At 70.2% G+C, this 55194-nt stretch carries 55 protein-coding genes (1 of these 55 only partly in view); 24 read left to right on the top strand and 31 right to left on the bottom strand.

Going from position 1 to position 55194, the window contains the following annotated elements:
- From ABEA43_RS17305 to ABEA43_RS17255, 11 genes are all read right to left on the bottom strand, one after another.
- Positions 1 to 1016, bottom strand: the 5' portion of a protein-coding gene (locus tag ABEA43_RS17305; protein WP_345562931.1) for a DUF418 domain-containing protein. Its footprint begins 115 nt before the window's first position; the window shows 1016 of its 1131 coding nt (coding positions 1-1016); its start codon is at positions 1014 to 1016; its stop codon lies beyond the left edge, outside the window.
- Positions 1017 to 1133: 117 nt separating this feature from the next.
- Positions 1134 to 4652, bottom strand: coding sequence for a hypothetical protein (locus tag ABEA43_RS17300; RefSeq protein WP_345562930.1), 3519 nt, complete (start codon positions 4650 to 4652; stop codon positions 1134 to 1136).
- An 89-nt stretch (positions 4653 to 4741) separates the two neighbouring features.
- Positions 4742 to 6058 carry a lipopolysaccharide biosynthesis protein gene (locus tag ABEA43_RS17295; protein ID WP_345562928.1) on the bottom strand — a complete coding sequence of 439 codons (1317 nt, stop codon included), beginning with the start codon at positions 6056 to 6058 and terminating at the stop codon, positions 4742 to 4744.
- Positions 6051 to 6854, bottom strand: a complete 804-nt coding sequence (locus ABEA43_RS17290) for a polysaccharide deacetylase family protein (protein WP_345562927.1) — start codon at positions 6852 to 6854, stop codon at positions 6051 to 6053. The genes ABEA43_RS17295 and ABEA43_RS17290 overlap by 8 nt, the downstream gene beginning before the upstream one ends.
- Positions 6851 to 7792, bottom strand: coding sequence for a glycosyltransferase family 2 protein (locus tag ABEA43_RS17285; RefSeq protein ID WP_345562926.1), 942 nt, complete (start codon positions 7790 to 7792; stop codon positions 6851 to 6853). Before ABEA43_RS17285 ends, ABEA43_RS17290 begins: the two co-directional genes overlap by 4 nt.
- An 11-nt stretch (positions 7793 to 7803) precedes the next feature.
- Complete coding sequence (locus ABEA43_RS17280; protein ID WP_345562925.1) at positions 7804 to 8637, bottom strand: glycosyltransferase family 2 protein; 834 nt, start codon at positions 8635 to 8637, stop codon at positions 7804 to 7806.
- A gap of 145 nt (positions 8638 to 8782) precedes the next feature.
- Positions 8783 to 9913, bottom strand: coding sequence for a GNAT family N-acetyltransferase (locus ABEA43_RS17275; protein ID WP_345562923.1), 1131 nt, complete (start codon positions 9911 to 9913; stop codon positions 8783 to 8785).
- The gene (locus ABEA43_RS17270; RefSeq protein WP_345562922.1) at positions 9910 to 10278 is read right to left on the bottom strand and encodes a hypothetical protein; all 369 of its coding nucleotides are present in this window, start codon (positions 10276 to 10278) and stop codon (positions 9910 to 9912) included. Before ABEA43_RS17270 ends, ABEA43_RS17275 begins: the two co-directional genes overlap by 4 nt.
- Before the next feature lie 295 nt (positions 10279 to 10573).
- The gene (locus ABEA43_RS17265) at positions 10574 to 12130 is read right to left on the bottom strand and encodes a sigma-70 family RNA polymerase sigma factor (protein ID WP_345562920.1); all 1557 of its coding nucleotides are present in this window, start codon (positions 12128 to 12130) and stop codon (positions 10574 to 10576) included.
- 222 nt (positions 12131 to 12352) lie between these two features.
- Positions 12353 to 14035, bottom strand: coding sequence for a substrate-binding domain-containing protein (locus tag ABEA43_RS17260; RefSeq protein ID WP_345562918.1), 1683 nt, complete (start codon positions 14033 to 14035; stop codon positions 12353 to 12355).
- Positions 14036 to 14259: 224 nt separating this feature from the next.
- Positions 14260 to 14895: a cation diffusion facilitator family transporter gene (locus ABEA43_RS17255; RefSeq protein WP_345562916.1), complete on the bottom strand. Its 636-nt coding sequence runs from the start codon at positions 14893 to 14895 to the stop codon at positions 14260 to 14262.
- 142 nt (positions 14896 to 15037) lie between these two features.
- On the opposite strand from ABEA43_RS17255, the gene ABEA43_RS17250 reads away from it, so the two are divergent.
- Positions 15038 to 15808 carry a DUF4184 family protein gene (locus tag ABEA43_RS17250; protein ID WP_345562915.1) on the top strand — a complete coding sequence of 257 codons (771 nt, stop codon included), beginning with the start codon at positions 15038 to 15040 and terminating at the stop codon, positions 15806 to 15808.
- On the top strand, positions 15801 to 16613 hold the full coding sequence (locus tag ABEA43_RS17245) for a TrmH family RNA methyltransferase (RefSeq protein WP_345562913.1): 813 nt from the start codon (positions 15801 to 15803) through the stop codon (positions 16611 to 16613). Before ABEA43_RS17250 ends, ABEA43_RS17245 begins: the two co-directional genes overlap by 8 nt.
- A 15-nt stretch (positions 16614 to 16628) precedes the next feature.
- Here ABEA43_RS17245 and ABEA43_RS17240 read toward each other — a convergent pair whose 3' ends face one another.
- Positions 16629 to 16925, bottom strand: a complete 297-nt coding sequence (locus tag ABEA43_RS17240; RefSeq protein WP_345562912.1) for a hypothetical protein — start codon at positions 16923 to 16925, stop codon at positions 16629 to 16631.
- A gap of 112 nt (positions 16926 to 17037) precedes the next feature.
- On the bottom strand, positions 17038 to 18084 hold the full coding sequence (locus tag ABEA43_RS17235) for a LacI family DNA-binding transcriptional regulator (RefSeq protein ID WP_345562910.1): 1047 nt from the start codon (positions 18082 to 18084) through the stop codon (positions 17038 to 17040).
- A 73-nt stretch (positions 18085 to 18157) separates the two neighbouring features.
- On the opposite strand from ABEA43_RS17235, the gene ABEA43_RS17230 reads away from it, so the two are divergent.
- Positions 18158 to 18337 carry a hypothetical protein gene (locus tag ABEA43_RS17230; RefSeq protein WP_345562908.1) on the top strand — a complete coding sequence of 60 codons (180 nt, stop codon included), beginning with the start codon at positions 18158 to 18160 and terminating at the stop codon, positions 18335 to 18337.
- A 55-nt stretch (positions 18338 to 18392) separates the two neighbouring features.
- Positions 18393 to 18920: a hypothetical protein gene (locus ABEA43_RS17225; protein WP_345562906.1), complete on the top strand. Its 528-nt coding sequence runs from the start codon at positions 18393 to 18395 to the stop codon at positions 18918 to 18920.
- A gap of 62 nt (positions 18921 to 18982) precedes the next feature.
- Here ABEA43_RS17225 and ABEA43_RS17220 read toward each other — a convergent pair whose 3' ends face one another.
- Positions 18983 to 19828 carry a D-alanyl-D-alanine carboxypeptidase family protein gene (locus ABEA43_RS17220; protein ID WP_345562904.1) on the bottom strand — a complete coding sequence of 282 codons (846 nt, stop codon included), beginning with the start codon at positions 19826 to 19828 and terminating at the stop codon, positions 18983 to 18985.
- Positions 19829 to 19937: 109 nt separating this feature from the next.
- Between ABEA43_RS17220 and ABEA43_RS17215 the strand changes: the two genes are divergently transcribed.
- A complete protein-coding gene (locus ABEA43_RS17215; RefSeq protein WP_345562903.1) occupies positions 19938 to 20132 on the top strand; it encodes a YegP family protein in 195 nt (64 codons plus the stop codon).
- On the opposite strand, the gene ABEA43_RS17210 is transcribed toward ABEA43_RS17215, so the two are convergent.
- The gene (locus tag ABEA43_RS17210) at positions 20129 to 20668 is read right to left on the bottom strand and encodes a DedA family protein (protein WP_345562902.1); all 540 of its coding nucleotides are present in this window, start codon (positions 20666 to 20668) and stop codon (positions 20129 to 20131) included. The genes ABEA43_RS17215 and ABEA43_RS17210 overlap by 4 nt on opposite strands.
- A gap of 158 nt (positions 20669 to 20826) precedes the next feature.
- Here ABEA43_RS17210 and ABEA43_RS17205 point away from each other — a divergent pair, with 158 nt between their 5' ends.
- The gene (locus ABEA43_RS17205) at positions 20827 to 21354 is read left to right on the top strand and encodes a hypothetical protein (RefSeq protein WP_345562900.1); all 528 of its coding nucleotides are present in this window, start codon (positions 20827 to 20829) and stop codon (positions 21352 to 21354) included.
- Here the strand turns inward: ABEA43_RS17205 and ABEA43_RS17200 are convergent.
- From ABEA43_RS17200 to ABEA43_RS17190, 3 genes are all read right to left on the bottom strand, one after another.
- Positions 21323 to 24733 carry an ATP-binding protein gene (locus tag ABEA43_RS17200; protein ID WP_345562898.1) on the bottom strand — a complete coding sequence of 1137 codons (3411 nt, stop codon included), beginning with the start codon at positions 24731 to 24733 and terminating at the stop codon, positions 21323 to 21325. The two genes, ABEA43_RS17205 and ABEA43_RS17200, sit on opposite strands and share 32 nt — an antisense overlap.
- A gap of 81 nt (positions 24734 to 24814) precedes the next feature.
- On the bottom strand, positions 24815 to 25873 hold the full coding sequence (locus tag ABEA43_RS17195) for a lysylphosphatidylglycerol synthase domain-containing protein (RefSeq protein WP_345562896.1): 1059 nt from the start codon (positions 25871 to 25873) through the stop codon (positions 24815 to 24817).
- A gap of 49 nt (positions 25874 to 25922) precedes the next feature.
- Positions 25923 to 26741 carry a PIG-L deacetylase family protein gene (locus tag ABEA43_RS17190; protein ID WP_345562894.1) on the bottom strand — a complete coding sequence of 273 codons (819 nt, stop codon included), beginning with the start codon at positions 26739 to 26741 and terminating at the stop codon, positions 25923 to 25925.
- Positions 26742 to 26779: 38 nt separating this feature from the next.
- Between ABEA43_RS17190 and ABEA43_RS17185 the strand changes: the two genes are divergently transcribed.
- The gene (locus ABEA43_RS17185) at positions 26780 to 27877 is read left to right on the top strand and encodes a glycosyltransferase (protein ID WP_345562892.1); all 1098 of its coding nucleotides are present in this window, start codon (positions 26780 to 26782) and stop codon (positions 27875 to 27877) included.
- Between the two features lie 66 nt (positions 27878 to 27943).
- Here the strand turns inward: ABEA43_RS17185 and ABEA43_RS17180 are convergent, their stop codons facing one another.
- The 3 genes from ABEA43_RS17180 to ABEA43_RS17170 all read right to left on the bottom strand — a co-directional run bounded on the left by ABEA43_RS17180 (position 27944) and on the right by ABEA43_RS17170 (position 30549).
- The gene (locus ABEA43_RS17180; protein ID WP_345562890.1) at positions 27944 to 29419 is read right to left on the bottom strand and encodes a DUF2079 domain-containing protein; all 1476 of its coding nucleotides are present in this window, start codon (positions 29417 to 29419) and stop codon (positions 27944 to 27946) included.
- A 91-nt stretch (positions 29420 to 29510) separates the two neighbouring features.
- On the bottom strand, positions 29511 to 29885 hold the full coding sequence (locus ABEA43_RS17175; RefSeq protein ID WP_345562888.1) for a hypothetical protein: 375 nt from the start codon (positions 29883 to 29885) through the stop codon (positions 29511 to 29513).
- A gap of 100 nt (positions 29886 to 29985) precedes the next feature.
- A complete protein-coding gene (locus tag ABEA43_RS17170; protein ID WP_345562886.1) occupies positions 29986 to 30549 on the bottom strand; it encodes a TetR-like C-terminal domain-containing protein in 564 nt (187 codons plus the stop codon).
- Between the two features lie 50 nt (positions 30550 to 30599).
- Between ABEA43_RS17170 and ABEA43_RS17165 the strand changes: the two genes are divergently transcribed.
- Together ABEA43_RS17165 and ABEA43_RS17160 are read left to right on the top strand one after the other, a co-directional pair.
- Positions 30600 to 31691 carry an FAD-dependent oxidoreductase gene (locus ABEA43_RS17165; RefSeq protein ID WP_345562884.1) on the top strand — a complete coding sequence of 364 codons (1092 nt, stop codon included), beginning with the start codon at positions 30600 to 30602 and terminating at the stop codon, positions 31689 to 31691.
- Between the two features lie 63 nt (positions 31692 to 31754).
- On the top strand, positions 31755 to 32867 hold the full coding sequence (locus ABEA43_RS17160; RefSeq protein ID WP_345562882.1) for an aromatic ring-hydroxylating oxygenase subunit alpha: 1113 nt from the start codon (positions 31755 to 31757) through the stop codon (positions 32865 to 32867).
- Here the strand turns inward: ABEA43_RS17160 and ABEA43_RS17155 are convergent.
- A complete protein-coding gene (locus ABEA43_RS17155; protein WP_345562880.1) occupies positions 32837 to 33388 on the bottom strand; it encodes a DUF1707 SHOCT-like domain-containing protein in 552 nt (183 codons plus the stop codon). The genes ABEA43_RS17160 and ABEA43_RS17155 overlap by 31 nt on opposite strands.
- Positions 33389 to 33569: 181 nt before the next feature.
- Between ABEA43_RS17155 and ABEA43_RS17150 the strand changes: the two genes are divergently transcribed.
- Positions 33570 to 34490 carry an anti-sigma factor RsbA family regulatory protein gene (locus ABEA43_RS17150; RefSeq protein ID WP_345562878.1) on the top strand — a complete coding sequence of 307 codons (921 nt, stop codon included), beginning with the start codon at positions 33570 to 33572 and terminating at the stop codon, positions 34488 to 34490.
- A 12-nt stretch (positions 34491 to 34502) separates the two neighbouring features.
- Here ABEA43_RS17150 and ABEA43_RS17145 read toward each other — a convergent pair whose 3' ends face one another.
- The gene (locus tag ABEA43_RS17145; protein WP_345562876.1) at positions 34503 to 35477 is read right to left on the bottom strand and encodes an aldo/keto reductase; all 975 of its coding nucleotides are present in this window, start codon (positions 35475 to 35477) and stop codon (positions 34503 to 34505) included.
- Positions 35474 to 35824, bottom strand: coding sequence for a MerR family transcriptional regulator (locus ABEA43_RS17140; protein WP_345562874.1), 351 nt, complete (start codon positions 35822 to 35824; stop codon positions 35474 to 35476). The genes ABEA43_RS17145 and ABEA43_RS17140 overlap by 4 nt, the downstream gene beginning before the upstream one ends.
- Before the next feature lie 269 nt (positions 35825 to 36093).
- Between ABEA43_RS17140 and ABEA43_RS17135 the strand changes: the two genes are divergently transcribed.
- The gene (locus ABEA43_RS17135; RefSeq protein WP_425570277.1) at positions 36094 to 36672 is read left to right on the top strand and encodes a DUF998 domain-containing protein; all 579 of its coding nucleotides are present in this window, start codon (positions 36094 to 36096) and stop codon (positions 36670 to 36672) included.
- On the opposite strand, the gene ABEA43_RS17130 is transcribed toward ABEA43_RS17135, so the two are convergent.
- The gene (locus ABEA43_RS17130; RefSeq protein WP_345562870.1) at positions 36633 to 36998 is read right to left on the bottom strand and encodes a hypothetical protein; all 366 of its coding nucleotides are present in this window, start codon (positions 36996 to 36998) and stop codon (positions 36633 to 36635) included. The genes ABEA43_RS17135 and ABEA43_RS17130 overlap by 40 nt on opposite strands.
- Positions 36999 to 37100: 102 nt before the next feature.
- On the opposite strand from ABEA43_RS17130, the gene ABEA43_RS17125 reads away from it, so the two are divergent.
- The 7 genes from ABEA43_RS17125 to ABEA43_RS17095 all read left to right on the top strand — a co-directional run bounded on the left by ABEA43_RS17125 (position 37101) and on the right by ABEA43_RS17095 (position 43574).
- Positions 37101 to 37559, top strand: coding sequence for a universal stress protein (locus tag ABEA43_RS17125; RefSeq protein WP_345562869.1), 459 nt, complete (start codon positions 37101 to 37103; stop codon positions 37557 to 37559).
- A gap of 177 nt (positions 37560 to 37736) precedes the next feature.
- Complete coding sequence (locus ABEA43_RS17120) at positions 37737 to 39020, top strand: APC family permease (RefSeq protein WP_345562867.1); 1284 nt, start codon at positions 37737 to 37739, stop codon at positions 39018 to 39020.
- A 116-nt stretch (positions 39021 to 39136) separates the two neighbouring features.
- Positions 39137 to 39640 carry a TrmH family RNA methyltransferase gene (locus tag ABEA43_RS17115; RefSeq protein ID WP_345562865.1) on the top strand — a complete coding sequence of 168 codons (504 nt, stop codon included), beginning with the start codon at positions 39137 to 39139 and terminating at the stop codon, positions 39638 to 39640.
- A gap of 146 nt (positions 39641 to 39786) precedes the next feature.
- Positions 39787 to 41208 carry a methionine--tRNA ligase gene (locus ABEA43_RS17110; RefSeq protein WP_345562864.1) on the top strand — a complete coding sequence of 474 codons (1422 nt, stop codon included), beginning with the start codon at positions 39787 to 39789 and terminating at the stop codon, positions 41206 to 41208.
- A gap of 57 nt (positions 41209 to 41265) precedes the next feature.
- Positions 41266 to 42243: a phosphotriesterase family protein gene (locus ABEA43_RS17105; RefSeq protein ID WP_345562863.1), complete on the top strand. Its 978-nt coding sequence runs from the start codon at positions 41266 to 41268 to the stop codon at positions 42241 to 42243.
- 41 nt (positions 42244 to 42284) lie between these two features.
- Positions 42285 to 42671: an STAS domain-containing protein gene (locus tag ABEA43_RS17100; RefSeq protein ID WP_169789150.1), complete on the top strand. Its 387-nt coding sequence runs from the start codon at positions 42285 to 42287 to the stop codon at positions 42669 to 42671.
- A gap of 9 nt (positions 42672 to 42680) precedes the next feature.
- Positions 42681 to 43574, top strand: a complete 894-nt coding sequence (locus ABEA43_RS17095) for a sigma-70 family RNA polymerase sigma factor (protein WP_345562862.1) — start codon at positions 42681 to 42683, stop codon at positions 43572 to 43574.
- A gap of 123 nt (positions 43575 to 43697) precedes the next feature.
- Here ABEA43_RS17095 and ABEA43_RS17090 read toward each other — a convergent pair whose 3' ends face one another.
- From ABEA43_RS17090 to ABEA43_RS17080, 3 genes are all read right to left on the bottom strand, one after another.
- Complete coding sequence (locus tag ABEA43_RS17090; protein ID WP_345562861.1) at positions 43698 to 43823, bottom strand: hypothetical protein; 126 nt, start codon at positions 43821 to 43823, stop codon at positions 43698 to 43700.
- A gap of 72 nt (positions 43824 to 43895) precedes the next feature.
- Entirely contained in the window at positions 43896 to 45545 is a 1650-nt protein-coding gene (gene ilvD, locus ABEA43_RS17085; protein ID WP_345562860.1) for a dihydroxy-acid dehydratase, read from the bottom strand.
- 74 nt (positions 45546 to 45619) lie between these two features.
- Positions 45620 to 46840: a saccharopine dehydrogenase family protein gene (locus tag ABEA43_RS17080; protein ID WP_345562859.1), complete on the bottom strand. Its 1221-nt coding sequence runs from the start codon at positions 46838 to 46840 to the stop codon at positions 45620 to 45622.
- A 100-nt stretch (positions 46841 to 46940) separates the two neighbouring features.
- Here ABEA43_RS17080 and ABEA43_RS17075 point away from each other — a divergent pair, with 100 nt between their 5' ends.
- Both ABEA43_RS17075 and ABEA43_RS17070 read left to right on the top strand, forming a co-directional pair.
- Entirely contained in the window at positions 46941 to 47651 is a 711-nt protein-coding gene (locus tag ABEA43_RS17075) for a TetR/AcrR family transcriptional regulator (protein ID WP_345562857.1), read from the top strand.
- Positions 47652 to 47668: 17 nt separating this feature from the next.
- On the top strand, positions 47669 to 48742 hold the full coding sequence (locus ABEA43_RS17070; RefSeq protein WP_345562855.1) for a spore photoproduct lyase family protein: 1074 nt from the start codon (positions 47669 to 47671) through the stop codon (positions 48740 to 48742).
- A 151-nt stretch (positions 48743 to 48893) separates the two neighbouring features.
- Here the strand turns inward: ABEA43_RS17070 and ABEA43_RS17065 are convergent, their stop codons facing one another.
- The 3 genes from ABEA43_RS17065 to ABEA43_RS17055 form a co-directional block, all read right to left on the bottom strand.
- Positions 48894 to 49982, bottom strand: coding sequence for a hypothetical protein (locus ABEA43_RS17065; RefSeq protein WP_345562853.1), 1089 nt, complete (start codon positions 49980 to 49982; stop codon positions 48894 to 48896).
- A gap of 41 nt (positions 49983 to 50023) precedes the next feature.
- Positions 50024 to 50809: an alpha/beta fold hydrolase gene (locus tag ABEA43_RS17060; protein ID WP_345562851.1), complete on the bottom strand. Its 786-nt coding sequence runs from the start codon at positions 50807 to 50809 to the stop codon at positions 50024 to 50026.
- A gap of 71 nt (positions 50810 to 50880) precedes the next feature.
- A complete protein-coding gene (locus ABEA43_RS17055) occupies positions 50881 to 51855 on the bottom strand; it encodes a helix-turn-helix transcriptional regulator (RefSeq protein ID WP_345562849.1) in 975 nt (324 codons plus the stop codon).
- 126 nt (positions 51856 to 51981) lie between these two features.
- Between ABEA43_RS17055 and ABEA43_RS17050 the strand changes: the two genes are divergently transcribed.
- From ABEA43_RS17050 to ABEA43_RS17035, 4 genes are all read left to right on the top strand, one after another.
- The gene (locus ABEA43_RS17050) at positions 51982 to 52377 is read left to right on the top strand and encodes a RidA family protein (protein ID WP_345562847.1); all 396 of its coding nucleotides are present in this window, start codon (positions 51982 to 51984) and stop codon (positions 52375 to 52377) included.
- Positions 52378 to 52454: 77 nt separating this feature from the next.
- Positions 52455 to 52937: a DUF488 family protein, N3 subclade gene (locus tag ABEA43_RS17045; protein ID WP_345562845.1), complete on the top strand. Its 483-nt coding sequence runs from the start codon at positions 52455 to 52457 to the stop codon at positions 52935 to 52937.
- A 61-nt stretch (positions 52938 to 52998) separates the two neighbouring features.
- Positions 52999 to 53808, top strand: a complete 810-nt coding sequence (locus ABEA43_RS17040; protein ID WP_345562844.1) for a hypothetical protein — start codon at positions 52999 to 53001, stop codon at positions 53806 to 53808.
- Positions 53809 to 54190: 382 nt separating this feature from the next.
- Entirely contained in the window at positions 54191 to 55018 is an 828-nt protein-coding gene (locus ABEA43_RS17035; RefSeq protein ID WP_345562842.1) for a GNAT family N-acetyltransferase, read from the top strand.
- Positions 55019 to 55194 lie beyond the last annotated feature (176 nt).

The raw sequence follows: 55194 nt of genomic DNA, 5'->3' as shown, positions 1-55194 counted from the left end.
AAGAGGCCGGCCGCGATCACCATCTCGAGCGGCGGGCTCACCCGGTCCACCAGCGCCATCCCGTACCCGGTGAAGATCAGCGCGCAGATCAGGGACTGCGCCAGGTAGTTCGACAGCGCCATCCGGCCCGGCGCGGCGAGCGCGCGGGCGATCCGCGGCACGTACGGCAGCACCCGCAGGAACGTCGCCGCGTACGCCGCCGCGAGCAGCGGAGCCGTCACCAGGTCCACCGCCTCGCCCCAGAACTTGTGCACCGTCCCGTTCCACGCCGAGAGCGTGTAGAAGAGCGCCCCGGCCAGCCCGACGGTGTACCCCGTCCACTGCAGCCTGCGCAGCGTCGCCGTGTGGGCGGACAAGTCACGCAGGACGCCCAGCTTGCCGACCGCCATCCCGATCAGGCACGCGGCCAGCACGGCGGGCCCCTGGAAGAACACGCGTGCCACGATGATCAGCGACAGCTTCCTGAGATGCTCCCCGACGATCTGCCAGAAGACCCCGCCCAGGGCCGTGTCGGACTTGGCGGCCTCCGCGGCCCCGTCCGTCACCGTGCCCGTGGTGTCCAGCCCGGCCATCGCCAGCAGCGCCAGCAGCACGAACCCGAGCGCCAGCAGCACGGTCAGCGCGACGGCCAGCAGCACCGCCGTCCTGGGCCTGATCCTGCGCAGGACGAGCAGCGCGAGCCCCACCGCCGCGTACGTCGTCAGGATGTCCCCGGGGAACAGCAGCACGGCGTGCGCCAGCCCGAGCAGGAACAGCCCCGCCAGCCGCCGCAGGAACATCGGCACGAACGCCCGTCCCTGCCGCTCGGCCGAGTCGAGCTGCAGCGTGAAGCTGTAGCCGAACAGGAAGGAGAACAGCAGGTAGAACTTGTTCTCCAGGAACAGCGTCACGAGCCAGCGCACGCCCCAGTCGAGCGAGGTGTCGAACGCCGGCTCCGCCAGCCCGGCCATCCGGTAACCGGAGGCCAGGAAGGCGATGTTCACGACGAGGATGCCGAGCAGCGAGAAGCCCCGCAACGCGTCGACAGATGCAATGCGCGCAGCTGTGAGACGTGTGGCGGATGTGGTGGCAAGTGTCAGCTGAGTCCTCATCGAAGTACATCATTCCGTACTTCCTGAGGGTTTCCTGTGAATTCAGTTATTTTGAGCGATATAGATGAACCGCTCGATGATCACCGCAAAGGCCACCACGAAGGCCGGGATCGCCAGGAACAGCAGGCGTTTGCGGGCCCTCCGCGCCCGGTTCGGGCCGTTCAGCCGGATGACCTCGTAGCCGAAGAGTGCGACCCATGTCACACCCAGTGCGCCGATGCCCACCGGCGTCCAGGGCGAGGTGGGGTCGCCGCGCCCCTTGTACGGGTTCGGTTCGGGGATCTCGGTGCCCCTGACGAACTTCTTCCACGTGTAGAGTGCCGCGTCCTCGTTGGAGAACACCCGTTTCAGATCCGGCGAGGCGTCCAGCGCGGCCCGGAACTTCGTCCCCCAGTCCTCGCTGTAGCCCTCGTTGAGCTGCAGATAGCTGATCTGGCCGCGGCTCACCATCAGGTACGAGTTACGCGGCTGTTCCTTCAGCATCTTGATCGCGTCGGCGACCTTGGTCGGATCCTTGTAGACGAGGGCCTGCACGCCGAAGTTGACCAGCTCGACGTCCCGCTCGCCCCACGGCATGGTCGGCGTGACCTCGGGTCCGACCTTGGGCACCAGGTACAGCACCTTGGCGCTGGGCTTGTCGTGCTCGTAGATGTAGTGCATGGCGGCCACCTCGCCCGTGGTGACCCGCTCGAACTTCTCGTTGCCGTACCTGGCCAGCAGGAACGCCATCGCGAACAGCACCGCGAAGCACGCCGCGAGCACGACGGACAGCTTCTTGGTCAGCTCGGGGTTGAACCGCACGTTCCGCTTGCGCAGCGGCACGGTCTCCTCGCGTACGTCCGCGCTGTCGGCCGGCATGTTCGGGAAGAACGCGTACGCGGCCAGCAGGCAGGAGCCGGGCAGCGCGAACATGTAGATGCGCAGCCCGATCTCGCCGCCGTAGCTCTGCAGCCCCAGCGCCAGCACCGGCACGCAGAGCAGGATCAGCGCCGAGCGGTCGAACACCCCGCGCCGCAGCCGCCTGAACAGGCCGGTGGCCGCCAGGCTGAGGATCACCACGAGGATGCCGAGCCGCGCCTGCAGCACCATCGCGTGCGCGGGGTCGCTGCCTTCGATCCGGTCGCCGGTGCTGCCGCCGATGTTGTCGAAGATGTTGCCCAGGCCGCCGAAGATCGCGCCGATCTGGCTGGACCAGAAGCCGACGGTCATGTAGCTGATCCAGGCCAGCACCACGAGCCCGAGGAAGAACGGCAGCGCCCAGGTCAGCGTGGTCCGCTTGAAGATCAGGAACGCCGTGACGACGCCGAGCATCATGAACGGCGTGATCTGGTGCGAGGCCACCGCCGCGAAGAACAGCGCCAGCAGCATCATCAGCATGAGCAGCTTGTCGGCTCTGTACGTCCCGGTGTTGGCCAGCTCGCCCGGCGTCATCGCGTCCAGGCGCCCGATCAGCTTACGCAGGCCCTTCGGCGGGACCGGCTTGGTGCGCGGCTCGACCCGCCCGAACCAGCGCAACAGAATCGCCACGAACGCCAGATAGAGGGCGAACGTGAAGCCCTGTGGCGAGAAGTAGTCCTGCCCGATCCACTGCACCAGCACGAACAGCAGCGCCGCGAACCACCTGGCCCGCGTCGTCGCCACGACCTGGCGCAGGATCAGCACGAACGGGAGCAGGTAGAGCAGGTTCGACAGGAGCGGCGTCCACTGCAGGATCGTCGTCATGTCGCTGATGCCGGCCGCCTTCGTGACGAAGGCGAACAACGCGAAGTAGCCCGGCCAGCCCATGCGGGCGTCGATGCTGATGGCCGTCTCGCCGGTCCTGCCGATGAACTCGACGAAACCGGCATGGATGTAGGCGGTGGGGAAGCGCGGCTCGCTCGCCACGAGCGCGCCCGCGCCGTGCAGGGCGAACGTGATCGCGGCGATCTGGAACAGCAGCAGGAACTTGCGGTCGGTGCTCTGGGCGACCGTGACGAAGAACGACACGAGCATGATCAGAATGGCCACGAACGCCGTGGTCGGCAGGGCCGAGATCAGGCCGAGGCCGTCAATATCGGCCGGATCCACGCCGCGCAGGGGCCCGGGGGCCACCTTGATGGCGAGGATGTACATGAGCAGGCCCTCTAGGACCAGCAGCACGGGCAGCCACTTGGGCGCACTCGCGATGAGCGCCCCGATCCGGCCCCCGGTGCCGAGCCGCGCCTTGACCGGCGCCTGCCCGCCCTGCTGAGAGCTCTGCTGCGGTCCTTGCTGCGCCTCAAGCTGCGGCACTCCGCCTGGCGCCTGCGGCCCTCCGCCGGGCGCCTGCTGCAACCCACTGGGCGCCTGCTGCGGTCCGCTGGCGCCTTGCTGCTGCAGCGCCTGTGGCGGCGCACCAGCGGGCCCCTGCTGCGGAGAACGAGCGAGAGCTTGCTGCGACTGCGGCGCACCGCCCGGCGCCTGCTGCCCCGGCCGCAACGCCTGCTGCCCGGACGCGGCGGCCTGCTGCGGGGAGGCGGCGGCCTGCTGCGGCGCCGCACCGGGCGCCTGCGCGGGCCCGCCCTGTCCCGAAGCCGCACCGGCCTGCCCCGGCGCTCCAGAGCCCTGCGGTACGGCGCCCGTGGGCTTACCGCCGGCCGCTCCGGCACCCGGGTTGCGCCCAGCAGCCCCGCCCGAGGCCGTGTCTGAGGCAGGGGACGTCGCCCCGGCCTGTTCGCCGGCACCCGACGCCTGCGCGGACGACTCTCCGGCGGGCTTGACTCCAGCGGACGCTCCTCCAGCGGGCTTCGTCCCCGCGGACGGCGTTCCAGCCGGTTTGGTCCCTGCGGACGGTGCCTCGGCGGGTTTGGTCCCTGCGGACGGTGCCCCTGCCGGTTTGGTCTCTGTGGAGGGAGCTTCGGCGGGCTTCGTCCCTGCGGAGGCAGGTCCGGCGGGCTTCGTCCCTGTGGGCGGCGCTCCGGCCGGTGAGGAAGCGGTGGGCAGCGTACCGGCCGCCTCCGCGTCGGCGAACGCGTTCTTGCCGGACGGCCCCTTGGCGGGCCTGCCCGCAGACGGTGCCGCCTTGGGCGCGACAGGGCTCGGCTGCGTGCCGGCAGCCTCCGGCGACGCGGCCCGCTGCGGCCCGCTGTCCGGCTGACGGCCACCGGACCCTTGCGTACCCCCGGCGACCTTGGCCCCGCCACCGGCAGCCTGCGCACCACCGCCAGCGGCCTGCGCACCACCGGCAGCAGCCTGGGCGTCACCAGCAGTTTCGGCAGGCGAGCCCGGCCGCGAGGACGAGGAAGGCGTCTTCGAGCCCGCCCCACCCTTCTTGGCCCCGGCCCCCTGCGCAGGCATGGTCACCGTCCCGGCGGCAGACGGATCCGCCGCCTCATCGACCGTGGGCGGGTGCCCGATGTGCACCGTGCTGGGCAGCCGGAAGGCCGTGGTCATCTCCGCGTTCGGCTCGGCCTCCTGGCCGGCGTCCTTCGCAGCGTCGACATCGTCCTCAGCAGAAGATTTCTCAGACGAGCCGGAGTCCTCCGGAGAGGGCTCGAACGTCAGCTTCGGGATGATCCCGGTAGCCTCCGGATCGAAGGGCACGTCTGACTCCTCCTTGTCCCCGCGCACATCCGAGGACCCCGAAGTCCCCGTTGGCATGCCATCGCCGTCCCGTTGCCTCACGTTGACCATCATGCGGCCCCGGACGACCCCTGGGTGACAGTGGGCGTCCCAGTATCGCCGAACTTGAGAATTTTACGTAGATTTCCGAAGATCAAAAGTGCCATCAGAAGCTCGCTGAAGAGCAACCCGTACCCCACCGCGTTCACTCCCGCGACCGGGAACAGCGCCACCGTGGACACCAGCACCAGCACGGCGAGCCCGATCTGCACGATCGCCAGCGTCCGCGCCCTGCTCTGCGCCCGCAACGCGCTCAGATAGACCTCGATCAGCACCCGGGGCAGCACCGCCAGCGCCATGAGCCGCAGCAGCGTCGTGCCCTCGTCGGCGAACTCCGACCCGAAGATGGCCAAGATCAGCGGCGCCCCCAGGAGCGCCACCGCGATGATCGGCGTGACGATCATGAAGGCGCGCCGGAGCGCCCGCCGGCAGTTCAGGGCCAGTTTGGCACGATCGAAAGAGCCCTCGACGGTCAGCGACACCGCCATGTTCATGGCCAGCAGTTCGATCATGCTGGCCAGCGTGTGCGCCATCGAGAAGCGCCCGAACGTGGCCTCGCCCACCTGCGTGGCGATCACCACGGGCACGAGGTAGACGATCGCCAGGATCGACAGCGTTCCGGGGAAGTCCCCAGCTAGGAACCTTCCAATTTCACGCAAACGAGGCGGCTGGGCCACGACGTCGGTCTGCTTGATGTGCCTCGGCACCACCACGCCGAAGATCAGCCAGTTGACCGGGATCAGGGCGAGCGCGGTCGGGATGACCCAGGAGACGAAGATCCCGCCCGAAGGCAGCGCTCCCGCCATCGCGACCAGCAGGCCCATCTTGACCAGGCCGAAGACCAGGTTGTTCATGGGGACGAACGTGGCTCTGCGCAGCCCGGTCAGCACGACGTCCTGCAGCGTGAAGACGGCCCACACCACCACGGACGCCAGGAAGAACAGCCCGGGGCCGAACCCGGCCAGCACCGAGTACGTCTTCCCCCACATCGGCAGGGTCAGCAGGAACCCGAGCGCCGCGACCCCGCCCGTGGCGGCGGCCAGGCCGTACCCGCGCAAAATGAGCTCAGGCGTGCGCCGCCCGGCCAGCGGCAGGAAGCGGGCCAGCGCGCCCACGAAGCCCAGCGCGGTCAGCGACGCGAACAGCCGCATCGCCGTGATCACCGCCTGGCCGCGCCCGAACTCCTCGGGCGAGTAGAAGTGGGCGGCCAGCAGCCAGTAGCCCATGCCGAGCACGCCGGTGACCACGGTGTTCGCCATCAGCGCGTAACCCTGGCGGAACAGCGGGTTACGCAGGTCGCGCAGGATCTTCGACCGGACGCTAGACATTTCCGCGCACCCGCTGCAACCCGTACCTCGTCCTGCGCACGACGGCGTACCCCTTGGTGAGGATGCGCTCGCGCAGATAGATGAGAGGTACGGAGTTGCCTTCGACGGCGCGCTTGAACATGTTGATGGTCGTGCCCTTGCCGACCGTCAACCGGGGGATGGCGAGCATGTCGTGCCGGTCCGCGGCGATGGTGTTGCTCACGGCGCAAGCGGCGAAATAGCCGGCCTTACGCACTTCACGGCGTACGCGGGCGCTGGAGTACCCGTAGGGGTAGGCCATGGTGGCGACCGGCGCACCGATCTTCTCCTCCAGCAGACCCTTGTTCTTGCGCAGCTCCTGCCGGAGCTCTTCGAGCCGGAGCTGGTCGAGCTGGGGATGGCTGTGGCTGTGGCCGCCGATCTCGATGCCGGTCTGGGCGGCCTCGCGGGCCTGGCCCCAGGACAGCATGTCGTCCAGCGCCCGGCCCGCGGCGTCCGCGCCGGCGTCGGCCACCCACCCGCTGGTCAGGAAGACCGTGGCGGGAAAGCTGTAGCGTTCGAGCAGCGGCAGCGCGTGGCTGTGGAAGTCCGCGTAGCCGTCGTCGAACGTCACCACGATCGGCTTCTCCGGCACCGAGCGGCCGTTGTTCTTGTTGAACGAGGCCACCAGGTCGCCCAGCGTGAGCGGCGTGAAGCCGCTCTCGGAGAGATAGGCGAGCTGTTCGGCCAGGTCGGAGGGCCGGACCGAGTGCGGCTTGGTCTCGTCGTTCGGGTTGTCGGTGACCGAGTGGTACATGAGGATCGGCACTCGGATCATGATCGTTTCACCTTCAGCCGTACAGAACCCACCACATAGCCCCAGGTCGTCCAGGCCAGCCCGACCACGATCGCGGCGGCCCTGCCGAGCCCGCCGGCGTCGCCTCGCAGAGCCTCCCCGACCCCACGCAGCGCGCCGAGCGGCAGCGTCTTGATCGCGTGCGCCCGCTCGCTGGCCAGCCCGTCCTGCGTGCCGACCTCCTGCGTCACCAGGGCCTTCGACAGCCCTTCCGCGTAACACCTGGACCTGAAGTAGGCGAAGCCCTCGCGCTGCCTGGACACCTTGTGCCCGATCACCGCACGCGGCTCGAACAGCATGACCGAGCCCGGCTTGCGCTGGCTCAGCCTGATGCAGAACTCGGTCTCCTCGCACCCCAGCGGGCGGGACTTGCGTCCCTGCACGCTGCGGCCGATGCCGCTGTGGAACCCGCCGACCTCGGACACGACCTCGCGCAGGAAGGCGGCGTTGCCGCCCATCACGTTGCGGATCGGGGCCCTGACCGCGGGCATGCCGCGGTAGGTGCACCCGACCGTCCAGTCGAACTCGTACGGGAACCACCGCGGCCTGCGCTTGGACGCCCACAGGGGGTCGGTGCGACCCCCCACGCCCACCACGCCGGGGTCCTGGAAGCCCTCCTCCAAAGCCTCCAGCCACCCGGCGTCGGCGACCGCGTCGTCGTCGAGAAACGCGACGATCTCACCCGTGGCCGTGGCCACGCCGGTGTTCTTGCCTCCGGAAAGCCCCTGCACATGCGTGTTCTCCACCACGATGACCTGTGGATATTCACGCTTGAGCTTGAGGTGCAGCTCCGGGTTGTGGTCGACCACCAGGATCAGCTCGTGTGCCGGGCGCGTCTGGTTCTCGACCGACTCGACTGCCTGCCTGATGTCCTCCCACCGCTCCTCGGTGTAGACGCAGATGACAACAGACGTGTTCACAACGATCCTTCTTAAGCGACGCCTCGGTCAGCGGCGGGAGTGGCGGTGGGCTCAGGCTGGGCAGGAGTGGGCTGGCGACGCCACTCCTTCAGAATGGTCTTGAGCACACGGAAGCCATCTCGTACGGCGCGAAGGTTGCTCTCGCCGTGAATGCGGTTACGTTCGTGACTCGGCACCTCGTGCACCTTCAACCCGGCCTTGGCGGCACGCACGTTCATCAGAGTCTCCACCTCGAAGCCGTCGCAGTCGAGGTCGAGCACGTCCAGATGACGCGCCCAGAAGGCGTTGTAGCCGTAGCACAGGTCGGTGTACTGGGTGCGGTACATGACGTTGACGATCCCGGTGAGGACCTTGTTGCCAAGCCGGCGGTTGAGCGTCAGGTCGTCGCTGCCTCCGCCGGGGGCGTAGCGAGTGCCCTTGACGAAGTCGGCGCCGGTCACCAGCGCGCCCACGAACGAGATGATCTCGCGTCCGTCGGTCGAGCCGTCGGCGTCGATCATCACGATGATGTCGCTGGTGCACGCCGCGAAGCCGGCGGCCAGGGCGTCGCCCTTGCCCTTGCCGGTCTGCATGACGACCTTGACGTTGGGGCGCAGGCGCTTGGCCACCGCCACGGTGTCGTCAGTGGAGTTGCCGTCGACGAGCACGATCTCGTCGACCCACTGCGGCAGCGTCGCGAAGACGTGCGGCAGGTTCTCGGCCTCGTTCATCGCCGGCACCACGACGCTCACCGTTGGGGAAATGGCCAGGTGAGGCGTGACGGGCGTGAAGCTGGAAGGGGGCGGCATAGAACGCAGGGGCGCGGCCTGGAGCTTGCCGTTGTGCTTGGTTATCTCGGGACTCATGGCGAGGGAAATCCTTCCGGGACCCTTGCGCTGCGAACCGGACGGAACCACCCCCGGGTGCTGCGGGAATGGCGAAGCCGGTGAACGGTGCATCGAAGGGTCCTGTGGAGTGAGGGTGTGCTGTGGCCGGGGGGTTGGAGCGCGCTCAGCGTGCTCCGGTTGGTTCCTTGACTACTGAGTTGGGTGACTCTTGCTGCTGCATTGAGCTGCGCACCCGACCGAAGCCCTTCAGGACACGGTCGGCCGCTCTATAGAGAGACGGTCGATCCATGACAATTGTTCGGGCTTTGTTGAAAGGAGTTCGGCCCATCCAGTGAACCGCCGCCGTCGCGGACGGTCGTGAGATGCGGCCTTCGGCAACGTACAGGACCCCGCTCTTCAGCCAGTCCTTGTACTCCTTGCCGCCCTTGCCCATGTCAACCATGTGCAGACCGTCGTTCGCGGCGGCCTCGGCCATCTGAAGGTGATGGACGATGCCCGGCGAATAACGGCCGAACTCGGTGTCGTAGGCGGGGAACCACCCTACAAGCGTGGTGGCCGTACGGAGGCCGAAATGCCCGGCCACCGGTACGTCCCCGGCATAAAGCATGGTGAGGACACCCGCGAAGTCCGATGACTTTTCGGCATGCATCATGTCCGTCAGTTCGACGATCCACGGCTGGGCGAATCTGTCCACCCGGCCGGTTCTCCGATACTGGTCCGACTTCCACGCCAGCAGCGTGCGCAGGACCTCCGGATCGGCCGAGGCCCACTCAAGGCGGAGCTCCCCATGCTCCCGGCCGAGCTTGCGCTCCTTGTAGCGGACGGTCTTGAGGTTCTTCGGCGAGTTCGACTTGACCTGCTCGATCCAGGCGTCGAATCCGCCGGTGAAGTCCATGACCGGCGCGGGGCGCACGTCCGCCTCGTACGGGGCGAACGTCGGCTGCCCCGCCACCAGGTGGTCGAAGTCGAAGACGCTGAGCTTGCACGCCCGCAGCAGCGCCTTCGCGTCGAGCTGCAGATCCGGAACCGAAATCAAACCGTGACACGTAGTGAGGAAGCCCCCCAGCGGCTTACCGATGCCGAAGCTGTGCCGTTCGTACGGGAAGAATCCCGCGATGCCGTCTCCGTCGGAGATGACCGCCACCCTCACGTAATCGCGCAAGCGGTCCATCGCGACGGCGAACTCCACCGACAGGAACGGGTTGTCCAGACTCGGATCGGCCTTCTGCAGCTCTCGCCAGCGCGCGCGTTCGGAGTCTCCGAGCTCTCTCGGCCGAACTACCTGGATCTTCACCTTGCCCTGGCCCCCTGTTCGGTCTGCATGCTCTTCCCCCGGTACAACACGCGAAGCACGTACATGAACCCTCCGAGCACGGCGACCGTGGCCACACCCGCCCTGGGCGACCACGCGTTGAACAGCAACATGGCCTGGGCGAGGAGCACGTTCAGTACGAGACTTGCCGCAGCTCCTACTGATAGTGCGGCAAGGGGGTCACGATCACGCAACAGTCCCACCACTGCCGCCCCCGGAACGACCAGGAGGAAGAGAGAGATCAAGAACGGGCGCAGCGGCGTCTCGATGTCGAACAGCGCGACGACCGCTCCCGCTATGCAGGCGAGAGCCAGCAGCCATGCCAGCGCTCTGCGGTGCTTGAGCATCTCCTGTTTCTCTCCTGCTCTTACTGGTTGAGGCGCGATCGATCGCCAGTTCATGGGACCAATCCACGCCTGGACACGTCAATGCCGACGCTTGGCGACGCACTCCGGTTTACCGCAGGATGAGATTTCTTGTGTGACCTTCAACACAAGGTCATGCGTTCTTCGGCCCCGATGTGGTCCCCAAGCACACCAGAATGCCCTATGTGACCGGGTATCTTCGAGTCAGGGTCCGATTTACACCTATTTGTCGATCAAATCTGTGGATCTCCTGTGAGTTGAGAGCTACTTTGCGCTCTCACTGATCCATCGGCTCGGTCTGCGCGGCGCCGACAGATGAGGTTTCCACTCCGGTGGGCGATTCGCTCGGCTCGGGGGAGGACGTCGGCTGGTCGGTCGGCGGCTCGGAGCTCTGCGGGTCGCGGCCGTTCCAGGAGAGCGAACAGGTGGCGGTGCCGCCGTTCGAGGTGAAGGAGACGCGGCCGCTGCCGGAGCCGTTCGGGTCCACGATCGTCACCCAGATCGCCACGGAGCCGCCGGCCTTGATCGACCCGCTCGCCGGGAACACGTCCAGCCCCTGAGCGGCGGTCGCCACCCAGGACACCGAGGCGTTGCGGGCGCTGAGCCCGATCTTGGCCGCGCCGTCGATCGCGCGCGGGCACGAGGCGCGCAGCCTGGCGCCCGGCACCGGCCTGCGGCGGGTCGCCGTGGGCGCGGCGGCCGGCCTGGTGCTCGGCCGCGTGGCGGCGGGCCGCCCGCTCGGCGTGACCTTGCCCGACGGGGTACGGCTCGGCGTCGGCTCGGGCGTGATCTCGTCCGTGTCGATCACGGGCTCGGGCGTCGGGCTCGCGGAGAGCTCGGCCGTGGGAGTCGCCGGCGGGCGCAGCGCGGTGCTGTTGGAGGCGCCGCGGCCGTTGATCGCGACCATGGCGCCCGTCGCGGCCAGCACGCACGCGCCCGCCAGCATCACCGGCGCCAGCCGGCGCGGCCTGCGCCTGCGCGAGCGGTGCTCGACCGTGACGGGGAACCCGGTCCTGTCGAAGCTGTCGCCGCGATCGGTGATCAGCGTGCGGGTCTGGTCGCGGGCCGGGTTGACGCACGTGTCAACGACCCGTCTGCGCAGGGAGATCGCCGGGAACGCGACCGGCACCATGTCCAGCAGCCGCCCGGCGGAGACCTGCCGGTGCCGTCCCTCGGTGCACACCTCGCAGCCGCCGATGTGGCCGGACAGCCGGCGCCGCAGCAGCGGGGTGAGCGGTCCCTCCCACGAGTCCACCATGGCCGACAGATCGGGGCAGTGCGCCCGGCCCGTCCTGGCCAGCACCACGGCCGCGGCGGCGATCTCCAGCTGGTCGCGGGCCCGGCCGAGGCGGGCGGCGGCCTGGCGGGAGGTCAGCCCGAGCACCGCGCCGACCTCGGACGGGGTCAGGTCGTGCCGCGTCGACAGCTCCAGGACCTCGCGCTCGTTGCCGCTCAGCTCGCCCAGCGTCTCGTGGACGAGGCCGGCCAGCTCCTGGTCCTCCTGCTCGTCCAGCTCCGGAAGCGGCATGCCCTGGGCCGGGGTCCCGCTCCGGTGGGCCATCCTGGCCCGCACCTGGAACCTGGTGAGCGCGTACAGCCAGGCACGCAGCCTGGCCGGCTCCTTCAGCCGCTCCACACATCCCTGCGCGGTGACCAGCGCGTCATGTACGGCGTCCGCCGCCAGGTCCCGCTCCCCGCTGAGGGAGAAGGCGTAGTCGTGCAGCCGCTCGGCGTAGGAGTCGTAGAGCTTGGCCGGCGCATCGGCCTCGACCCGCCGCAGCGCCTCGACCAGCTCGTGATCGTCAGCGCGATCGACCGTCGGCCATCCAGGCACGGATTCCCTCCCCGCAGGTAGGACAGGCACTCAAGCCCCACGCGGAGAGGACGCCCCCTCATTCGAACAGGTTCGCCGCCCATGCCCAACAGGCATACTTATTGGCCTCTCTCCGTTCGGCTGGGCTCGGTCGCCTCATGCCGCCGTCTTCCCCCGCTCTGGTCGCTGCGCTCCCGCCGCTCCTCCAGACGACGGCACTCCCTCGCAAAACCTCGCGAAAACTCAGCCGTCGCAGTTGGGGGAGCAGAGGCGGCGTTCCATGCCCTGGAGGAAGAAGTCGCGGACCTGCAGGACGTTCTTGGCGATGTACGCCTCGCCGCCCGTGGCCTTGGCCAGCGCGTCCATCTGCTGCTTGCCCTGCTCGGCCTCCGGGCCGAACGCGATGAGCAGGATGCTGATGGGCCGCTTCGGGTTGTAGGTCTTCTTCAGGAACTGCAGGATCGCGGCGTTCTTGACGCCGCCGTCAGGGTCGTCGTTGCCCGCACCGTCCGTCAGGATCAGCAGCGTGTTGATCTTGTCTTCCTGGTACGACTTCGTGAGCTCCGTGTAGGCGGCCTTGACCGTGTCGTTTAGCCCCGTGTCACCCGTGGGCTTGGCCTCGATCTGGGAGAACGTCTTGGCCAGGAGCTCCTTGCGGAGCGCCCCGTCGATCGACTCGCTGAGCGGTCCGACGGAGACGAGCTCCTTCCAGTCCTTGTTCTGTCCGTTCAGATGCGTCGAGAACGTCCACAGACCCATCTCGGAGCCGGCCGGGAAAAGCCCCAGGCCCTCCGTGGCGATCTTGTTGATGGCCTGCATGCGGGTCATGTTCGTGCCGGGCACGGGCAGCGCCATCGTCCCCGAGACGTCGAGCAGGGTCAGCAGCCGGGTGCCGAGGTTGAGCCGCGACCAGGTCTGCACCATCCTGGCCACGGTCGCGCCGTCCGGCGGCTCCAGAGCCTGCGGCACCTCGGGCACGAACCCCTTGTCCTTCGACAGCGCGTCGCCCGCCTTGCCGTCGGAGCTGCGGAACCCGGCCTCACGCAGGGTCTTCTTGGCCGACTCCGTGGCGAGGTCCTGCTTGAAGTCCGTGGCCGCCTTGAGCACGGACGCGTCCTTGGTCAGGACCGTGACCGGGTAGTCGAGACTGAGCGTGCCCTCCTTGGGATAGAGGGCGACGACCGGGGCCTCCGGCTTCTTGGCGTTGTGCGCGTAGATGGCCTGCTCGGAGGTGACGCCGATCGGGACCTTGCTGCCCGACTTCACGGTGAGGCTGGCCAGCAGCGCCGTCGAGTCGGAGGCCATCTGCCCCGACAGCTCCTTCAGCGCGCCCACCAGCGCCTTGTCCTGCCCCGCCTCCTTGGCGCTGCCGGCCGCGGCCAGCAGCGCGGCCAGGCCGGCGGAGTTCTTCTGCGGGTCGAGGGCGAGCACACGGACCTTCCTGCCCGGTCCCTCCACGTTGGCCACGTTCGCCGCGGCGATCATGTTGACCCAGCTCGGCTGGAGCGAGTCGGCCAGCTTCGCCGCCGCCGACTTGGCCGCGGCCAGCACGACCGGCGAGGTGGCGATCGAGCCCTCCACCTCGGGCAGCCCCTGGCCGCCCTGGGTCTTGCGGATGCCCTCCAGGAGCAGGCTGGAGTCGGCCACCCAGAAGTCGGCGTTGATCTTGCCCGCGGCCAGCCCGTTCGCGGTCCTGGCCGCCGCTTCCTTGGCCACCGTCACCTCGACGCACTTGCTGTCGATCGAGTGCATGGCCTTGTTGTAGTTGCCGGCGATCTTGTTGAGCGCGGGCTGGATGTCGGGGGTCGCGACGACGCGCAGCGCCAGTTTGCCGCCCGAGCAGTCATGGTCGCGGTTGAAGATCACGAATGCGGCGACGCCGAGGAGGACGGCCAGCGCGACGGCTCCCGCCAGCGGGACGAGCACCCTGCCGCGGCCACGGCTGGGCCGTCTGCGGGGAGGGGGTTCATTCGCTCGGTATCCGCCGTCGAGCTCGTCTGTGCGGTGTCGCCCCACGATGTCCTCTTCGGTGTGTTGAGACCTTTCGGAGACCCTAGCGGGAGATGCTCCGCAATACTCCGGGAACGATACTCGGTGCGGTCAGTGTGGCAAAACAGCCCTTTTGGTGCGGTGATTACCCTCTGTTGCGCTCAATGGCAGCATGCGTGACCACGCCAGGCGCGCTTTCCCTCGCGTACGGCCACCACCGCCAGTCCCACGGCCACCAGCGGGTCCACCCACCACCATCCGAGGGTGCCGGCCCACAGCCCGGCCAGGACGCCGGCCGCCATGGCCGCGCAGATGAGATTCTGCGTTCCCTCGCCCGACGTGGCGGCCGAGGCCAGCCGCGCGCCGAGCCGCCGCTTGGCCATCCCCAGCGCCGGCATGCTGACCAGACTGAACGTCGTCACCACGATCCCCAGCACGCTCGGCACGGCACGATGCCCCGCGTCCAGGTCGTGCAGGACGTGGACGACGAGATAGGGGGCGAGCAGCCAGAAGCTGATCGCGACCGCCCGCCGGGCCGTGCTCTCCGCGTCGGGTGAGAGCGTGCGCTTGCCGGTGAACCGCCACACCACGATCAGGCTCGCCGCCGCCTCCACGAGCGCCGACATCCCCCACCCGATCAAGGCCACGGAATGCGCCGCCAGCCCGGCGGCCAGGCCGAGCGTGCTCTCCACGGTCAGCCAGACGAGCGTGGCGACGGAAAGCGTGCGCGCCGCGCGCGCAGCGCGCAGCCAGTCGGCTGACGCGGCCGGATGCTCATGAATCCGCTGATCAGGCACCGTGAACCCCCGAACTCCCGGCAATCCGGCCGTCGACAGCGATATGTACCGTACCCACTACTGACAGTCACCTTAGAGCGCCCCGGCAAAGGATGGTCAAGCTTCACCCGATAATGAACGTTGATCACCCAGGGGAGGGGTCGTGCCGTTCACACCTAGTCATATGGCCGCCGTGCTGCCGCTGCTCTCGTCGCCGCGCGTGCGCAGGTTCCTCGACCCGTGGGCGCTCGCGCTGGGGACGATGGTCCCCGACCTGCCGATCTTCCTGCCGTTCCTGCCCGACTACGGCAACTGGCACTCCTGGCTCGGCGTGGTCACCATCGACCTGGCCGCCGTGCTGCTGCTGTTGCCGCTGTTCCACGGCGTCTTCAGAGACCCGCTGATCTCCTTGCTGCCGCCGTCGCTGGCCGGCCGGGCCGCGCTCCTGGCCCCCGAACGGCTCAGATTCGGGCCGATGGTGGCCGGCGGCGTGCTCGGCTCCGCCACGCACGTCCTGTGGGACTCCTTCACCCACTCCACGGGCCCGATCGAGTGGGGCGGCTGGCTGTCCGTCTCCGTCTTCGGGGTGATCAGGCTCTTCCGGCTCCTTCAGTACGTCTCGTCCGTGGTCGGCCTGGCCGTGGTGGTCTGGTGGGGCTGGCGCGGGCTGTCCAGGATGGCGGCGGTGGCCGTACCCGACCGGTTGCGCATCTCGCCGCGCGTGCGCTGGACGGTCATGGCGGCCGGCTCGGCGGGCGTCGTGGCGGGCGCGTTCCTGTGGCCGCTCGTGGACGAGCCCAGCCCGGCGCTGGGCATACCGAGCGTGATCACCAAGACGGGCGCGGGCACGGTGATCGGCCTGTGCCTGGTGCTCGCCTGTTACGCGGCGGTCTGGCAGGTCAGGCGGCGCATGGCAGTATCGGAAGGTGCTTGAGTACGTAACCGGCGCCGGCGACCCGCGCCTTTCCGACTACACCCGGCTGCGGGACGTGGAGCTGCGCAAGAGCCTGGAGGCCGAGCGCGGGCTGTTCCTCGCGGAGGGCGAGAAGGTGATCAGGCGGGCGATCGGCGCCGGCTACCCGATCCGCTCGATCCTGACCACGCACCGCTGGCTGACCTCGCTGTCGGACGTGCTCGGGGACGCGACGGTCTACGTCGTGAGCGACGAGGTCATGACCGGCATCGCGGGCTTCCCGGTCCACCGCGGCGCCCTGGCCTCGATGGAACGCCTGCCGCTGCCCCCGGTCGAAACCCTGCTCACCAAGGGAGCGGGACGGCTGCTGGTCCTGGAGGACCTGGTCGATCACGCCAACGTCGGCGCGATCTTCCGATCGGCCGCCGCGCTGGGGGTGGACGGGATCGTCCTGTCGCCACGATGCGCGGACCCGCTGTACCGGCGGGCGGTGAAGGTGTCGATGGGCGCGGTGTTCTCGATCTCGTACGCGCGCATGGACGACTGGTTCGAGGGTCTGACGCGCTTGCGGAAGGCAGGCTTCCAGACCCTGGCGCTGACCCCTGATCAGGAGGCCACGCCCTTGGACGCCGTCGAGATGAGCGACCGGGTGGCGCTGCTGCTCGGTTCGGAGGGCGACGGGCTCTCGTCCCACTGGCTGGAGGAGGCCGATCGGGTGGTGTGCATCCCGATGAGCGCGGCCGCGATGGCCGCGGGCGTCGACTCCCTGAACGTGGTGGCCGCCGCCGCGATCGCCTGTCATGGGCTGATGCGATCAGCCGGCTGAATGGGCGGGCGGGGCTCAGGGCTGGTCGTTGATGAGCCAGTCGGGATAGTGGTCGATGTCGTGGTTGACCGGCTGCCGGCTGATCGGGATGCTCTCGCCGATGTCCCTGATGTGTTGTTCGAGGATCGGGGCCTGACGTTCGGTCGTGATGAGCGTGAGCTGCCAGGTGGTCATGTCGTGACGTGCGGCCGGCTGCGCCACTTCGGACAGGTCGATCGAGGTCGCCAGGCCCGCTCTGAGGATGCCGTGAGCCAGCTCGGCCGCCTTCTCATGGCCCTCGATCGTCGTGCGGACCTCGATGAATTCCGTCATGAGGTTGTCCTTTGCGAGGGGGATGAGCCTCACACTATCCACGGAAGCGCGCGACGAACGCGGTTCTCGCCGGAAATTGGGCCAGAGGTGGTGATGGTAGTGGAATCGCCGGTCAGGCCGGTGGAGCGGTGGAGTTACGGACGATCAGCTCGTGCGGGAACAGCAGCCGCTCCGGCTCCGCCGCGCCCCCTGACAGCAGGAGGCGGCCCACGGTCTCGCCGATCTCCCGCTTGGCCTGCCTGATCGTGGTGAGCCCTGCCTCCTCGGCCGCGCTGTCGGAGAACCCCACCACCGACAGGTCCGCGGGCACGTCCAAGCCCAGGTCGGCGGCGGCGTCGAGGATGCCCAGCGCGAGCACGTCGGTGTTGGTGAGGATCGCGGTGGGCCGCGGCTCGCGCCCGAGCAGCGCGTGCCCCGCCTTCCGGCCGGCCTCGCGGGAGTTGCGCGCCAGCTCGTAGAACGGCACTCCGCCCCAGTCGAGGCCCGCCTCCTCGCAGGCCCGCTGGTAGCCGCCGCGCCGTGCCCGCATGGCCTCGAACGTGGCGCCCGCCTGCCGCTCCCCGTCGGCCCAGCCGGAGTAGCCGTCATCGTTGAGCCCCACCATGGCCACGCCGACCCGCCGGTGACCGAGCTCCAGCACGTGGCGCGCGGCCGCGGCCCCCGCGGCCGGCTCGTCGGTGCCCACGAACGGATGCCCCGGCACGTACGGCTCGTCCACCACCACGATGGGCAGCTTCCTGGCCAGCACCTCCGCCAGCGCCGGGTGCCCGTCGGGCAGCGACACCACGCAGAACGCGTCCACCACCGCGTCCCTGACCGTCTCGCTGCGCCGGTCGCCGTGCGGCAGCGGCAGGATGAGCAGGCCCACGCCCGCCTCCTCGGCCGCCGTGGCCAGCCCCTGGAAGAAGCCGATCGCGTACGGGTCGGCGAACGCGTACGCCAGCGTCTCGCTGAACAGCAGCCCCAGCGCGCCCGCCCGCCCGAGGCGCAGCGAACGCGCGGTCGGATTGGGCCCCGCGTAGCCGAGTTCGTCGGCCACCTCCAGGATCCGCCGCCGCATCCCGTCGCTGAGCTGGTCGGGCCGGGAGAAGGCGTACGACACGGTGGCCCGTGACACGCCGAGCCTGTCGGCGATCGTCTGCAGCGTGACCTTGGCCATCGTCCAACCGTATCGAACGCCTTGCCCGTACCGTCTTAATTGATTAAGCTCTTAATTGATTAAGGAGGAGTCAATGGATGCCATGCAAGTCCTCGCGCACCAGACCGCGATGGGTTACCGGGAGTCGCCTGCCGAAGCGCTGCCAGGCGCGCCGCGCCGGCCGCACCGGGAGAGGGGCGCCGTCCGGGTGCGCCTCGCGTACTCGCTCAGGTGGACCGCCGACCGCCTCGACCCGGCGTGCCGACCGGCCTGATGCTGCACAATGTGACGCGTCGATTACGTTGAGCAAGGGGAGCAAGGGGCGTCGCATGTACATGGCCTGGATCGTCGCAGCGGTGGTCGCGGCGGGGCCGCCGGTCCATGCAGCCCCGCTGCCGGCCGCCCTGACCTGCGCGGTCGCGACCCCGTCAGGACGTCCGCTGACGTTCGCGCCCGAGGTCGCCCTCATGCCGCGCAACGTCACGGTCCGCGGCAACCTCCAGCTCACCGGCTGCGCTTCCCCCGACGGCTCGGCCACGCCGCTGCGCTCGGGCTGGGTGAGCGTCAAGGCCACCGCGCAGGTCTCGTGCGCCAGCGCGCGTCAGGTGCGCGGCAGCGCCGTCATCACCTGGTTCGGCGCGGACGGCCGCCCGCTCGGCACCTCCAAGCTGCGCATCAGGGCCGACCGCCTGGCCACCCAGCGCCCGGCCGACGCCCTGCTCACCGGCCACGTCACCGCGGGCCCGCTCACGAACGAGCGCGTCCGCGGCGGCATCAGCCCCGCGACGGCACTCCTCGGCTGCGCCACCCGCGGCATGAGCACCCTGCCGGGCAGCGGCCGCATCACCTTCGGCTGACCGCGGGCCGCATCACTTTCGGCTGGCGGTGGTCGCCTCGCCTTCGGCTGACCGCGGCGGGGTCAGCCGAGGGCGATCTGTTCCTCGGCGTAGTCGAGAAGCTGCTCGGCGGTGCTGAAGCGGCGCTCGTTCTGATCGCCGAGCAGCACCCCCACGACCCGCCTGCCGCCGCGTTCCCCGGCGAAGAGCAGGCAGTAGCCCGCCGCCCTGGTGTAGCCGGTCTTCACGCCGAGCACCCCGTCGGCGCGGGTGAGCAGCTTGTTGGAGTTCGTCCAGGTGTGCGCCCGGTGCACCGACGACTTGGCCACCTTGTGCACCTTGCTCTTGACCACGGAGGTGAACGTGCCGCTCGCCAGTGCCCGCTGCGCCAGCTTCACCTGATCGACGGCCGTCGAATAGCCGCCGTTGCCCGGCGCGGGCAGGCCGTCCGGATTGGTGTAGCGGGTGTCGGCCAGGCCGAGCGAGCGCGCGGTGCGGTTCATCTTCGCCACGAAGGCCGTCTTGCCCGGCCCGTAGCGGCGGGCCAGCGCGTTGGCCGCGTCCGCCCCCGACGGCAGCATGAGCCCGTACAGCAGGTCCCTGACCGTCAGGCGCTCGCCCTTCTTCAGCGCCGCCGTGGTGGCGCCGTTGCTGGCCGCGTACTTGACGTCGGCCGCGGTGATCGTGATGGTGTCGCTCAGCTTGGCCTCGCGGAGCACGACGTACGCGGTCATGACCTTGACCAGGCTGGCCACGGGAAGCCGACGCGTCTCACGCTGGCTGAAGTGGATCGTTCCGGTGGAATCGATCAGGTACGCCGACTTGGCCCCCACCGCCGGCGCGTCCGCCGCCCGCGCGGCCGTGGCGGGGGAGGAGACCCCGACAACCAGCGCTAGGACGGCAGAGCCAATGAAACCCCCAATATGCATGGCAAACATGTTGTCAGGAGATCAAGGGTTCGTTTGCCGAACACGGCCATAAGGCACCATCAGATGGGGGTAAATCAATCATAGATCCGATATGGCCGGGGCGGTGGTTATGGCTGGCAGGTTCGTCATCAGCGAGGATGGGCGCGGCGGGTACCGTTTCACGCTCGTCGCGAACAACGGGCAGACGCTCGCGGTGGGCGAGGGGTTCCCGAGCAAGGTCGCCTGCGTGAACGGCATCGAGACCGTACGCAGGAACGCCCCCGAGGCCGCGATCGACGACCAGAGCGGCGGCGGCGCGGGCTAGGAGACCAGGGCCTCGTCGCCGGCCGTGCGCTTCTTGCGCCTGCGCCGCACCACGAGCCACGCGACGGCGGCCACGGCTGCCACGGCCACGACGGCGGCCATGGCGGGCGACTGCGCGGCCAGCTCCAGCCAGCCCCAGATGAGCGCCGTCAGCCCGAACCACCAGATCGGCGCCCAGGTCAGGCAGCCCAGCGCGCTGGCGACGACGTACCAGGGGTAGGACACGCGCAGCGCCCCCGCCACCCACGGCAGCGTGTGCCGCAGCATGGGCACCCAGAAGCACCCGTAGACGGCCAGCGCCCCCCACCGCTCCACCACATGCTCGATCTTGGCGATCCGCTCGCGGCCCAGCTTGACGCCGATGCGGGAGTCGTACAGGCGCTCGCCGAGCTTGCGCCCGACCCAGTAGTAGACCTGGAACGCCCCGAACAGGGCGAGGATCAGGACGGCGCCCACCAGCCAGTAGGGCAGCCCGAACCAGAACGGCTCCGTGGGGGCCGGGACCGCGAACGTCGCATGCCGCATCTGCCGGCCCACCACCCCTCCAAGACCTTAGGTCAGCCTTACCTTAATTCATCGGCGCAAGTCTTTGCCACACGCGCTTGCAAGCCCCCGGGCAAAAGGTGCAACCCGCCGACAACCAGCACTCAACCACCTGGTCCCACTCTATGACTGAGGCAAAAGGGGTGTTGAAGATGTCGACGAGAAGCGCGGCCGTTCTGGCCAGTGGCACCGCGAACGCGGCCAAGATGTTCGTGGCCGCCCTTGCTTTCACCAGCGCGTACGTCGGCTTCTCCGCCTACAGTAACGCCAGCTCGGCCCCCGAGCCGGTGCGCACGGTCACCCTGTCGGCCCGCGAGCTGCCCATCACCGCCCCCGCCCAGGCGAGCACCACCGTCCCCGCCGCGGCCAAGGCCGGCGAGGTCATCGTGAGCATCCTGGCCGGCGGCGAGGCGGGCTGCGCCAAGTCGTACGTGGCCCGCAGCGTGGTCACCGCCCAGAGCCCCGCGCAGACCGTCAGCTACGGCTGGCGGCTGGCCCGCTGGAGCGCCGCCACCAAGACGTGGCGCACCTACATCGTGAACTACGACGGCTTCGCCGGCGGCAGCGAGACCGTCGAGTGGCGGCCCCGGGTGTCGGGTAACCCCGGCTGGTACCGCGTCGAGCTGAGGGTCGGCGACGCCAAGGTCGTCAAGAGCGACCGTTTCCAGGTGAGCTGCTGACCGACTGCTTCGCCGCCTCCACCCAGCGCGGCACGCCGACCCGCTCGGCGACCTCCAGAGCCTTCTTGTAGTGGTCGCGCGCGGCGTCGGGCTGGCCCAGCCGGATGGCGAGGTCGCCGAGCGTCAGCGCCACCGGCCACAGCGCCACCACGCCGGTGCCCGCCCCGGCCACCCGGTCGGCGAACGGCTTGAGCTTGTCGTAGCAGTCGACCATCCGCTCGCGGTCGTCGAGCAGCATCCCGGCCAGCGCCCGCCAGGTCATCACCAGCTCGTAGAGGAAGTCGGGGCGCACCGGCGGCCGGGTGGCGGCCACGGCCTTGGCGTCGTTGAGGTGCCCGGCGGAGGCCAGCGCCAGCGCGTAGGCGTCGAGCGTCCACTTCGAGCCCCGCAGGTGGCGCTCGGCGAGCAGATCGACCGTCTCGGCCGCCCGGCCGTCCACCAGGTGCAGGCAGAACGTGGTGATCAGCGGCAGGTCCTGGCGGCCCTCCAGCATGCCGGCCCGCGCGGTCATCCTGGCCGCGTCGCGGTAGGCCCGCTCGGCGCCGGTGTAGTCGCCGGCGATCATCAGCCGCTGGCCCGCGTACCAGACGACGACCGCGGCGGGCGCCGACAGGTCGTACTGCTTGGCCAGCTGGTCGGCGGCGGTGGCGTGCTCGTCGGCGACCGCGAACTCGCCCCTGGCCGCCGCGCACTCCAGCAGCACCAGGTGGGCCAGCGCCTGCGTGGCCATCTGCCCTGAGCGCTGGGCGACCTCCAGCAGCTCCCTGCCGATGCTCTCGCGGGTGTCGACGGCGGGGATGTCGTAGGACTGGCGCAGCCGCCCGCTCAGCGCCGCCGCGATGAGCGACGGGTCGCCGCTCTGCCTGGCCAGCTCCAGCGCCTCCAGCGACGCCTGGCGGCCCCGCTCGGGTGAGGAGGAGCCCTCCAGCTCCAGCGCCAGCGTCGTCAGCAGGCTCGCCCGCAGCCGCTGCTCGCCCGGCGGCAGCTCCACCAGCGCCCGCTCGGTGACGTCCACGATCTCCCACGCGGTACGGGTGAAGTCGCGCGCCATGCCCTTGTGCGGCACCGCCAGCGACGCCGCCACCTTCGCGGTGATCTCCAGGTCGCCCAGCGGCAGCGCCGCGTCCATGGCCTGGCGGCGCAGCAGCCGGGCCGCGTGCATGTCGCCGCACAGCGCCAGCGCCCTGATCTGGCGCAGCATGAGCCGCAGGCGCTCCTTCGCCCGCTCGGGCGCCTGCGCCGGCCGCCCCTGCTCGTCGCCCTCCCGCCGCGAGCTGCCCCGATCGAAGGCGGCGATGGCCTGCTCATACAGCGTGGCCGCCTCGCGGTGCGCGAAGCGCCGCTCGGCCTGCTCGGCCGCGAGGCCCGCGTAGTGGACCGCCTTCTCCGCCGCGTCGGCCAGGAAGTAGTGGTGGGCCAGCGCCGCCACGTCGGACGGCGTGCGGTCCTCGATGACCGCCGCCACGCGCGCGTGCAGCCTGGTGCGGCGCAGCCTGGAGGCGTCGGAGTAGATCGTGTCGCGCACCAGGTCGTGGTCGAACCGCAGCATCCCCGGGCCCGGCTCGGTCACCAGCCCGGCCAGCAGCGCCGCCTCGACGGCCTCGATCACCTGGTCCTCGTCGACCTCCACGGCGACCAGCACGTCGAGATCGACGTCGCGGCCGATCACGGCGGCCTGCAGCAGGATCTGCTGGGCGCCGGACGGCAGCCGCGAGATGCGCCGCCGCAGCACGTCGCGCACCCCTGAGGGCACCCGCGAGAGCACCTCGGTGGCGCTGGCCCGGTCGGCCGCGCCCTCGGCGTCGAGCAGGCGCACGGTCTCGCGGACGAAGAACGGGTTGCCGCCCGTGCGCTCGACGATCGACTCGACCGCGTCCTCGTCGATCTCGCGTACGCAGGTCGCCCTGACCAGCTCGGCCACGGCCTTCGGATCGAGCCCCGACAGCCCCACCCGGACGGGCCCGAGCCTGGCCAGGGCGGCCAGCACGTCGGCCTGGCGGTCGTCGAGCTCGCTCTCCCTGCACGTCACCACCAGCAGCACCCTGCTGGTCGCCAGCAGGCTCGGCAGCGCGCGCAGCAGGGCGAGCGTCTGGTCGTCGGCCCAGTGGAGGTCTTCGAGGGTGAGCAGCACCGGCGCCCTGCGCGCGACCCCGGCGAGATAGCCGCCGACCGCGCGGTGCAGCCGGAAGCCGCCGGACACCTCGTCCTCGTCGGGATCGGGGGCGGCGTCGTCGAGCATCGGCGCGAGCAGCTGTGAGTATTCGCCGGCGCCGCCCATGCTGATGAGCGTGCGCAGGATCTCCACCCACGCCCAGCCGGGCGGGGTGGCACTGGAGTCGGGGCAGGCGCCGGACGCGGTGATCCAGCCGTCGCCGCCCAGCCGGCCTCCGAGCTGACGCAGCAGCGTGGTCTTGCCCGCGCCCGCGACCCCGGTCACGATCGCGACCTGGAGCCGGCCCGTGCGCGAGGCCGCGGTGGTCAGCCTGGACAGCTCGGCGTCGCGGCCGACGAACGGCTCGGGCTCCAGCGGCGGCGGCTCGACGGGCACGGCCGGCCTGGGCGGCCAGGTGTCGGTGACCGGCGCGGACCTCGGCGGCCGGGGCGTGACGGCCAGCTCGAGCTCGGGCGCCTGGGACAGGATGTCGGACTCCAGCTTGCGCAGCGCGGGCCCGGGGTCGATGCCGAGCTCGTCGGCCAGGATGTTTCGCGCCCTGCGCAGCGCGGCCAGCGCGTCGCCCTGCCGCCCGCAGCGGTAGAGGCCGAGCGCCAGCAGGCGCCAGCCCTCCTCGCGCAGCGTGTGCTCGGTGGTGAGCGCCTCCAGGTCGGGCACGGTCTCGGCGTGCAGGCCGAGCCGCAGGCCCGTGTCGGCGTGCCGCTCGCGCGCCACCAGGCGCAGCTCGGTCAGCCGGTTGACCTCGGCCTCGGCCCACTGCTGGTCGGCGAAGTCGGAATAGGGGGTGCCGCGCCACAGGCCCAGCGCCTTTTCCAGGCGGCCGCGGGCGGACTGCGGATCGCCTTCTTCGAGGTGCTCGCCGGCCGCGCGGACGAGCTGCTCGAACCGGAGCGCGTCGACCTGGTCGCTGGCCACGCGCAGCGCGTAGCCGGAGGCGACCGTCACCAGCAGCCGGTTGGGGCCGCCGCGCGGGCGGCCCGGCTCCAGCACCCGGCGCAGGCGCGAGATGTAGACCTGCAGGCCCGACTGCGCGCCCTTGGCCGCGTCGTCGTCCCACAAGTCGTAAAGGAGCGTGTCAACGGGCACGACCTGCCCTCTGGCCACGAGAAGCCGGGCGAGGACGGCCCGCTGCCGCAACCCGCCGAGGTCGAGTTCGTCGTCGTGTTCGTACGCCTCGACTGGCCCCAGAACTCGGAACGCCACCATGTCAGCCGCCACGCTATGCGGGCCCGTGAATCACGCACAAGGCCCGTGGTTGATTAGCTCGCGATGGGTTTGGGATTGTCACTAGGGGGCCTTCGAGATCGCGGACGGGGACTTTGCTTCGGCGCTCCGGCTGTTGCGTCTGCGCAGCAGCGCCCATGCGCCCAGAGCCAGGCCGCCGAACGGGATCTCGATAGTGTAAGTCCAGAAGCCGAAAAGCAGTGCGGTCGCGGTCGCCGGAGCGAGCGGAACGCCGAACGCGGAGGTGAGCAGGAGCACCACGCCGCTCTCCATGATCCCCGCGCCGCTGGGCGTGATCAGGGCGCTGGTGAGCACGCGGGACAGGGCGAAGACGGCGATCGACTGGGCGAGCCCCGGCCACGCGCCGGTGGCCTGCATGCAGACGGCCATGATCGCCCACTGGAAGCCGAGGAAGAACACCATGCCGAGAGACAGCCGCGGCCACCGCTTCCTGACCACCTCGGCGGTGTCGGCGCGCAGCTTGTGGAAGGCCCCGGAGACGTCGGCCTTGATCCGCAGCAGCCGGGTGAGGCCGCCGAGCGCCCGGCCGAGCACGTCGGCGACGCGGTCCCAATAGAGGGCGGCGGCCACGATCACGCAGAGCGCCAGGATCGAGATCGCGCCCGTCCAGCCCGCGGCGGCGATCGTCGCGTTGGGCGCCTCGCCCGCCATCAGCAGGCCGATGATCCCGATCGCCGGGAGGATGAATCTGAACAGTGTGTTCCAGATGCCGCTGACCAGCGTCATGACCACGATCGGGCGGTTGGCGAAGCCCCAGCCCTTGGTCAGCGCGAACGACAGCGCCACCCCGACCGCGCCGCCGAAGGGCAGCAGGTTGCTGACCGCGCTGCCCGCCGCGTTGAGCGTCAGGGCCTGCAGATGGGTCAGGCCGGGCATGGATCCGGTCAGCACGAACGTGTAGGCCAGCAGGCTCAGCAGCCACACGGCGGTCATCAGCGCGATCTCGCCCGCGCCCAGCGCGCCGAACACCGCGCCGATCTGGGCCCAGGAGACGTCCTTGTCGGTGAGGGTGCGGACGATCTGCGGCAGGTAGATCACGAGCAGCACGGCGAGCCCGAGCGACAGCACGGACAAGGTGATCTGGAGCCACTTGTTCTTCATCGGGGTCCAGTCTGACGGGTGGGCGAGGGAGCCGCGTCAACCCTAGGTCCTACTTCGGCCACCGGTCGAAGGGATGCGTGAGCCGGGTGCCCGGCGGGAGGTCGCGGCGGACGTACCACTCGGTGCCGAAGACGAAGCGGTAGAGAGGGCGGGGGACCTTCAGCATGACGGCGAGCGTGCGGTCGCTGTCGCCGCCGCTGGCCTGGGAGGCGTGCGCGGCCATGGAGGCCCGCTTCTGTTTCGTATATTTCCGGACATTGACCCAGTGGGTGATCGTCTCGCTCGACGAGTACGCGCTCTCGAACGTCCGTACGTCGAACTCCGGCGGAAACCGATAGAACCTGCCCGCCAGCTTCAGCAACCTGACCAGAGGATCGCGGTTGACCGTCGCCTCCAGGACGATCTCCGTGCCGGCGATCTTCGCCGCCCGCTTGCCCACCCGGTGCACCTGGACGTGATCGGGATGACCGTAGCCGCCGGCCGGGTCGTAGATCGCCAGGAGGTCGGCCTGCTCCTCCTGGAGGATCGCGGCCAGCGCCTTGGCCGCCGCCTCGGTGTCGGCGTCGATGAAGGCGTTGTCGGGCCGCTCGTCGGCGACGCCGCCCTTGGGGCTCAGCCCGGAGTCGCCGTAGCCGAGGCACTCCACGCGGGCGCAGCCGAGCAGCGCGGCCGACTCGTAGAGCTCCTTGAGCCTGGTCTCGCCGAGCGCGTCACCTGGAGCCATCTCGGCCAGGCCCCGCTCGCCCGCGGTGGCCACCACGAGCACCACACGGTGCCCCTCGGCCGCGAGCATCGCCATGGTGCCCGCCGTCAGCAGGGCCTCGTCGTCGGGATGGGCGTGGAAGAACACAGCGGTACGTGGAGGCACACGCCCAGATTAGTCTGGGAGGGGTGCGGATCTTTCACGTGAGTGACTGTTACCTGCCGCGACTCGGGGGGATCGAGGTCCAGGTGGCCGACCTCGTGCGGACGCAGCGGGAGGCCGGCCACGAGGTGTCGGTGGCCACAGCGACCAGGGGCGAGCCGCTGCCAGGCGTGCACAGGATCGTCGCCAGGATGCCGTTCGACCTGCCCGTGCACCCGTTCGGAGTGGGACACCTCACGCGCCGGATCACCTCCATGCGCCCTGACGTGGTGCACGTCCACACGGGGGCGGTCTCGCCGTTCGCCTGGATGGGCGTGCGCGCGGCGGCGCGGGCGGGCTTTCCCTGCGTGGTGACCGTGCACAGCATGTGGGACCCGGTCACGCGGGGGCTCTATCGGCTGCTGCGGCTGGCGTACGGGTGGCAGGACTGGAAGCTGGTGGCCACCACGGTCAGCAACGCCGCCGCGGCCCCCATCCGTGCCGTGGCCGGGCCGGAGGTGCCCGTGCGCGTGGTCTCCAACGGCCTGGACCTGTCGGGCTGGGCGCCGCCGCCCGGCCCGCCCGCGCGGCACGAGGAGGTGCACGTCGTCTCCGTGGGGCGGCTGGCTCCGCGCAAACAGCCCGTACGGCTGCTGAAGCTGCTCCAGGCGGCCCGCGCGCACGTGCCCGCCCGGATCCCCATCCGCGCCACGATCGTCGGCGACGGTCCCGCTCGCGGGCAGATGGAGCGATTCCTCGACAAGCACGGCATGGCCGGCTGGGTCTCGCTGCCCGGCCGCTACTCCAGGGAGCAGATCGCCAAGGTCTTGGAGTCGGCCGACGTCTTCGTGGCGCCCGCGCCGCGGGAGTCGTTCGGCATCGCGGCCCTGGAGGCGCGGGCCGCCGGGCTGCCCGTGGTGGCCAGGGCGCAGAGCGGGGTCGCCGACTTCGTCGCGCACGGCACCGAGGGGCTGCTCGGCCGTACGCTCGGCGACCTGGCCCGCGCGGTGGCCCGGCTGTGCGCGGACGCGGGGCTGCGCGAGTCGATCGCCGCGCACAACCGGGCGACGCCGCCCGCCGCGGGCTCGTGGCCGACGGTGCTCGACGGCTTCGACCGGGCCTACGAGCAGGCCAGGGCCCAGCGGTCGGCGGGCAAATGACCGAAAGGCGGTCTGCGGGCAAATGACCGAAAGGCGGGCCTGACGTCCCCCTGCCCCTTACGGCGCTCAGGTCTTGCGCAGTACGACATATCCGTCGTGCTCGAACACCTTCACGTACCCCTGCCCCTGAAGCTTGTTCACCTCGGCCAGCTGATCCTCCGGCGAGCCGAACGGGAACTCCCACCGCGCCGTGTCGGCCACCACCCACGGCGCGCCCTTCGACTCCGCGGTCCACAGCAGGACCGTGGCCTTGGCGGTGAGCGCGGGCCCGACCGAGTTGGCGGCCTCGACGGTCACCCCCGCCGGGACCCTGCGCACCGCCTCCGCCGCCGCGACCGCCTTGGGCTCCTCGTAGAAGGCGGGATGGTAGAGCTGGTCCAGCGCGAACCTGGGCACCAGCGTGAGCGCGACCACGCAGGCCGCCGCCGACCAGGCCAGCTTGAGCCCGGCGTCCTCCGGGCGCTTGAGCAGGCGCAGCAGCCTGGCCAGCCCGTCCACGCCGGCGCACAGCAGGATCACCACGGTGAACGCGCTGTACTGGAAGTCGGCCTGCCACCACTGGGCGCGGTCGGACAGCATGCGTTCGAGCACGTGCGGCAGCGCCACCAGCGACAGCGGCGAGAGCAGGCACAGCAGCAACGTCGGCCACGCCATCAGGAACAGCGTGTCGACCTTGGCCTCCTCGCTGAACGGCAGCAGCACGGCGGCGATCGGATCGCGCACCAGCGCCATGACCGCGCCCGGGATGTCGGGCCCGAGATGGTGGTAGGCCCAGAAGTCCTTGGAGTCGCCGCCGAAGAACGTGATCAGCAGCCCTCGCACGAGCAGCACGCCGCCGAGGCCGAAGGCCACGCTGAGCACGCCGCGCAGCCGGTCGCCCAGGACGAACAGGCACAGCCCCGCGCCGATCACCATGAGCCCCATGTCCTCCTTGACCAGGAGGAGCGCGAGCATCGCGAGGGCCGCGGGGAAGACCCGCCCCGCGTGATAGCGCTCGATCATGATCGCGGTGAGCAGCGGGACGAACATGACCTCGTGCGCGTCGAACGCGGCGGCCTGCGCGACGGGCCAGGCCAGCGCGTACGCCACGCAGACCAGGTAGGCGGGCGCGACGCCCAGCACACGCCTGGTGAACAGCCAGATGAAGGGGATCGCGGCGGCGAGCAGCAGCGCCTGCGCGACGATCAGCGTCTCGGGGCCGTCGTGCAACCAGTAGAACGGCGCGAGCAGCGCGTAGATGGGCGAGAAGTGGTCGGCGAGCTGGACGTAGTCCATGCCGCGCCCGTGGAACATGCCCAGCACGGGGATGTACGGCGGCCGCAGGGCCGCGTAGTTGCGCACCGCCTGGTCCACGATCACCAGATCGAACGTGGTGGCGCGGAAGGTGGCCAGCTTGACCAGGCCGAGCACCCCGTAGGCCACCGCGGCGAGCAGCGCGATCGCGCCCACTCGCGCGCGGTGGCCGAGAAGAGCAAGCCTCCAGAAGGAAGGGGAGGCGGCGGCGCTCGCCCCCGGTCGCGCCGCGAGAGTGTCACCGGTCACGGGCAGCAAGACTAGAACGATTCCGCCCGAACGTGACGCGGCCGCCGCGCCTGCCTGCCCCCCACAGGAGGAGCGACGACCGCGAGCCTCATCAGGTGCAGGCGGAGGTGATCTTGGTGCTGAAGCCGTTCATCTTGCCGGTGAACTCGGACACCCCGGCCAGGTCGCCCTTCTCCATGGTCTCGAATCCGGAGGCCAGGTCGTTCAGGGCGGCGGCGACCTCGCCGTCGTACTTGCCCGCGAGCTCCTTGGTCTTGTCCGCGGCGGTCTTGGAGGCCGTCCCGATGGCCTTGGTGTCCGCGGCGTTCTTGGTGACCTCCGAGCTCCAGTCAGTCATGATCTTGGTCGCCTCGTTGGCGGCACTGTTGCAGTCAACGGCCTGGCCCAGGGCACCGCAGGCGGTGGTGAGGACGGCAAGAGTAAGCGTCGCGGCCGCGACGGCCAGGCGACGACGAGGGGGTGTCATTTTCCGTGCCCTTCGTTGGTACTTCGTAGGTTTAGCGAACGAAGGGAACAGTATGGACCAGGACTTGACCGTTGCTTGCACCCCAGTAACACCATTGGTATCAAGCCGGTGTAAAGCCATGCAGAAGTACCTGGACAATTCCCTCCGGATCGGGCATCGGAAGATCCAGGAGCCCCCGGTACGCGGTCAGCCCCGTGAACATGTCGGTGAGCAGCCACAGATCCGCGTTCGGCGCCAGCTCGCCGCGTTCGATCGCGCGTTCGTAGACCACCCATGACTGCTCCATCCTGGTCCGCATGCCGGTCCTGAGGATCTCGGCGACCGCGGGGTCCCGGCCGGCCTCGCCGTACACCTGCTTGGCCATGCGGGCCACGCCGGGAAGCCGCCAGAGGGCGAGCGTGTCGGCGACGACGACGCGCAGGTCGCCTTCGAGCGAGCCGGTGTCGGGGATGGCGACGTGCGTGTTCATGAAGCCGGCGATGGTTTCGAGAAGCATGTCGCGCTTGGTGGCATAACGGCGGAACACGCTCGCCCTGCCCACGCCCGCCGCCGCGGCGACGTCGTCCATGGTGAAGTCGAGCCCGTGGGAGAGCACCAGCTCGGTCGCGGCCTGCCGGATGCGGTGGTCGACCGTGGGATCTGGCTTGCGGCCGCGCGCAGACATTATGATACTCCTAGTATCTGATATCGCGAGTCTCTTAAATAGGGGTCGTTATGAGGGTAATCATCGTCGGTGCCGGCGTCGCGGGGCTCGCCCTGGCGCGCGGCCTGCTGCTCGCGGGTCACGACGCGGAGGTGTACGAGGAGGCGCCCGAGCTGCGTACGGCGGGCGGCTCCGTCTCGCTCTGGCCAGGCAGTACGGGCATCCTCGAAGAGCTCAAGGCGGACTACACCGGGATCGGGCGGCGGCTGGAGACCCTGGAGTCGTGGGCCGGCGACGGGCGGCGGCTGCTCACCATGGACCTGACCGTGGCCGAGCGCCGCTACGGTCACCCGGTCGTGCACCTGGCCCGCAGTGAGCTGGTCGAGCTGCTGGCCGAAGGCGTGCCGGTGACCTTCGGCGCGCGGGTGGAGCACGTGGCCCCCGAGCGGGCCGAGGCGCGGCTGGCCGACGGCCGCACGGTGCGCGGCGACGTGCTGGTGGGCGCCGACGGCCGTCGTTCCGTGGTGCGGGAGGCGCTGTGGGGCCCCGACCGCGCGACGCTGAGCAGCTGGGTCACCTGGCAGGGGTTCACCACCATGCCCACCGCGCTGACGGAGGCGAACAGGGCGGTGATGATCGCCGGCGGGCGGGGGCTGTGCGGGCTGATCCCGGCGGGCCGGGGGCGGCTGCTGTGGTGGTTCGACGTCAGGTCGGCGCCGGGCCAGCCGCTCTGGGCCGGCGACCCGCGCGTGGTCGAGGGGTTGCGCGAGCGCTTCGGCGGCTGGGTGGAGCCGGTGCCCGGCATCCTGGACACGATCACGGACATCGACTTCTTCCCGCACCACCGGCAGGCGATCCCCGCCGTCTGGGGCAAGGGCCCGACCACGCTGGCCGGCGACTCCGCGCACACCATGCCGCCCACCATGGCCCAGGGCGCCAACCAGGCGCTGGAGGACGCCTGGCTGCTGACGCGGTCGATCGGGGACCTGCGCGCGTACGAGCGGGCCAGGTCGAAGGTGGCGCGCAGGCCCGCCAGGCTCGCGGCGACGGAGATGACCGACATGCAGCGCCCGCTCGCCGGGCTGGTCCCCGACAGGCTCGTGACCGCCTGGTACACGGCGTTTCTGCGCAGGGCCAGCAACTACCTCTTGACAGTGTCCTGAGGACCGCCTGACGATGTCGCATATAGGGCAACTCGGTGCGTAATACGCAACAAGGGGTGTCGGTTGACCACATCGTCGAGCTTGATCTCCACGCTTCCCGGCCGCTCCTACACCGACCCTGAGGTGTTCGCGGAGGAGCAGGCCAAGATCTTCGAAACCCTCTGGTTCTGCGCGGTCAGGGCCGAGGATCTGCCGAAGCCGGGCGCGTTCAAGACGGTGCAGGCCGGCAGGGAGAGCGTGCTCGTCGTCCGCGGCCGCGACGACCGGCTGCGCGCCTTCCTCAACGTCTGCAGGCACCGCGGCGCCCAACTCTGCGTGGAGGCCCAGGGCGAGGTCAAACGGACGATCAGGTGCGCCTATCACGCCTGGTCCTACGACCTCGACGGCCGGCTCGCCGCGGCTCCCAACCTGGCCAAGATGCCGGACATCGACCGCGTCGAGTACGGCCTGGTCCCCGTCCACCTGCGTGAATGGCTCGGGTACGCGTGGGTGTGCCTGGCCGCGGAGCCGCCGTCGTTCGAGGAGACGGTGACGTCCGCGGCCACGGAACGGCTCGGCGACCCCGCCGCCATCGAGCGCTACCACGTGGACAAGCTCGCGCTCGGCCGCAGGATCGTCTACGACGTCCGGGCCAACTGGAAGCTCATCGTCGAGAACTTCATGGAGTGCTACCACTGCGCCACCATCCACCCCGAGCTGACCGCGGTCCTGCCGGAGTTCGCCGGCGGCTACGCGGCCCAGTACTACGTGGGCCACGGCGCGGAGTTCGCCGACCGGGCCGAGGGGTTCACCGTGGACGGCAGCAGGGGGTTCGGCAAGTTACCCGACGTGTCACAGGACCAGGACCGGCGCTACTACGCGATCACCGTCAAACCGCAGGTGTTCGTCAACCTGGTGCCCGACCACGTGATCATGCACAGGATGTACCCCATGGCCGCCGACAGGACGGTCGTCGAGTGCGACTGGCTCTACCACCCCGACGTGATCGCCTCAGGGGCCGACCTGTCGTTGTCGGTCGAGCTGTTCCACCGGGTCAACGAGCAGGACTTCGACGCCTGCGAGCGGACGCAGCCCGGCATGTCGTCACGGGCGTACCGGGACGGAGGGGTGCTCGTGCCCAGCGAGCACCACATCTCGCTCTTCCATCAGTGGGTGAACCAGCGCTTACGCGGATAGCGGAGACTCAGCCCGCCGTACTTGGCGCGGCCGCTGACCACCACGTAGACGGCGCCAGGACGTGGCCTGCCCGGCACGTCCGAGGTCGAGGTCTGCCCCCAGTCGCTCTGGAACGCGTCCACGTTCGCCACCCCGCCCTCCGGCAGGATGATCTTGGCGGAGCCGTAGGTGAGGTCGAGCTCGATGTCCACGACCGGATGGGTGACGACGGCCTCCGACAGGTCCAGCTCGACGCTGCCGTATTTGGAGCTCACCCGAAGACGGCGCGGGACCGCCCAGTCGCCGGCCCGCTTGAGGTGGCCGTTCTTCGACTCCAGGGTGACCACGTCGTTGACGGGCTGCTCGACGGGCAGGTCGGTGATCAGGCCGAGCAAGTCGCCATAGGTCTTCGCGGTCAGGGCGATCTCGAGCCGGTCCTCCAGCTCGATCTGGGTGAGACGGCCTTCGGTGAATGCGTGCTGAAGCTGCTGCGCAGTGCGCTCCCGGTCCTCGTCGGAGACCCTCATCTGCAATTCCGACATGTCCCGAGCATAGGTCGGCCGGGCTCAGAACGGGAGGGACCGGCCTGAAGGGGTGCGAAGGTCAAGGGGCGGGGGGGTGGGCCTGGGTCTGGGACGCTGAATGACCTGGACTCTCTTCACACCGTAATAGGTACCCAACTGATTGCCATGGATTCATCATCCTTAGGTAGCGTGAGGACTGATGTTGGCAGAACCTTTCGTGCATCCGGCGCTCTTCTACCAGGGAGAGCGGGAATACGTGGGTGCCACCACCGCCTTCCTACGCGAAGGTCTGGCCGCCGGCGAGCCGGTCGCGGTCGCGGTCCCGCCCGCGAATCTGGCCCTGATCGCGGCGGAGCTGGGCGCCGACGCGGACGCGGTGCTCATGCTCGACATGACGCGGGCGGGGCGCAATCCAGGGCGGATCATCCCGGGCGTGCTGCGCGAGTTCGCCGACCTGCATCGCGGCCGGCACGTGCGGATCATCGGCGAGCCGATCTGGCCGGGGCGCACCGCGACGGAATATCCGGCCTGCGCCCAGCACGAGGCGCTGATCAACCTGGCGTTCGCGGGCCGGCACGTCACGATCCTGTGCCCGTACGACGCCGTGGCCCTGGACCCGCACGTCCTCGCCGAGGCCGCCCGCACCCATCCCGTGCTCAGGGACGCCACCGCCGAGTGGCCCAGCGCCGACTACGCGCCCGAGCTGGTGATCGACGGCCACAACCGGCCGCTGGACGAGCCGCACGAGCCCGTCTCGCTGTATTTCGACCGCACCAACCTGTCGGCGGTGCGGTTCCTGGCCGCCCGGCGGGCCGCCGAGCTGGGCTTCGGCGACGAAAGGATCGACGACATCCGCCTGGCGGTGGCCGAGCTGGGCGCCAACAGCCTCGACCACGGGGGCGGCTCGGGCACGTTCCGGGTGTGGGCCGCGGACGGGCGGCTGGTGTGCGAGGTCAGCGACGCGGGTCACATCCTCGACCCGCTGGTCGGCCGCAACCCGGTGGACCCGCGCACCGCGGGCTCGCGCGGGCTGCTGATCGTCAACCTGCTCGGCGACCTCGTACGCGTCCACACCCGGGCCGGCGCGACCTCGATCCGCGTCTACTTCGACGCCCCCTGAGGCCGGCCGATCTCAGCGCTCGATCTCCGACATGCTGGGGTAGCGCGTGCCGCGCACCGCGTCCGCGGGCACGGCCGCGACCAGGGCGTCGAGCTGCTCGGCGGTCAGCGTGATCTCGGCGGCGGCCACGTTCTCCTCCAGATACTTCAGCCGCTTCGTACCGGGGATCGGCACGACGTCGTCGCCCTGCGCGAGCACCCAGGCCAGCGAGAGCTGCGCCGCGGTGGCGCCGGCCGCCTCGGCGATCTTGTGCACCTCGGCCGCCAGGCGCGCGTTGTGCTCGGCGTTCTCGCCCGTGTTGCGCGGCATCCACTTGCGGAAGTCGTCGTCGGGCAGCTGGTCGGCGGGCGGCAACGTGCCGGCCAGGAAGCCGCGGCTGATCGGCGAGTACGCCACCAGCGCGACGCCCAGCTCCCTGGCCGCGGGCAGGATCTCCGCCTCGATGCCCCTGGTGAAGAGGGAGTATTCGCTCTGCAGGGCGGCGATCGGATGGACGGAGGCCGCCGCGCGCAGCGTCTTCGCGCTCACCTCCGACAGGCCGAGGTGGCGCACCTTGCCCTGCCGGACCAGCTCGGCCATGGCGCCGACGGACTCCTCGATCGGGACGTCCGGGTTGCGGCGGTGCATGTAGTAGAGGTCGATGTGGTCGAGGCCGAGGCGCCGCAACGAGGCGTCGCAGGCCGCCCTGATGTACTCGGGGCTGTTCTCGACCGACCTGCCGGTGCCCTCCCGCTTGATGCCGAACTTGGTGGCCAGCACCACCTCGTCGCGCCGGTCCTTGATGGCGCGGCCGACCAGCTCCTCGTTGGCGCCCTTGCCATAGGTGTCGGCGGTGTCCAGGAAGTTCACGCCGAGGTCGAGCGCGCGGTGGACGACCGCGATCGACTCCTTCTCGTCGCCCTGGCCGTAGAACTCCGACATGCCCATGCAGCCGAGGCCGAGCGCGGAGACCTGCGGGCCGCCGGTTCCGAGTGTGCGCTTGTTCATGCCTGCCCCCTGTAACGGTCGATCTTGTAGTCCAGCACCTTCAGGTCCTGGGTGAGCTCGGCGATCCTGGACCTGACGCGCTCCCGGTGCAGCTCCAGCATCACCCGGCGGGCGTCGGCGGTGTCCGGGCCCATCCGCCGCAGCTCCGCGTAGCGGCACATGTCGGCGATCGGCATCCCGGTCGTGCGCAGCTTGGTCAGGAACTCCAGCCACTGGAGGTCGCCCTCCACGTAGTCGCGGTGCCCGCTGCCGTCGCGGCCGACCGAGTGGATGAGCCCGATGCGCTCGTAGTAGCGCAGCGTGTGAGCGCTCAATCCCGACCGCTGCGCAGCCTCCTGGATCGTCATGTATCCAGACTCACCCTTCGAGTGCGCTCTAAGTCAAATCCGAGGGCGGGTTCCCGTACCCACCCTGAGGGGGCAGGCCCTACCCAGGGTCACATCCGCGCAGGTCGGGCGCGGTTCTCAGGGGAGCACCCGACCAAGGTATTAGGGGATGCTTCAGGGCCTGTTGGGGACGATCCTCGATACTCCGGAACGCCGCTTTCCACGAGCTTTAAGCCATGAAGGGTTTGCTTGTCAGTGGATTTGCGGCTATCGGCACCGGGACCGGCGCCATGCTCACCTTGCACGCGGAGGCGGGCCTCGACCCGATGCACAGCGTGATCAGCGAGTACGCCTTCCAGGCGACCGGCTGGCTGCTGCCCGCGTCGCTGACGCTGTTCGCGGCCGGCTCCGCGTTGATCGCGGAGGCGCTGCGCCGGGCCGGGATGAGCCGCTGGATCGTGGTGCTGCTGCTGGCGTGGGGGACGAGCATGTTCCTGATCGGCGCCTTTCCCACTGACCGGCCCGGTGTGCCGCTCTCCCTGTCGGGGGGCATCCACCGGTACGCCGCCTTCGCGGCTTTCCTGATGATGCCCGTGGCCGGGCTGCTGCTGGCCCAGGCCAAGATCCGGTACGCCAAGGCGGTGCGGATCCTCAGCGCGCTGGCGCTCGGCGCGCTGCTGATGGTCGTGGTGCCGTACGTGGTGCGGATGTTCGGCATCCCGCTGAGCAACGACGACATCCCGGCCGGGCTGACCCAGCGGGTCGTGGTGGTCACGGAGCTGGGCGTGCTGGCGCTGGCCGGGTTGTCGATGCTCAATCCGCTGGCCGCTCAGCGCTCCCAGGGCGGGGTCTCGCCCGTCTTGGCGTAGTACTTCGCCAGGTGCCGCTTGACCGGCTCGACGTCCTCCTTGGGAATGTCGATCCCGCCGCGGGCGCCGTCCATGATCCCGGCGGCGGCGATCACCGCCCGTGGCACCGCCTTCAGCTCTCCGCCCACGACGTCGGCGAACGGCAGCTTGTACGCGCCGAACTCGTCGGCGTTGTCGGCGTCGTACCAGATGTGGGCTTCTCGGTATTTCGCGTTGGGTTTGTCCTCGGCGTCTGCCCACTTGCGTACCCGCTTGTCCGCCGCGGCGGCGTCCCACTCGCGGTCGCGGTCGGCAAGGGGGAGGTCCTGAAATCGCGTAACGGTCATATCGGGCGGCTACCCCTGACGCAGGCGTGAAACGGGTTGATCGGGAAAGAAGGAGAGCCCGGCGCCTTGTGACGCGCGCCTGTTCGAATGGGAGTGGCTGGAATGACGATCTTGATTGCGTACGACGGTTCTGATGACGCCAAGGCCGCGATCGCCTTCGCCGGTGGGCTCTTCAGGGGGCAGCCGGCCGTGGTGCTGACCGTGTGGGAGCGGCTGGCGATGACCTCGGCCAGGGCGTCCGCCGGGCTGATGATGACGATCGACCAGTCCGGGATGGAGGACGAGGCGATCGGGCAGGCGATGAGCGAGCTGGCCCAGCGCGGGGCGGACCTGGCGCGGGAGGCGGGGCTGGACGCCGTGCCCCGGTGCGACGTGGACTCGGTGGCCGTGTGGTCGACGATCGTGGACGTGGCGGACGAGCTCGACGCCACGCTCATCGTGACGGGGACGCGGGGGCTGGGCGGGGTGCGGTCGCTGCTGCTCGGCAGCACGTCGGACCGGGTGCTGCACCACGCGCACCGGCCGGTGCTGGTGGTGCCGGGCCCACAGCCGACCACCTGACCGCAGTCGTCCGCGTGACCGCAGTCGTCCGCGTGACCGTCGCCGTCCACCTGGCCCCACCGCTCCACCTGGTCCTACCGCTCTACCTGCCCCCACCGGTCCGTCCGGCCCCGCGCTGGATGTGTCGGTGGGATGCGGCAGAGTGGGTGCCGGTCTGAGCGGGAGGAGGCGGGGGCGTTGCCCGAAGAGCTGGCACGGCGGCTCGGCACCACCGACGCGGTCGTCGTGGGGCTGAGCGCGATGATCGGCGCGGGCGTGTTCGCGGCCTTCGCGCCCGCCGCCGGGGCCGCGGGCGCGTGGCTGCCGCTCGCGCTCGCCCTCGCCGCCGTCGTGGCCTACTGCAATGCCACCTCCTCGGCCCGGCTGGCCGCCCGCCACCCCGAGTCCGGCGGCACCTACGTCTACGGCAGGCGGCGGCTCACCCCGCTGTGGGGCTACCTGGCCGGCTGGGGCTTCACCGTCGGCAAGACCGCCTCGTGCGCGGCGATGGCGCTCACCTTCGGCGCCTATGTCGCGCCCGGCGCGGCCAGGCCGCTGGCGATCGGCGCGGTCGCCGCGCTCACGCTGCTCAACCTCTTCGGCGTCCAGCGCTCGGCGGGTGTGGCCAGGGCGATCGTGGTCTTCGTGCTGGCCGTGCTGCTGGCGGTGGTGGTCGCAGGGCTGACCGGCGACACGGAGGTCACGTTGGGGTGGTCCTTCGGCAGGCCCGCTTCCGAGCCGTTCCTTTACCCGCCGTTCACGGCGGACGGCGTCGACGCATGGGGCGTGCTGCAGGGAGCGGGCCTGCTGTTCTTCGCGTTCGCCGGATACGCCAGGATCGCCACGCTGGGGGAGGAGGTCCGCGACCCGGCCCGCACGATCCCCCGGGCCGTCGGCATCGCCCTGGGCGTCACGCTGGTCGTCTACGCGCTGGTCGCGGCCACCGCGCTGCACGTGCTCGGCCCCGTGCTGCTGGCCAGGTCCCCGGCGCCGCTGGCCGACCTCGTCAGGGAGGCGGGGGCCGGGTGGCTGGCGCCGGTGGTGGGCGCGGGCGCCGCGGTGGCGGCGCTGGGCGCGCTGCTGGCGCTGCTGCTCGGCGTCTCGCGCACGATGCTCGCCATGGCGCGGGAGCGTGACCTGCCGGCCGCGCTGGCGCTCGTGGACCCGGTGCGGCAGGTGCCGCGCCGGGCCGAGCTGGCGGTCGGCGGCGCGGTGATCGTGCTGCTGCTCGTCGCCGACCTGCGGGGGGCGATCGGGTTCTCCTCGTTCGGCGTGCTCGTCTACTACGCCATCGCCAACGCCTGCGCGCTCACGCTCGGCCGCGACGAGGGCGCGCCGCCCAAGCCGGTGCCGATCGCCGGGCTGGGATTGTGCCTGGTGCTGGCGGCCACCCTGCCGCTGAGCTCGGTGCTCGCCGGGCTGGCCGTCTTCGCGATCGGCCTGCTGCTCTGGGCGCTGCGCCACCATCGTCCCCGACGCTGAGTACGACGAGCCGGTAGACTTGCCGTGATCTCTCGTCGATGGCCCGGGCGTGCCGCTGAAAGCGCCCTTCGCATGAACAGCATGCACATCCACGTCAGGAGCACCCTCCCGCGCGCATGAGCGGGATCCGGGTCCGTACCAGGAAAGATCTCAGCTCCCAGCGGCGCCGCCGCCGGCCCCGATGCCTCGGCCACCTCATCGTGGCGCCCCTCTGGCCCATGCACGGCGCCAACCTCGGCACCCTCCTGCGCACGTGCGACGCGGTCGGCGCGTGCCTGGCCGTGCCCCGGCTGCCCTGGGTGCCCGAGGCACTGGACAGGGGCAACACCCTGCGCGACGGCGCGTGCGTGCACTGGGTGCGGCCGATGAGCTGGCTGGCCGGGCGGCAGGAGCGGGTGCTCGGCGTCGAGCTGGCCGAGGAGGCGATCAGGCTGGCCGACCTGCCCATGGCCAGGGAGCCGACCGTGATCGTGCTGGGGCACGAGTCCACCGGGATCCCGGGCGAGGCGCTCGACCTGCTGGACGCCGTGGTCGAGATCCCCATGATCGGCACGGGGGCCAGCCTGAACGTGGCGGTGGCGGGCTCGCTCGTGCTGTACAAGCTGGCCGGTTTCTCGTGACGGCCCCGGCGGCGCCCGGGGTAGCATGGGCGGCATGACGACGTACGCGGTGATGATGGCCCCCTAGGGGGTTCACCGGCGACGTCCTGCTGAGGCCCTGCGAACCGGGGCCTCTCGTCGTGTCCGGGGCCCCTTGGAGGCACCCGATGTACATCACGACGACCATCCCCTACGTCAACGCCCGGCCGCACCTCGGCCACGCGCTGGAGCTCGTCCAGGCCGACGTGCTGGCCAGGCACCACCGCCGGCGGGGCGAGCCCGTACGGTTCCAGACCGGCACGGACGACAACTCGCTGAAGAACGTGCTGGCCGCCGAGGCGGAAGGCGTGCCGGTGCGCGAGCTGGTGGACCGGAACGCGGCGGCGTTCGAGGGGTTGCGGCAGCCGCTGGACCTGTCGTTCGACGCGTTCATCAGGACCAGCTCGCATCCCGCGCACCGGGCCGGGGTCGAGCGGATCTGGCGGGCCACCGGGCATGACCTGTACCGGCGGCACTACGAGGGGCTCTACTGCGTGGGCTGCGAGCAGTTCTACCCGGAGGGCCCCTGCCCCGACGGGCACCAGGCGCCCCTGCAACGGGTGTCGGAGGAGAACTGGTTCTTCCGCCTCTCCCGATATCAGGACGCGCTGCTGGAGCTCATCCGCGGCGGGCGGCTCAGGATCGAGCCCGCGGCGCGGCGGAACGAGGTGCTGGCGTTCATCGAGGCCGGGCTGGCCGACATCAGCATCTCGCGCTCCGCCGCCCGCGCCCGCGGATGGGGGATCCCGGTGCCCGGCGACCCGGGGCAGGTGATCTACGTGTGGTGGGACGCGCTGGCCAACTACGTCACCGCGCTCGAAGGCGACGACTACGACCGCTGGTGGGTCGCCGAGCGGCGCAAGGCGCACCTGGTGGGCAAGGGGGTGATCCGGTTCCACGCGGTGTACTGGCCGGCGATGCTGCTGTCCGCCGGCGCGCCGCTGCCCACGGAGATCTACGTGCACGACTACCTCACGGTGGACGGCCGCAAGATCAGCAAGTCGGCCGGGAACACGGCCGACCCCGCCGAGCTCGTGGACGCGTACGGGGTGGACGCGGTGCGGTGGTGGCTGCTGCGTGACGTGCCGCGCGTGGGCGACGCCGACTTCACCGAGGAGCGGCTGGCCCGGCGGGCGGACGAGGACCTGGCCAACGGGCTGGGGAACCTGGTCAACCGGGTCGTCACCATGGTCCATCGCTTCCTGGACGGCCACGTCCCGGATGCTCCGGGGGAGGAGTTCGCCGAGGTGCCGGGCAAGGTGCACGAGGCGCTGGAGGACTTCGACTTCCGGCGGGCCGCGGCGGCCGTGTGGGAGATCGTCGAGGAGTCGAACAGGTACGTCGAGCAGACCTGGCCCTGGCAGCAGGACCGGGCGGGGCAGGAGGCCTCGCTGGGCACGCTGGTGCACGCCTGCCGGGCGCTGGCCGTACACCTGGAGCCCTTCCTGCCGACGGCGGCGGCGCGCGTGGCGGCGGCGGTGAGCGGTGAGCGGCTGCCGCGGCCCGAGCCGTTGTTCAGGCGGCTCGCCGCCACGCGCACCACTGGTTGACGGCGATCGTGCGGACGCCTACGGTGGCGCCACAGACCAGCCGGTATGGAGGCGCGCATGCCCACCGTCAGCACCGTTCGCGGACCCATCGACGTTGACGAGCTCGGGCAGACGCTGATGCACGAGCACGTGTTCATCGTGGCCACCGAACACGTGGACAACTACGGCAAAGGTGCTTGGTGGGACGAGGAGTTCCGGGTGGCGGACGCGGTCACCAAGCTCGGCGCGGTGGCCGCGAAGGGCGTGCGGACGATCGTCGACCCGACGGTGTGGGGGCTGGGCCGCTACCTGCCGCGCATCCAGCGGGTCGCCGATCAGCTGCCCAACCTGCACATCATCGTCGCCACCGGCATCTACTCCTTCGAGGAGCTCCCGCACCAGTACGAGCACCGCGGCCCCGGCCTGTTCCTCGACGGCCCCGACCCGATGATCGACGACTTCGTCCGCGACCTGACCGAGGGCATCGCCGACACCGGCGTCAAGGCCGCGTTCCTCAAGTGCGTGGTCGAGGCGAAGGGCCTCACACCCGGCGTCGAGCGCATCGCCAGGGCGGTCGCGCAGGCGCACACGCGCACGGGCGCGCCGATCACCGTGCACACGAACAGCTTCACCCAGAGCGGCCTGATCGCTCTGGACCTGTTCGCCAAGGAGGGCGTGGACCTGACGAAGGTGGTCGTCGGGCACGCGGGCGACAGCAACGACCTCGACTACCTGATGCGGCTGGCCGACACGGGCGCGACACTCGGGATGGACCGATTCGGTCTGGACGTCTACAACCCGACGCCGCAGCGCGTGGCCACGGTGGCGGCGCTCTGCCAGCGCGGATACGCCGATCGCATGGTCTTCAGCCACGACACCGCATGCTTCATGGACTATTTCGGCGGCACCTGGGACGAGGCTCGCAGCACGCTCGCACCGAACTGGCGCTACGATCACATTCACGACGACGTCTTGGCCGCACTGCTGGACTCGGGTGTGACCGACGACCAGATTGAGCAGATGCTGGTGTTCAACCCGAAGCGCTACTTCTCGTAAAGTGGTTGGATCGGGAAAGCAACGCAGGTAGGTGGAGCTGGGTGACTTCGGAGCAGGCCTTGTCGATAAGCCTCGGGCTCCAGGGACCCTGCGTCATCGCGCGGCTGACGGGGGACTTCGACTTCGGGTCCGCCGCGGAGGTCCGCGACCGCGTCACCAAGGCCCTCGACCTGACCCAGCCACCGTTGCTCGTCATCGACATGCAGGCCGTCAGCGTCTGTGACTCCTCCGGACTTTCCGTGCTCGTCTATCTCCACAAGGCGGTCACCGCCTCCGGCGGGCGGCTGCTGCTGTCGGGGCTCAACGGCCGATGCAAGCATCTGTTCGCGATCACCGCGCTGGACAAGTTCTTCGATATCCGCAGTACGGCGGAGCTGGCCATCGCCGAACTCAACGAAGCCGGGAATTCGCCGCCGTTTACCGGGTAGTCCCCGAACATGTCGGCCGAAGAGCCCGACCTGCTCGGCACGTACCTGGAGCAGATCGGCAAAACTCCCTTGCTCTCCGCCGCGGACGAAGTCAATCTCGCCCGGCGGATCGAGGCCGGCCTGTACGCGGGCCATCTGATCGAGCGCGGTGATGCCACACCCGAGCTCGGCCTGCTCGTCCGCGACGGGCAACGTGCCAAGGACCTGCTGATCAGGTCGAACCTCCGGCTGGTGGTCGCCGCCGCCAGGCGCTACTCCTACCGGGGGCTGCCCATGCTCGACGTCATCCAGGAGGGGAACCTCGGGCTGATCAGGGCGGTGGAGAAGTTCGACTACACGCGGGGCTACAAGTTCTCGACGTACGGGATGTGGTGGATCCGCCAGTCCATCGAGCGCGGCATCCACGACAAGAGCCGTACCGTGCGGCTGCCCATCCATGTGGCGGAGGAGCTGTCGCGGCTGATCAGGATCGAGCGGCAACTGGCCGCGGACTTCGGCCGCGAGCCGACGGACGCCGAGCTGGGAGACGCGGCCGAGCGGTCGCCCGCGCAGGTCTCCGCGTTACGCAAGCTCGGTCAGGACATGGTCAGCCTGGACATCCCGGTCGGGGAGTACGGCGAGGGCAAGATCGGCGACATGATCGCCGACGATGACGGGCTGCAGGTCCAGGAGGTGACCGAGCGCCGCGCCATGAGCGCGGAGCTGCACCAGGTGGTCACGACGCTGCCGCCGCGCGAAGCCTTCGTCATCAAGCTCAGGTATGGCCTGACCGGCCAGGAGGCGCAGAGCTACACCGAGATCGCCGCGCATCTCGGGCTGACCAGGGAACGCATCCGGCAGCTGGAGAAACAGGCGCTGAAACGGCTCAGGCAGGGCAGCCCGCTGCTGGCCTGGGCCTCCTGAGCCGGCCAAGGGCGTCGTACGGATCACCAGGGGCCGGCCGATGATCGGTGCGGCCCCCGGCTCACTCACGCGGTGATGAGAAGCGCGATCCCGATCACGCGGTGATGAGAAGCGCGATCCCGATCACGCGGTGACGAGGAGCGCCAGCCCGATCAGCACCACGACCGGGACGAGCCACATCACGGCCTCGACTGCGAACTCCTTGTACATCGCGCGAGTCTCCTTCTGAAACGCCCACGTGGGGGGCATCGGCAAACGTCACTGCGCAGCATAGCCGCCCATGACGCCCACTTGATCCCCGGCATCCGGCGCCTGATCCGCTCAGATGGTGACCGCGCCGTCCGAGGCGGAGCCGACCGTGATCACGTATTTGCTCAGCACCCCGCGCTCGACCGCCCGCTCGGGCCGTCGCCACGCGGCCCGGCGCTCGGCCAGCTCCGCCTCGGGCACCACCAGGTCCAGCGTGCCCGCGGCGCTGTCGACGATCACCGTGTCCCCGTCGCGCACCAGCGCGATCGGCCCTCCGTGGTACGCCTCCGGCGCCACGTGCCCGATCACCAGCCCGTGCGAGACCCCGCTGAACCGGCCGTCGGTGACCAGCGCCACCGTGTCGCCCAGGCCGCGGCCGACGAGGGGGCCGGTGATCGACAGCATCTCGCGCATGCCGGGACCGCCCGCCGGGCCCTCGTACCGGACCACGATGACGTCACCCGGCACGATCAGGCCGGCGTCGATGGCGGCCGTGCACGCGGCCTCCGAGTCGTACACCCTGGCCGGCCCCTCGTGCCGGAAGTCGGCCTTGCCGCCCAGCTTGAGCACGCAGCCGTCGGGCGCGAGCGAGCCCCGCAGGATGGCCAGCGCGCCGCGCCGCTTGAACGGCTCCGCGGCCGTCCTGACGACCTGCTGGCCCGGCGTCTCCTCGGCGTCCGCCGCCACCTCGGCGAGCGTGCGGCCGTCCACCAGCGTGACGTTCTCCCGCAGCAGCCCGGCCTCCAGCAGGCGGCGCGCCACGAGCGAGGTGCCGCCGGCCCGCCACAGGTCGAGCGCGGTGTAGTCGCCGCCGCTCGGCTTCAGCCCGGTGATGATCGGGACCCGCCGGCACACCTCGCCGATCTCGTCGATCTCCAGCGGCAGGTTCGCCTCCCTGGCGATGGCCAGAAGGTGCAGGACGGCGTTCGTGGAGCCGCCCATCGCCGCGACCGAGACGATCGCGTTGTGCAGGGCGTCCGCGGTGAGCACCCGCGACGGGCGGGCGTCGCGGGCCAGCGCCTCCATGGCGATCTCGCCGACCCGGCGCGCGGCGGCGTTCTTGTCCGCGGCCACCGCAGGGACGTCGCCGACGCCGAACGGGGCCAGGCCCAGGAAGTCGGCGACGCCGCCCATGGTGTTGGCGGTGTACTGGGCGGCGCAGGTGCCGGCCCCCGGACAGGCGTGCTTGGCCAGGTCGTCCAGCTCGGCCTGGTCGAGGCGGCCGACCGCGCGCTCGCCGAGCGCCTCCCACATGTCCTGGATGGTCACGTCGCGCCCGCGCCAGCGGCCGGGCATCATGCTGCCGCTGTACAGGACGACCGAGGGCACGTCCAGCCGGGCCAGCGCCATGATCGCGGCCGGTACGGTCTTGTCGCAGCCGACGATCGCCACCAGCGCGTCGAACCCGTGCGCCAGCCCCATGAGCTCGATCGAGTCGGCGATGACCTCCCGGCTGACCAGCGAGGTGCGCATGCCGGGCGTGTTCATGGTGAGGTTGTCGGAGACCGCGATGGTGTTGAACTCCATCGGCGTGCCACCCGCCGCCCGCACCCCCTCGGCCACGTGGGCGGCCAGCTCGCGGTGGGTGAGGTTGCACGGCATCGTGCCGGTCCACGTCGTGGCGATGCCGACCGCCGGGCGGCGCATCTCCTCCTCCGACATGCCCATGGCGTACAGGTGGGAGCGGGCCGGTGCGCGGTCGGGATCGTCGGCGATGCTCAAGGGGTCCTCCGTCGTACGGGTCGTTGCCCCTCAATGATCCTGCGCCTGCTCCGGCGGCCGGTCCCCGGCCCCCCTCACTGCTCGCGCAGGCCCCACGGTGAGCCGTATTCGACCAGCAGGTCCAGGAACGGCCGGGGCTCGAACGCCTCCGGCCCCAGCACGCCCTTTCCGCTCCACGCCCCGCCGGCCAGCAGTTCCAGGGCGACGACCGGGTTGACGGCGGTCTGCCAGACCACGGCCTGGGAGCCGTACTCGCGCATCGACCACTGGTTGTCCACGACGTGGTAGAGGTAGACCTCGCGCGGCCGGCCGTCCTTGACGCCCTTCACCCACGTGCCCGCGCACGTCTTGCCGTGCATGCGGTCGCCGAGCCCGGCCGGGTCGGGCAGCACGGCGGCCACCAGGTCGCGCGGCGAGACCTTCGCGGTGCCGCGGTCGGTCATGACGGCGACCGGCTCGGTGCTGTCCACGCCCAGCGCGTGCAGGGTCTTGAGCTTGTCGATGAAGTCCTCGCCGAGGCCGTACTTGAAGGTGACCCGGCCGGCGTCCACCCAGCGAGGCACCAGCAGAACCTCCTCGTGCTCGACGTTCACGCACTCGACCGGGCCGATGCCCTCGGGGAAGTCGAAGACCTCGGGCTCGCTGAACGGCTCCGTGGTGTACCAGCCGCGGGCCTTCTCGTAGATGACCGGCGGGTTGAGGCACTCCTCGATGGTGGTCCAGATGGAGAACGAGGGGGCGAAGTCGTAGCCGTCCACGGTGAGGTTCGCGCCGTCCCTGATGCCGATCTCCTCGATCTCGTCGAAGAGCTCGTCGGCGGCGTACCGGGCGAAGACGTCCGCGAGTCCTGGCTCGACGCCCATGCCCACCAGCGCCAGCCGTCCTGAGCCGGCCCACTCCGCGGCGCGGGCGAACTGGTCGTCGCCGAGCTTGACGCCCACCTCCTCGTACGGCCGGTCGGGGTGCGGCTTCGACATCGACATCGCCATGTCGAGATAGTCGGCCCCGCCCGCCAGCGCCGCCTCGAACAGGGGCAGCACGAAACGGGGGTCGGTGGCGTTCAGCAGGACGTCGCATCGGTGCTCGGCCAGCAGCGCGGTGACGGCGGCGGCGTCGGCGGCGTCGATCCTGACCGGGGTGAACCTGTCCGCCCGCTCGCCCAGCGCGGCGACGGCCGCCTTGGCGCGGGGGAGGTCGTAGTCGGCGACCACCATGTGCTCGAAGAATGGGCGGCGGGCCGCGATTCGGGTGATGGCGGTTCCTACGCCGCCGGCTCCCACAAGAAGGATACGCATGACGATAAATCCCCTTTTTAACGCTTTTGGGGGGTGTGGCATTTATCCAACTTCAGTAGGCTCATCAACGTCAATGGCGTTGGCATAAGGAGCCCGTCCCATGGCCAAGCGAGTGGTGCCCGAGACGGCACGCAGACGGCGGCGTCCCACCAAACAGGGGCAGGTGCTGACGCACGAGCTCATCGTGGAGACCGCGCTGCGGATGCTGCGCGAGCACGGCGAGGCGGGGCTCACCGCCCGCCGCCTCGGCCTCGCGCTGGGCGCGGACGCGAGCACGATCTACCGGTACTTCCGCGGCATGGACGATCTGATCCTGGCGATCGCGGACGAGCTGTTCGGCCACGCGATGGCGGACTGGGCGCCGACCGGCGACTGGCGGGCCGACCTGCGCGACCTCGGGCTGCGCATCCACCACGCCTACCTCGCCCACCCGCAGGCCGCCGTACTGACCGCGAGTCGGGTCACGGGCCGCCCGAACGAGGTGGCGAGCGACGAGATGATCCTCGGCATCCTGCGCGGGGCCGGGTTCCCCGACGCCGAGGCGGTGCGCGTCTATCACGCCTTCATCGACCAGAGCCTGGCCTTCGCCATCCTCGACGCCGCCACGCTGGCCCTGCCGAGGGCCGCCAGGGAGGCCGACGAGGAGGTGTGGCGCGACACGTACGCGCGGCTGCCGGCCAGCACTCATCCCAACATCGCCGCCACGGCGCCGCTGCTGGTGGCCCGGATGAACGACAGCGCGTACCCGATCGCCCTCGACATGCTCCTGTCGAGCGCGTTCCGGGACGGCTCATCGGGCACGTCCAGGTAGCATGGCCGGTGAGTAACATGTCGATCACCGAAGGTCACCGGCTGCTGGACATCCGGCGCATATACCTTGAGCCTGCGGCGGCGGAGCTGCCGCGCGGGCGGGAGATCCTCGCGCGCTTCCCCGGCGCCGAGCGCGTCGAGGTCGAAAGCCACCACCGCATCCCCGAGCTGTACGGCGACGAGTCCAACGTGGCCCGCTGGGTCCGGATCAAGACCGAGGCACTGGTCATCGGGGTGAAGAAGTCGCTGACGGCCCGCCCCAACGGCCGCTCCGCCGACTTCATCGCGCCGTCCACGGCCAACGGCTGCGCGATGGCCTGCGCCTACTGCTACGTGCCGCGCCGCAAGGGCTACAGCAACCCGATCACGGTGTTCGCCAACATCGAAAAGATCCTCGGGTACGTCCAGCGCCACGCCGCCCGCCAGGGCGTCAAACCGGAGCCCAACCAGGTGGATCCGCGGGCCTGGGTCTACGACATCGGCGAAAACTCCGACTGCTCGCTTGACGCCACGATCTCCGAGAACGTCCGCGATCTGGTGGAGCTGTTCCGCTACCTGCCGAACGCCAAGGCCAGCTTCGCCACCAAATACGTCAACCGGGACCTGCTGGACTGGGATCCGCAGGGGCGCACCAGGATCAGGTTCAGCCTCATGCCGGCCGCGGACTCCAAGCTGCTCGACATCCGCACCTCGCCCATCGCCGAGCGGATCGCCGCCATCAACGACTTCGTGGCCGCCGGATACGAGGTCCACGTCAACCTCAGCCCGGTGGTGGTGCGCGAGGGCTGGCTGGAGAGCTGGGCCGAGCTGCTCGGGCACCTCGACGACGCGCTGAGCCCCGAAGCCCGTGCCCAGCTCGCCGCCGAGGTCATCTTCCTCACCCACAACGACCGGCTGCACGAGGTCAACCTGGGGTGGCATCCGAAGGCGGAGGAGGTGCTGTGGCGGCCGGAGCTGCAGCAGGTCAAGCGCTCGGAGAGCGGGGGCTGGAACGTCCGCTACCGCACCGGCCTCAAGGGCCGCCACGTGGCCGCCCTCACCGGCCTGATCACCGACCGCCTGCCTTACTGCCGCATCCGCTACGCGTTCTAGCCGCGTCCTCCGCGAAGCGCGCCGTCTCCGGGACCTTCGGGACCTCCGGGACCTTCGGGACCTCCGGGACCTTCGGGACCTTCGGGACCTTCGAGGCGTTCGGCGGAGGCCTCCGAGCCCAGCCCATCGCCGGGGTGGGCTCGCGAGGCTTCTAGCGGTGATCTCCCTGGCGGTTTCTGGCGATGCGTTTGCCGAGCCCGGCCAGGGAGTCGTCGGCCATGAGGAGGGGCAGGCGAGGGGCGTCCGCGTCGATCTGGCGCAGCACCGCGGGGTGGTCGCCGGAGAACCGGCTCCAGGCACGCACCACCTCGGGCATCGCCGCGATCGCCGCGTCCGACAGGATCGCCTCGCGGGGCAACCAGGAGGTCAGGAACTGGGCGGCCCGGCCCGGGCTCCACCACAGCGGCCGATCACCCACGAACTCGGCCAGCTTCTCGAACGCCTCCCGCGCCCCCGGCAGCTCAGGCAGGCCGTCGAAGCGGGCCACCGTGTCGTCGGGCGCCTGGCGTACAGCGCCTGGCACGGCGCCGGCCCGTGAGAGCGCGAGCGGCCGGACGGCGGCCAGCGTGTCGGCGACCAGCGCGCCCATGACCTGATCGCTCGACTCGAACGCGTCCAGCACGCGGCCCGCGACCTCTCCTGGCTCGGCCGGGCGCAGACTGAGGTCGTCGAGGAACTTCACCTCTTCGACCAGGGCGTCCACGGCCAGGCCGCCGTTGACCTGGTCGATGCCGACGACGAGGAGGTGAGGCTCCTTGTCGTTCTCGTAGCGGAAGGCCAGGACGGCCAGCGCCTGCTCGCCGTAGGGGTCGGCCTTGCCGTACCACGCGCCGTCGCACACCACGCGCCCCATCCGGTGCACCCACCCGGGCAGCGTCTCCGCCATCCCACGCCCGGCCACCGCATAAGCCGCACCGACCGTGGAATCCCGGCCCGGCACGTCTTCCTCATCCGCCCCACGGTCTCCGCCGGCCGGGTCATCCGCACCTTCTGCGTGATGGTCTCCAGCTACCGAGCCATCGGCGCCTCCGGGGGGCTGGTTGACGGCGGACAGGGCGGCGAGGGTCAGCCGCGACTCCGCGCTTTCGTCATCGGCCAGCTCACGCAGGAGCGGCGCCACCTCGCCGGGCTCCAGCGTGGCGGTGAGCCGGGCCGCCCACAGCTCGGTCCGCAGTGGCGAACGCCATCTGAGCAGGTCGCGGGCTTGCGTGATCGCGGTGGAAAACGCTGTAGTGCTCACCCTCCGACCGTATCTCCCCGCCGAGGCCGCATCCCGCGGGTTCAGCTGCGGACTGAATGCTCGCTTGCGGCGCGGCGGATCGGCTGCCAGGTGCGTACGGGGTCGTTGGCCAGGAAGTCCGCGATGAGCGGATAGACCTGACCGGGCTTCTCCACCACCAGGAGATGGGAGGTGCCGGGCACGATCGCGAGCTCCGCGTCCGGAATCGCCCGATAGAGCGCGATCGTGTGCTCCAGCGTCACGGCGTCGTCGTCGCCCGCGACCACGAGTGTGCGGGCGGTGATGCGCCCGAGGTCGTCCTCCGTCAGCGTCGGCTCCTCGGCCGCCATCCGGAGCAGCTTCTCCACGACCACGGGGAAGTGCTCCTCGCCATCGGGGGACACCTCGCCGTACCTGGGCGCCAGCGACCGCACCACGTCCTCCTCCGCGAACCCCTCCAGCACCCCTGGCACGATTCCGTCGTAACGGAAGTTCCCGCTGACCAGCACCAGCTTGCGCACGAGGTCGGGCCGCCGCATCGCCACGATCATGGCCACGTTGGCGCCGTCGCTGTGCCCGGCCAGGTGCGCCGGCCCGCCGACGACCTCGTCCAGGAACGCGATCAGGTCCTGCGCCATCAGCTCGTACGAGATGGGACCGGCGACATCCGGCGTCCTGCCGTGCCCGCGCCGATCCACGGTGAAGACGCGAAAGCGGTCGCCGAGCACAGGAAGGGCGGGCGCGAACATCCGCGAGTCCACGAAACCGCCGTGCAGCAGGACGAGGGGATCGCCGTCCCCACGCTCGTCGTACCAGGTCGTGACGTCGCCGAGCCGTATGTTCGCCATGTAGTCGATTGTCCTCCGCCCCCGCGGCGACCGTCCTCCCTGACCCGCCCCTGCAAGGAACTTCAGGCGTCTCAGGAAGAGACTTCGTAGCGGGTGGCGATCGCGGTGGCGCGGTCGCGCAGGGAGTCGCGCAACCACTGCGGGGCCAGGGCCTCCGCGCTCATGGCGAGCTGCCACAGCGCCCATACGGCGTGTCGCGGATCTTGGAAGGTCACCTCCAGCCGCAGCCAGCCGTCTGCGTCGGCCTCTTCGGTGAGGACGGCCAGTGCGGTGCCCACCAGGTCCTCCCGCCGCGCCGGGTGCACCCGTACCCGCACGGTGACTTGGTCGCCGCCGGCCCGGAACCGCGTGCTGCGTTCCTGCCAGGCCCGGTCCAGATCGACCCGGTCTGGTCGCTGCGCGGGCTCGTCGAGCTCCTTGGCGGCCGAGATGCGGGACAGCCGGTACGTACGGTCCGCGCCAGACCTCGTGGCCAGCAGATAGCCCCGGTCGCGGATGGTGACCAGGCCGATCGGGTCCACCGTGCGCCACTTCGGGGTCTGGTCCACGGCCGCGTACTGGATCTGCAGCTTGTGCCCGGCGAACACCGCGCGCAGGACCTCGGCCGCTATGGCGTCAGGCACCTCCTCGGCGACCAGCCGGCGCGAGAGCAGGTCGGTCTCCGGGTCGATGAGCAATCGCTCGGCCGCGCCCGCCGCGGTGTCCCGATAGCTCTCGGGCAGCGCGTCGACCACCTTGAGCATCGCCGAAGCGAGCGCCGAGCCGAGGCCGAAGGCCTGCGCGCCGCGCCGCGATCCGGCGACCAGCAGGGCAAGGGCCTCGTCGGCGTTCAGCCCGGTGAGCTCGGTCCGGAAACCGGGCAACAACGCGAACCCGCCGTGCCGGCCGCGTTCGGCGTAGACCGGGACGCCGGCCGCGGACAGCGCCTCGATGTCGCGCAGCACGGTACGGGTGGACACCTCCAGCTCGCGGGCCAGCGCGTTCGCGGACAGCCGGCCGTGCTGCCGCAGCAGCAGCACCAGCGAAACCAACCGGTCGGCGCGCATACGAAAACCCTACTCAAATACACGACACAGGATGTCGTGATTTGTTGGGAGGCTCATCAACGCGAACAGCGGCCACCGAGCCGATGGACGCACGTGATGTCGACGAATCGAATGGAGCATGGAGTTATGGAGCGAACAGCGGTCAACCCGTGGGCGTGGTCGGTGGCGATGGGGTACAACCAGGGTGAGATCGTCTCCGGGCACACCCGGACCCTCTACTGCGCCGGGCAGACCGCGATGAGCGGCGACGGCAAGCCCGAGCATGCCGACGACATGGCGGGGCAGTTGGCGTTGAGCCTCGACAACCTGGAGGCCGTGCTCGGCGAGGCCGGCATGTCCCTGGCGAACCTCGTCCGGCTCAACGTCTACACCACCGACGTCGATCGGCTCTTCGAGCACTACGGCGTGCTGGCGTCGCGGCTGGGCGCCGCCGGGGTGGCGCCGTCCACCACGATGCTCGGGGTGACCCGGCTGGCGATCCCCGACCTGATGGTCGAGCTTGAGGGGACCGCCGTCGCGTGATCCGGCTCGCCGCCTCCGGCAGTCCTGCCGGAGGCGGCACTGTGCAGCAGGCAGGTAGGTGATCTCCGGTGCTCAGAATGGTGACAATCGGCGTGTACGGCTTCGACGGCGAATCCTTCCTGCGACGACTGCGGCAGGCGGACGTTCGGCTGCTGCTCGACGTACGCCAGCGCCGCGGTGTCCGCGGACCCGAGTACGCCTGGGCGAACTCACGCCGGCTGCAGGCGGCCCTCGCCCAAGCCGGGATCGCCTACGAACACCACCCTGAGCTCGCCCCGACCACCGAATTACGCCGGCTCCAGTACGCCGAGGACGACCGCCAAGGGGTCGGCAAGCGCTCGCGCCGCGAACTCGCCCCCGAGTACACCCGCCGCTACACCATCGAGATCCTCGACCACGCCGACCCCACGCCGATCGCGTCGGAGCCGCCGGGCGGTGGGTCCGCAGCGCTGCTCTGCGTCGAACGCGACCCCGAGGCCTGCCACCGCTCGCTGATCGCCCAGCGGCTGACCGAGCAACACCACATCACGATCGAACACCTGCGCCCGCCGTGCGGATGACGACGCCGGCCCAGGGACCTGCCGTGACGAGATAGAGATCATCTTCTGTGAAGATCGGCGCATGAAACGCATGAGCGTCGCCCTGGTGGTGGCCGGCCTGCTGAGTGTCATGGTCCCCGGCGGCGCCGTGCACGCGGCTCCCGAGTCGCAGTCTCTCGACCCCGTCGTCGAAGCGGTCAAGAAGCAGTTCGCGAAGAAGAGCAGCGTGCGCTTCTCCGTCAGGCGACGCGGCGGCCCTCTGCTCTCGGAGGATCTCAAGATCTCAGGCGCGTACCGCTTCAACGCTGCAGGCATGTACGCCGCCGACCTCACGGAGATCTCCTACGAGAAGGCGGCGACGGGGCGATCCCGAGAGATCACCATCGGCCGGGAGTTCTACTCACAGAGCTATGTGCGTTCCGACGCGGGCAAGTACATCTGGAAGTCGCCACAGACGCTGGGGGAATGGGACTACGGGCGGAACTTCGCCGGGACCGTCTGGGGCAAGGATCTGGTCAACGGGATCAACCTGGGCTTCCTCGACCTGGTCGCCTCCTATGGTGCGACCAGCGCCGACGGCGGAACCGTCGAGGGCGTGAAGACGACCCGCCACAGCGGCACGGTGACGGTTCTTCACCTGGGTGAGAAGCAGGCCGGGATCTTCTTCGGCACCGACGACGGCGGCCTTGGGACCTCCGGTGGACAGATCACCTGGAAGCTCTGGACAGGCCCGGACAACCTGCCGAGACGCTTCCACGCCACCATGAGGTTCACCCCGACGCACGTCGGCGGTAAGGCCGAGACCATGACGATGAACATCATCTACCGAGGATGGGGGAAACCCGTCAAGATCACGGCCCCGTCCAAGCACCTCATCACCGACGGCTTGTGAGCGGTAATCCGTAGCACAGCCACCACCACGTTCTGCATGGTTGCCGCGGAGATCAACGGCAGGAGCGACGGCGGTCCAAACGGCTCATCCCACTTGGGCGGTAACCGACTGCCTGCCTCATCAGCACCGGCTTACCGAGCTCGCTCCCGATCGCCCGCAGGAAGTCGCAGAGCGTGCCGACCCCCTCTTGACCTCGCAGTTCACGAAGGTCGACGTCGAAGCCGATCGAAGGCCAGGCCGGCGCTCCAGGGCTTCCGGGGACGTTCTGTGAGGGTGGGGACCGTTGAACTCTGCGGTTCGGCACACAGCACCGGACGCGGCGGCGGGTCCGTGCACAGATCCGGCTTTGACATGATGTGCCGGGAAGCGGAGCGAAGGGGTCATGAGCATGCGCGTGCGGGCCGCGGCCACAGATGACATGCCCGCCATCCGGCAGGTGGCCCGGCATTACGGGCTGCTGGAGGGCTGGCCGGCGGACGGTGACTTTCTCGACGCCGAGCACAGATACGGCACGCTGCTCCTCGCCGCGGCCGACTCCGGAGGAGCGCAGGGCTTCGGCGGGACGTTGCGCCGGGGCGACATCACCCATTTGGGCGACCTGTTCGTGCTGCCGGAGCACCAGTCGTCCGGGGTGGGACGGGCGCTGCTGGGCCAACTGCTGGATGGGGACGGGCCACGGGTGACCTTCGCTTCGTCGGATCCCCGAGCCGTCGGTCTGTACGCCCGGCTCGGGCTGCGCCCCTGGTGCCCGCTGCTGTATCTCACCGGCGGACCGGTCGAAGGACCGTCCGGTCCGCCGGTGCGTACGGTGCCCTCGGATGAGGTCGCCCCGCTGGACGCTGTCATCTCAGGCGGTTCCCGGCCGGAGACACTCGCCTGGTACGCCGCGATCCCCGGCGTCACGGCGTACGCCACGAAGCGGGCCTACGTCTTCGCTCGCGTGGCGGAGGGCCGGCTCACGATCGGCCCGGCCGGTGGCGTGACGCCGGAGGACTGCGCCGAGGCGGTGCTCGGCTCCTTGGCCGCTGTCCGCGCGGAGTTCACCGCGATCGGCACGGCGCAGATCGCGGTGCCGGGGACGCATCCGCTCGTGCCGGTTCTGCTCGGCGCAGGGTGGCGGATCGCCGACATGGACACGTTCATGGCGGATGAGGCCGCGCTCGCCGCCATCCGCCCTGACCGCTACCTTCCACACCCCGACCTCGGCTGAAAGTAGGGGCCATCGCTGCCAAGGCGACGGCCAGCGGGGCAGCCAGGCGCCCGCGCATGGCGCTGACCCGCGCATGGCGCTGACCCGCGCATGGCGCTGACCCGCGCATGGCGCTGACCCGCGCATGGCGCTGACCCGCGCATGGCGCTGACCCGCGCATGGCGCTGACCCGCGCA

It is taken from the genome of Nonomuraea rosea (assembly GCF_039539705.1).
Taxonomy (GTDB): Bacteria; Actinomycetota; Actinomycetes; order Streptosporangiales; family Streptosporangiaceae; genus Nonomuraea; species Nonomuraea rosea.
This window is presented reverse-complemented; position numbering and strand designations above follow the sequence as displayed.

Excerpts from the sequence above, each read along its gene's own strand:
- ABEA43_RS17230 (WP_345562908.1), top strand. The coding sequence starts at position 18,158 with ATGGATGCCATGCAAGTCCTCGCGCACCAGACCGCGATGGGTTACCGG.
- ABEA43_RS17050 (WP_345562847.1), top strand. The coding sequence starts at position 51,982 with ATGGAGCGAACAGCGGTCAACCCGTGGGCGTGGTCGGTGGCGATGGGG.
- ABEA43_RS17060 (WP_345562851.1), bottom strand. The coding sequence starts at position 50,809 with ATGGCGAACATACGGCTCGGCGACGTCACGACCTGGTACGACGAGCGT.
- ABEA43_RS17155 (WP_345562880.1), bottom strand. The coding sequence starts at position 33,388 with ATGTCGGAATTGCAGATGAGGGTCTCCGACGAGGACCGGGAGCGCACT.
- ABEA43_RS17140 (WP_345562874.1), bottom strand. The coding sequence starts at position 35,824 with ATGACGATCCAGGAGGCTGCGCAGCGGTCGGGATTGAGCGCTCACACG.
- ABEA43_RS17105 (WP_345562863.1), top strand. The coding sequence starts at position 41,266 with ATGCCCACCGTCAGCACCGTTCGCGGACCCATCGACGTTGACGAGCTC.
- ABEA43_RS17270 (WP_345562922.1), bottom strand. The coding sequence starts at position 10,278 with ATGCTCAAGCACCGCAGAGCGCTGGCATGGCTGCTGGCTCTCGCCTGC.
- ABEA43_RS17205 (WP_345562900.1), top strand. The coding sequence starts at position 20,827 with ATGTCGACGAGAAGCGCGGCCGTTCTGGCCAGTGGCACCGCGAACGCG.
- ABEA43_RS17135 (WP_425570277.1), top strand. The coding sequence starts at position 36,094 with ATGCTCACCTTGCACGCGGAGGCGGGCCTCGACCCGATGCACAGCGTG.
- ABEA43_RS17165 (WP_345562884.1), top strand. The coding sequence starts at position 30,600 with ATGAGGGTAATCATCGTCGGTGCCGGCGTCGCGGGGCTCGCCCTGGCG.
- ABEA43_RS17075 (WP_345562857.1), top strand. The coding sequence starts at position 46,941 with ATGGCCAAGCGAGTGGTGCCCGAGACGGCACGCAGACGGCGGCGTCCC.
- ABEA43_RS17175 (WP_345562888.1), bottom strand. The coding sequence starts at position 29,885 with ATGACACCCCCTCGTCGTCGCCTGGCCGTCGCGGCCGCGACGCTTACT.
- ABEA43_RS17295 (WP_345562928.1), bottom strand. The coding sequence starts at position 6,058 with ATGTCTAGCGTCCGGTCGAAGATCCTGCGCGACCTGCGTAACCCGCTG.
- ABEA43_RS17220 (WP_345562904.1), bottom strand. The coding sequence starts at position 19,828 with ATGCATATTGGGGGTTTCATTGGCTCTGCCGTCCTAGCGCTGGTTGTC.
- ABEA43_RS17045 (WP_345562845.1), top strand. The coding sequence starts at position 52,455 with ATGGTGACAATCGGCGTGTACGGCTTCGACGGCGAATCCTTCCTGCGA.
- ABEA43_RS17095 (WP_345562862.1), top strand. The coding sequence starts at position 42,681 with ATGTCGGCCGAAGAGCCCGACCTGCTCGGCACGTACCTGGAGCAGATC.
- ABEA43_RS17115 (WP_345562865.1), top strand. The coding sequence starts at position 39,137 with ATGAGCGGGATCCGGGTCCGTACCAGGAAAGATCTCAGCTCCCAGCGG.
- ABEA43_RS17080 (WP_345562859.1), bottom strand. The coding sequence starts at position 46,840 with ATGCGTATCCTTCTTGTGGGAGCCGGCGGCGTAGGAACCGCCATCACC.
- ABEA43_RS17090 (WP_345562861.1), bottom strand. The coding sequence starts at position 43,823 with ATGCCCCCCACGTGGGCGTTTCAGAAGGAGACTCGCGCGATGTACAAG.
- ABEA43_RS17240 (WP_345562912.1), bottom strand. The coding sequence starts at position 16,925 with ATGACGGAATTCATCGAGGTCCGCACGACGATCGAGGGCCATGAGAAG.
- ABEA43_RS17150 (WP_345562878.1), top strand. The coding sequence starts at position 33,570 with ATGTTGGCAGAACCTTTCGTGCATCCGGCGCTCTTCTACCAGGGAGAG.
- ABEA43_RS17225 (WP_345562906.1), top strand. The coding sequence starts at position 18,393 with ATGTACATGGCCTGGATCGTCGCAGCGGTGGTCGCGGCGGGGCCGCCG.
- ABEA43_RS17035 (WP_345562842.1), top strand. The coding sequence starts at position 54,191 with ATGAGCATGCGCGTGCGGGCCGCGGCCACAGATGACATGCCCGCCATC.
- ABEA43_RS17235 (WP_345562910.1), bottom strand. The coding sequence starts at position 18,084 with ATGGCCAAGGTCACGCTGCAGACGATCGCCGACAGGCTCGGCGTGTCA.
- ABEA43_RS17200 (WP_345562898.1), bottom strand. The coding sequence starts at position 24,733 with ATGGTGGCGTTCCGAGTTCTGGGGCCAGTCGAGGCGTACGAACACGAC.
- ABEA43_RS17055 (WP_345562849.1), bottom strand. The coding sequence starts at position 51,855 with ATGCGCGCCGACCGGTTGGTTTCGCTGGTGCTGCTGCTGCGGCAGCAC.
- ABEA43_RS17070 (WP_345562855.1), top strand. The coding sequence starts at position 47,669 with ATGTCGATCACCGAAGGTCACCGGCTGCTGGACATCCGGCGCATATAC.
- ABEA43_RS17170 (WP_345562886.1), bottom strand. The coding sequence starts at position 30,549 with ATGTCTGCGCGCGGCCGCAAGCCAGATCCCACGGTCGACCACCGCATC.
- ABEA43_RS17130 (WP_345562870.1), bottom strand. The coding sequence starts at position 36,998 with ATGACCGTTACGCGATTTCAGGACCTCCCCCTTGCCGACCGCGACCGC.
- ABEA43_RS17280 (WP_345562925.1), bottom strand. The coding sequence starts at position 8,637 with ATGAGTCCCGAGATAACCAAGCACAACGGCAAGCTCCAGGCCGCGCCC.
- ABEA43_RS17125 (WP_345562869.1), top strand. The coding sequence starts at position 37,101 with ATGACGATCTTGATTGCGTACGACGGTTCTGATGACGCCAAGGCCGCG.
- ABEA43_RS17040 (WP_345562844.1), top strand. The coding sequence starts at position 52,999 with ATGAAACGCATGAGCGTCGCCCTGGTGGTGGCCGGCCTGCTGAGTGTC.
- ABEA43_RS17110 (WP_345562864.1), top strand. The coding sequence starts at position 39,787 with ATGTACATCACGACGACCATCCCCTACGTCAACGCCCGGCCGCACCTC.
- ABEA43_RS17215 (WP_345562903.1), top strand. The coding sequence starts at position 19,938 with ATGGCTGGCAGGTTCGTCATCAGCGAGGATGGGCGCGGCGGGTACCGT.
- ABEA43_RS17195 (WP_345562896.1), bottom strand. The coding sequence starts at position 25,873 with ATGAAGAACAAGTGGCTCCAGATCACCTTGTCCGTGCTGTCGCTCGGG.
- ABEA43_RS17145 (WP_345562876.1), bottom strand. The coding sequence starts at position 35,477 with ATGAACAAGCGCACACTCGGAACCGGCGGCCCGCAGGTCTCCGCGCTC.
- ABEA43_RS17290 (WP_345562927.1), bottom strand. The coding sequence starts at position 6,854 with ATGATCCGAGTGCCGATCCTCATGTACCACTCGGTCACCGACAACCCG.